Here is a 45,671-nt window from a genome sequence, read left to right on the forward strand (position 1 = left end):
CTCCGGGCTTTCGTTCTGCTGTCTTGCGTTTCCGACTCTATCAGACTCTTTCGTGTCCGATTTCCTCGGCCGCTTTCCAGGTTTTCGCTTTCGCGTTTCTCTTTCCGGCGGTTCCGACTCTATCAGCGGTTTTCCTTCTCCCTGACCACTCGCCGCTTTCCCGAATGGGCATGCGAATGAGGGGTAGAGATCGAGATCGAAGCTGAAGAGGAGGATGCCCGTCCATCTGCCGTTCGCGAGATGTTCACGCGGGGCGTCCTGGCGGGAGTCACGACAGTACAGGCCCGGGGGTGCCCAAGCAAATCGATTCAGGCGTATGGTCTAGTCCACCGGTCTAGTCCACTAGTCTCCGTGCCGAAGGACCCAGTCCGGATCGGGACCTACATCGGACGAACCCGCACATCTAGTGACTTATCCTTCTGAAGAGTACGCCGTTCGCAACAGGCTGTGACGGCGACACAAGAGCCCCACCCCTGGGAGGCCCCCCATGACCAGCGTGACGTCCCCACTTGCCGGGCGCGCCATCGGACTCGCGGCAGTGCCGGACCCGGTGTTCTCCGGCGCGATGGTGGGACCGGGCACCGCCATCGATCCCGTGCGCGAGCCCTCGGAGGCGGTGTCCCCCGTCGACGGTGTGGTCGTCTCCCTGCACCCGCACGCGTACGTCGTCGTCGACGGCGAGGGTCACGGTGTACTCACGCACCTCGGCATCGACACGGTCCAGCTCAACGGCGAGGGCTTCGAGCTGCTCGTCAACAAGGGCGACACCGTGACCCGCGGCCAGGCAGTCATCCGTTGGAACCCCGCTGCCGTCGAGGCCCTCGGCAAGTCCCCGATCTGCCCCGTCGTGGCGCTCGAGGCGACCGCCGAGTCCCTGTCCGACGTCGTCGAGTCCGGCGACGTGAAGGCTGACGAAGTCCTCTTCAGCTGGCAGTGAGCCTTCCGCCCCGCACGGGCGTGACGGACATCCATCGCGGCGGCCAGGCCCGCCGCCCAATCGGAGAAGGGTGAAATGGAGACAACGCTGCGAGGCGTCGGCGTGAGCCACGGGGTGGCGATCGGCGAGGTGCGGCACATGGGTACGGCGGTCCTCGAACCGCCGGCCAGGCAGATCACCGCCGATGAGGCGGCGCGCGAACAGGGGCGCGCCCGCCAGGCCGTGAGCGCCGTGGCGGCCGACCTGATCGCGCGTGGCCAGCTGGCCGGTGGCGAGGCCCAGCACGTGCTCGAGGCCCAGGCGATGATCGCCGAGGACCCCGAGCTGATGGCGGACGTGGACCGGCGGATCGCCGTCGGCAGCACGGCCGAGCGCGGTGTGTACGACGCCTTCGCCGCCTACCGCGACCTGCTCGCGGGCGCCGGCGAGTACATGGCCGGCCGGGTGGCCGACCTGGACGACGTGCGGAACCGGATCGTGGCGCGGCTGCTCGGCGTGCCGATGCCGGGCGTGCCCGACAGCGACGAGCCGTACGTGCTGATCGCGCGGGACCTGGCCCCCGCCGACACCGCACTGCTCGACCCGGCTCTCGTCCTCGGCTTCGTGACGGAGGAGGGCGGGCCGACCAGCCACAGCGCGATCCTCGCCCGGGCGCTGGGCGTGCCGGCGATCGTGGCTCTGCCGGGTGCCGGCGAGATCGCCGAGGGGACCATGATCGCGGTGGACGGCAGCACGGGCGATCTGTTCGTCGACCCGTCCGCGGAGAAGCGGGCCGAGCTGGAGGCCGCGGCCGCCGAGCGCAAGGCGGCGCTGGCCGCCTCGTCCGGTCCCGGTGCGACCTCCGACGGTCACAGGGTGCCGCTGCTGGCCAACGTCGGCGGTCCCGCGGACGTGCCGGCGGCCGTCGAGGCCGGGGCCGAGGGTGTGGGCCTGTTCCGCACCGAGTTCCTGTTCCTGGACGACAGCAAGAAGGCTCCGTCCGAGGACAAGCAGATCGAGTCCTACCGCAAGGTGCTCGAAGCCTTCCCCGAGGGGCGTGTCGTCGTACGGGTGCTCGACGCGGGCGCCGACAAGCCGCTGGACTTCCTGACTCCGGCGGACGAGCCGAACCCGGCGCTGGGCGTGCGGGGGCTGCGCTCGCTCCTGGACCACCCGGAGGTGCTGCGTACGCAGCTCACCGCGCTGGCGAAGGCGGCCGAGGGCCTGCCGGTCCACCTTGAGGTCATGGCCCCGATGGTGGCCGACCGCGCCGACGCGAAGGCCTTCGCCGACGCCTGCCGCGAGGCCGGTCTCCAGGCGAAGTTCGGTGCGATGGTGGAGATCCCCTCCGCCGCGCTCCGTGCGCGCTCGATCCTGCAGGAGGTCGAGTTCCTGTCGCTGGGCACCAACGACCTGGCGCAGTACGCCTTCGCCGCCGACCGTCAGGTGGGCGCCGTCTCCCGGCTCCAGGACCCGTGGCAGCCCGCGCTGCTCGACCTGATCGCCATGGCGGCCGGGGCGGCCAAGGCCGAGGGCAAGAGCTGCGGTGTCTGTGGCGAGGCCGCCTCCGACCCGCTGCTGGCCTGTGTGCTGACCGGTCTGGGTGTCACTTCCCTGTCGATGGGTGCAGCGTCGATCCCCTACGTCCGGGCGACGCTCGCCAAGCACACGCTGGCGCAGTGCGAGCGTGCCGCCGCGGCGGCGCGTGCGGCGGACAGCGCCGAGGAGGCCCGCGTGGCCGCCCAGGCGGTGCTCTCCGGCGAGTAGCCGGAAGGCGTGTCGTGTGGTTCGTGGGGCCCCCGCCGGTGGCGGGGGCCCCACGGCTTTTCAGTGGTGCGGGCCTGGGGCGTCGACCTCGTAACCGGGGCAGTACTCGACGCCCGGTTCGGGGGCGACGAGGTCTCCGGTGTCGGCGTCGGTGCAGTACGCGTTGAAGACGGCGGCCGCCGAGAGGGCCGTGAGGCGGCCGCGGTCCAGGCGCCAGCCGTGGACCCGGTCGCGATGGCCCTCGGTGGTGCTGCGTACGACCAGTCCCCCGGGGCCGCCGAGGGCGAGGCCCGCGGCGAGGACCGTCACGAAGTCGAGGCTCTCGCGGCCCTCGATGCGCGGCGGGGTGTCCGGGTCGCCGGTGGTGTCGGCGTGGAGGACCGCGACGAGCTGCTCGTCCTCGGTGGGGACGCTGCAGACGAAGTGGTGGTGGCCTGGGCCGGCGCCGGCCACGAGGCGTTTGAGCGCGTCGGCGGCGCGATCGAAGGAGGCGTGGCCGATGTCCTCGCCGCAGTCCGCGCAGCGGCCCACCCCGGCGAGGACGGCGGTGGCGTACTCCCAGGTGGCGTGGCGGACGGCTTCGTCGACGAGGAGCGGCACGAGTTCGTCGATGGGCTGGCCGGTGTAGGGCAGGACGGTCCCGCTGCCGGCGAGCTCGGCGGTGAAGCGGGTGCGGGTCTCGGAGGTGTCCGGGTCCAGCCCGTGTTCCCCGCAGTACTCGGCGTACTCGTCGGGGTCGAAGAGCGCCACGGTGGTGTGGATGCCCCGGGCCGCGAAGGACCGGAGCAGGCCGTCGACGTGGTGGAGGTAGTCGGCGTAGTCGGATGGGCGGTCGAAGCCGAAGGTGCGGTAGCCGCACATGGCCGCGAAGTCCCCGGCGTCGGCCAGGAGGCCGACGGTTCCGGGGACCTCGCGGCGCAGCGCGCGGCGCCGGTGGGCGCTGCGGGTGCCGCGGGTAGTGCGGGTACTGCGGTGACCGGGATTGCTGCGGGTCCGGTGGGTACCGGTGTCGTTGTCGTGTGGCATGGCTGGCTCCCCCTGAGTGCGAACACTTGCTCACTCAGCGTAACCATGACCACTGACAGTGACCTCAGTCTCGGGTGCGGGTGCGGGCCAGCTCCTCGTAGAAGCCGAGGAGGTCGATGTTGTCGACGGAACCCGGGTTGACCGCCTTGGCCAGCGGTGTGCCCTGGAGGAGCCGCTTGACGGGGACCTCGATGCGCTTGCCGGTGAGGGTGTGCGGGATGCCCGGTACCTCGATGACCTCGTCGGGGACGTGGCGCGGGGAGAGTTCCTCGCGGATCGTCGCCTTGATCCGGGCGCGCAGGTCGTCGTCCAGGGCGGCGCCGGGGGCGAGGTGGACGAAGAGCGGCATCCAGTAGCCGCCGTTGGGCTCCTCCAGGCCGATGACCAGGGACTCCTTGATCTCGGGGAGTCGTTCGACGGCCTCGTAGATGTCGGCGGAGCCCATCCGGACGCCCTGGCGGTTGAGCGTGGAGTCGGAGCGTCCGTGGATGATCACCGATCCGTGGTCGGTGATCGTGATCCAGTCCCCGTGGCGCCAGACGCCGGGGAACATCTCGAAGTAGCTGTCGCGGTAGCGGCTGCCGTCGGGGTCGTTCCAGAAGTGGATCGGCATGGACGGCATGGGGTTGGTGACGACGAGTTCGCCCACCTCGCCGGTGACCGGCTTGCCCGAGGGGTCCCAGGACTGGAGGTCCGTGCCGAGGCAGGCCGCCTGCAGCTCGCCGATGTGCACGGGGAGGGTGGGGACGGCGCCCGCGAAGCAGCTGCAGACGTCGGTGCCGCCGCTGACGGAAGCGATCCAGAGGTCTTCGGCGACCTCGTCGTGGAGCCAGCGGAAGCCGTCGGGCGGCAGCGGGGAACCGGTGGTGGCCACGCACTTCACGGCGGAGAGGTCGAAGTCGCGGGACGGGTGGACCTCGGCCTTGCGGCAGGCCATGACGTAGGCGGCGGAGGTGCCGTAGAGGGTGGCGCGGGTGCGTTCGGCGATGCGCCACTGGGCGCCCGTGTCCGGGTGGCCGGGGCTGCCGTCGTAGAGGACGACGGTGGTGCCGGTGAGGAGTCCGGAGACGAGGAAGTTCCACATCATCCAGCCGGTGGAGGTGTACCAGAAGAACCGGTCCTCCGGGCCGAGGTCGCAGTGCAGGCCGAGCTGCTTGAGGTGTTCGAGGAGGATGCCGCCCTGGGACTGGACGATGGCCTTGGGCAGGCCGGTCGTACCGGAGGAGTAGAGCACCCAGAGGGGGTGGTCGAACGGCACCGGCTCGAAGACGGGCTCGGTGTCGGCGGCGGTGAGCGCGGACCACTCGAGGGCGCCCTCGGGCGCGGGCGTGCCGAGGAGCGGGATGTGGACGACGGCGCGCAGGGTGGGCAGCTCCGCGCGGAGTTCGGCGACGGCCTCGCGGCGATCGTGTTCCTTGCCGCCGTAGCGGTAGCCGTCCACGGTGAACAGGACGACGGGCTCGACCTGCTGGAAGCGGTCGAGGACGCTGCGGGCGCCGAAGTCGGGGGCGCAGGAGGTCCACACGCCGCCGACCGCGGCGGTGGCGAGGAGGGCCATGGCAGCCTCGGGGATGTTGGGGAGGTAGCCGCTGACGCGGTCGCCGGGGCGTACGCCGAGGGCGCGCAGCTCGGCGGCGAGGGAGCCGACCCGGCGGCGGAGTTCGGCCCAGGTGACGGGGACGGGTTCGTGGGTCTCGTCGACGTACAGCAGGGCGGGGTCGTCGGCGCGGGCCGGATCCTCGGCGGCGCGCAGCGCGTGCTCGGCGTAGTTGAGGGTGGCTCCGGTGAACCACTGCGCGCCGGGCATGGACCGGTCGGCGAGGACGGACTCGTACGGGGTGGTGAAGCGGACGTCGAACCATTCGGCGACGGCCTGCCAGAAGGTGTCGAGCTCGTCGACGGACCAGCGGTGCAGGGCGGGGTAGCCGCCTTCCGCCGGGGCTCCGAAGCGCGTTGCGGCCCAGGCCTGGAAGGCGGTGATCCGGGCCGCGGAGATCCGGTCGGGGCCCGGCGCCCAGAGGGGTTCCGGCTGGGTGGCTGAGGTCATGGGTCGGCTCCCGGTCAAGTCTGCGGCTCGCGCTTCGTGTGCGTACGGTGCCATCGCGCGGGGGGTGCGCGCGCGGCGGCTCACAGGGACGATGCCATGTGATCGACGGCTGCACCAGGGCGGACCTGGCCTGTCGGGTGGCCGGCCGGGGGATGCCGCCGGTGGCCGCCGGGTCGCGCCGGCGGGTGAACGGCAGTTGAACGCCGTCCCCTCGGCCGGGGGCCGGTGGCAGGGTGATCGGCATGGACGGTCGTGATCTGGTGCGTGCGGTGATGGACATCGGTACGGAGCGCGGTCGGCGCGCCTGGCTCTCGGCGTGGCGCCGGCGGCGCGCGGACGCGGTGGGGCTCCCGCGCCGGGGCGCGGAGCGGGCGCGGGTGCCGGGGCTGCTGACCGGTACGGAGCCCCGGCCGGGCGGTGGGGTGCTGCGGTTCGCCCGCTCGGAACTGGTGGTGCGGGTGATGGCGGGCGGGGTGGTGTTCTGGGCCTGGGACGGGGCCGGGGCGACGCCGTCGTACGCGGTGGTGGGGAGCGGGCCCGAACCGGACCTGCGGGCCGTGCTGGAGCCGGACACCGGGGGCGGCTGGCGGGTGGTGTCGGAGCGGGTGACGGTGGCGGTGTCCCGGCACGGGGCGGTGGAGGTGCGCACCCCGGGCGGGACGGTGCTGCGGCGTGAGTCGCCGCCGCGGTGGTGGGAGCCGGTCGCCCTCGCCGGGGAGGCCGCGGAGGGGGCCGGTCGCGCCGGGACGCGTCGCGCGGGGGAAGCGGCGCACCCCGGCGGACCATGGACCGCTCCCGGCGAGGACGGTGCCGGTAGCGGCGCAGCGGGGAGCGCTTCCCGTGGGCCGGGGGCGGCCGTCGCAGAGGGAGGGGCGGGGGCGGTCTCCGGTGCGGTCGGGGCTCGTGACGGCGGGCCCGGGGTGGCCTCGGGTGGGGGCGCCGGCGGGGCTCGGTGGGTGGTGCGCAGTGAGGTGCCGGCGGACGCGCGGTTCTTCGGGCTCGGTGGGCGGGCCGCGGGGCCGAGGCTGCGCGACGGGGTGTACCGGTTGTGGAACACGGATCCGAAGGGGGGCTTCGGGCCCGGCGTCGATCCGCTGTACCTCACCATGCCGGTGCAGATGGTGGTGGCGGACGCGGGGACGCACCTGGTGTTCCACGACAACTGCTGGGACGGCCGGGTGGTGCTGCGCGAGGGCGAGGAGGGCGTGGGGTCGGGGCCGGACCGTCCGGGGACGAGCGAACTGCGCATGGAGGGCGGGCCGCTGCGGTGCTGGTTGCTGGTGGGGACGCCGGCCCGGGTGCTCCAGGGCTGGTCGGGGCTGACGGGCTCGGCCGCGGTGCCGCCGCAGTGGGCGCTGGGGTACCAGCACGCGCGGTGGGGGTTCGGGAGCGCGGCCGAGGTGCGTCGGGTGGTCGCCGGGTACGCGTCGCGCGGGCTCGCGCTGTCGGCCGTACACCTGGACATCGACCACTACGACGGGCACCGGGTGTTCACGGTGGACGAGGAGCGGTTCCCGGATCTGCCGGGTCTGGCGCGGGAGCTGCGGGAGAAGGGGGTGCGGCTCGTCTCGATCGTGGATCCGGCGGTCAAGGCGGGTGACGCGCTGCACGCGGCCGGGCTGACGGTGGGGTCGGGGGGCGCGTTCGTACGGGACGCGCGCGGCCAGGAGGTGCGGGGGGAGGTCTGGCCGGGCGAGTGCGCCTATCCGGACTTCACGGATCCGGTGGTGCGGGAGTGGTGGGGCGGGCTGTACGAGGAGCGGCTCGCGCAGGGTTTCTCCGGCTTCTGGCACGACATGAACGAGCCGGTGTCCTTCGCGGCGTTCGGGGACTCCACGCTGCCGCGGTCGGCGCGGCACGCGATGGACGGGGCGGGCGGTGACCATCGCGAGGGGCACAACGTGTACGCGCTGGGGATGGCGCGGGCGGGGTGGGAGGGCCTCGTGCGGCTGCGGCCCGCGGAGCGGCCGTTCCTGTTCTCCAGGTCGGGCTGGGCGGGGATGCAGCGGTACGGGGGCACCTGGTCGGGTGATGTGGAGACCAGCTGGGAGGGGTTGCGGGCCTCGCTGGCGCTGGTGCTGGGGCTGGGCCTGTGCGGGGTGCCGTACTCGGGGCCGGACGTGGGCGGGTTCGGCGGCTCGCCGACACCGGAGTTGTACGTGCGGTGGCTGCAACTCGGTTCCTATCTGCCGCTGTTCCGCACGCACTCGGCGATCTGGGCCGGGCGGCGGGAGCCGTGGGAGTTCGGGCCGGAGGTCGAGGAGCAGGCCCGGGCGGCGATGGCGGAACGGGAGCGGCTGCGGCCGTACTTCGTGACGCTGGCGCACATGGCGCGGCGGACGGGCGCTCCGTACGTGCGGCCGGTGTGGTGGGGGGCGCCGGAGGACCGGCGGCTGCGCGACTGCGAGGACTCGTTCCTGCTGGGTGACGCGCTGCTGGTCGCGCCGGTGCTGGAGTGCGGGGCGGACCGGCGGGCGGTACGGCTGCCTCGCGGCCGGTGGTACGACACCGCGACCGGGGCGGCGCACGAGGGGCCGGGCCAGATCCTGCTGGACGCCCCGCAGGGCCGGATCCCGGTGCTGGCGCGGGCGGGTGCGGTCCTGCCGGTGCGGTCCGGGTCGGCGTCGGAGGGCGGGGTGGAGCTGGAGGTCTGGGCGCCGGCGCGGGGCCGTACGGGCGGCGGGGTGGTGGTCCGGGACCCGGGGCCGGGCTTCGGGGCGGGCGTCGTCGAGCGGTACACCTCGCGGTGGGCCGGGGAGACGGTGGTGGTGGAGGACGAGTCGGGGACACCGGTGGAGGGGGTGGTGGTGCGGGGGCTGTAGCCGGACGGTGCGGACGGGCGCGGCTTCAGGAACCGGCTCGGCCCGGGACCCCGCGCCTCGAAGGCCGGCGGGGCCGGAGGGTCAGGTGTAGCGGCCCGCGAACCAGGAGGAGGCCGCCTGGGTGTGGAGGGGGAAGGCCAGTGTCGTGGGGGCGCGCAGGACGTGCCATCCCGTGGTTTCGTCCGTCGGCTTCGAGGCGGGGAGGGTGTGCGCGGGGCGGGGCGGGAGGAGGCCGAAGAGGAGGAGGTGGCCGGCCGGGGAGCTGAGGGCGTCGGCCAGGGTGACGTCCGCCGCGGTGGCCGTGATGCCGGTCTCCTCGCGCAGCTCGCGGACGACGGCGTCGCGCCAGTCCTCGCCGAAGTCGATGAAGCCGCCGGGGAGGGCGATGCCGCCGAGGGCCGGTTCGATCGTCCGGGTGATGACCACGAGGCCGGTGCCGTCCGCGTCCTCGACGGGGAGGAGGGTGACGGCCACGGGGAGGGGGTTGCGGTAGGCGGTGGCTCCGCAGGCCGGGCAGGTGCGGGGCCAGGCGGTCGTACCGTACGGCGCTCCGCAGGTGGAGCAGTGCGAGTCCCTCAGGTGTTCCGGCATGCGGTGATGGTATGCCAAGGGGTATGCGGATGACGGCTGTTGTGGGGCTGGTCGGGTTGCTTGCGGGCGGGGCGGCCGCGCCGCCCGGGTTCACGGTGCTCCGGGAGGTGGATCCGAGCATCCGGCATGACGTCCGGTACGCCGGAGAGCGGAATTTCACCGGCGGGGTGGTCGACGGGTACGAGGAGCCGGAGTGCCTGCTGGCCCGGCCGGCGGCCGAGGCGTTGCGGCGGGCGCAGCGGGTGCTGTTGCGCAGGGGCTATTCGCTGCTGGTGTACGACTGTTACCGGCCGCAGCGGGCGGTCGACCGGTTCGTGCGGTGGGCCGGGGAGGAGGACGGTCCGGACGACTTGGCGCGCAAGGCGGAGTTCTATCCGCGGGTGGAGCGCGGCCGGCTGATTCCCGACGGGTACATCGCGGAGAAGTCGGGGCACAGCCGTGGCAGCACGGTCGACGTGACGCTGGTGGAACTCTCCGGCCGGGAGGTCGACATGGGGACCGCGTTCGACTTCTTCGATCCGTTGTCGCACACGGACGATCCGCGGGTGACCGGTGCGGCCCGCGCCAACCGGCAGTTGCTGAAACGGGTACTGGGCGGGCAGGGGTTCGTGAACCTAGGGAGGAGTGGTGGCACTTCACCTACAAGCCGGAGGCCTACCCGGACACGTACTTCGACTTCCCCGTCGCTGTCGCCGAGGTCCGGCCGTGAGTACCTTGCCCGCATGACTTTCAGCTCGTACGAGGAATTCTGGCCGTACTACGTCGCGATGCACTCCCGCGCCGCCACGCGCTGGGTGCACCTCACCGGCACGCTCACCGGTCTGGCCCTGACCGCCTACGGGGTGGCGCGCGGCCGCAGGCGCTACCTCGCCGCGCTTCCCCTCATCGGGTACGGGACCGCCTGGCCGGCTCACTTCCTGATCGAGGGGAACAATCCGGCCACCTTCGGACACCCGGCGTGGTCGCTGCGCGGGGACGCGCGGATGATCCGGATGATGCTGGCCGGGCGGGACGCCGAGCTGGACGAGATCGCCCGGAAGTGGCTCGCCGAGAACCGGTGACCCGGGCCGGCCGGCCGTGGCAGACTCCTAACTTCTGACGATACGTCAGCTCTTCGGCATGGGAGGGGTCTTGGCACGCACACGCACACCCGTCGTGAGCGGGTGGTTCACCGAGAACGCGCCGGACGGGGGCGGCTTCCGGCTGCTCGGCACCCGGTGCTCGGCCTGTACCGCGGTGTTCTTCCCCCGCGAGGACGCCTTCTGCCGCAACCCGCGCTGCCCCGGCGGCGGGGAGCTGGCCGAGGTACCGCTGTCCCCGCGGGGCCGGGTCTGGTCCTACACCGACGGGCGCTACCGGCCGCCCGCGCCGTACGTGTCCGACCCGGCCGCGCCCTGGGAGCCGTACACCCTGGTCGCGGTGGAGCTGGAGGCGGAGGGGATGGTCGTGCTGGGACAGGCCGCGCCCGGGGTCGGGGTCGCCGATCTGGCGGTGGGCATGGAGGTCGAGGTCGTGGGCGGCGTGCTGCACGAGGACGCCGGGACCACCTGGACCACCTGGCTGTTCAAGCCGGTGGGAGGGGCCGCGTGAGCACCGAGGTGGCCGTCCTGGGGGCCGGCATGCACCCGTGGGGCAAATGGGGCCGCAGCTTCGTCGAGTACGGGCGCAGCGCGGCGCGGGCGGCGCTCGCGGACGCGGGCCTGGACTGGACGGACGTGGGGTCGGTCGTCGGCGCGGACACCGTGCGTTCCGGATACCCGGGCTACGTGGCCGGCGCCACCTTCGCCCGGGCCCTCGGCTGGCAGGGCGCCCGGGTGACCAGCGTGTACGCGGCCTGCGCGTCCGGGGCCCAGGCGATCGGGGCGGCCCGTGCGCAGATCCTGGCGGGCCAGGCCGAGGTGGTGCTCGTGGTCGGCGCGGACGCCGCACCCAAGGGGTTCTTCGCACCGGCCGGCGGCGACCGGCCGGACGATCCGGACTGGTTGCGGTTCCGGGTGCTGGGCGCGACCAACCCGGCGTACTTCGCGCTCTACGCCCGCCGCCGGATGGCCGTCCACGGGGACACCCTGGAAGACTTCGCCCGGGTCAAGGTGAAGAACGCGGCGGCCGGGCGGCTCAATCCGCTCGCCCGCTACCGCAGGGCCGTCACCGCGGACGAGGTCGCCGCCTCGGCGGTGGTCGCCGATCCGCTCCGGCTGCTGGACATCTGCGCGACCTCCGACGGGGGCGCGGCGCTGGTGCTCACCAGCATGGACTTCGCGCGCTCGCGCGGGGTGGCCGATCCGGTGCGGATCCGGGCGGTGTCGACGGTGACGCCCACCTATCCGCGGACGGTGCTGGACCTGCCGGACATCGCCACCGACTCGACGACGGCCGTGGAGCCGGCGGCCGGATCCTTCCGGTCCTCGATCGCGCGCGCCGCGTACGAGGAGGCGGGGCTCGGGCCGGAGGACCTCTCGCTCGCCGAGGTGTACGACCTGTCCACGGCCCTGGAACTGGAGTGGTACGAGGACATCGGGCTGTGCGCCGAGGGCGAGGGGGCGAAGCTGCTGCGGGAGGGGGCGACGGCCCTGGGCGGGCGGATCCCCGTCAACACCAGTGGCGGGCTCGCCTCGTTCGGGGAGGCGGTGCCGGCCCAGGCCATCGCCCAGGTGTGCGAGCTGACGTGGCAGTTGCGCGGCACGGCCGGGGAGCGGCAGGTGCCCGGCGCACGGGCGGGGATCACCGCCAACCAGGGGCTGTTCGGGCACGGGTCGGCCGTCGTCGCCGTGCGCTGAACAGCTCGTGCCGTCCTGGTGCTTGACGGCCCCCGGCGGCGGGTTCACACTCGCTCCACGGTCCCGCACCGCCTCCGGGCCCACGAAAACCCCCCGTGAGAGCTGCGGCCCGTACCCCAGTCGGCGGGGGTACGGGCCGCGCCCGTTGTCGTCGCGCGGACCGGTGCGGCTCAGGCTCCGGCGGACAGGCTCCGGCGCCGCTCGCGCGCCAGGGACATCGCGTGTTCCACGACCCCCACCAGCACGTCCTTCACGGACTCACGGTCCCGTGCGTCGCACAGCAGCACCGGAACCCCGGGGTCGAGGTCGAGTGCCGTCCGTACGGTCACCACGGGGTGGCGGTCCGCGCCGTCGAAGCAGTTGACCGCGACGACGAACGGGATCGCGCGCCGCTCGAAGTAGTCGATCGCAGCGAAGCAGTCGGCCAGGCGGCGGGTGTCCGCGAGGACCACGGCGCCCAGGGAGCCCTGGGCCAGCTCGTCCCACAGGAACCAGAAGCGGTCCTGTCCGGGCGTGCCGAACAGGTACAGCACCAGGTCCTCGCGGAGCGTGATGCGTCCGAAGTCCATGGCCACGGTCGTGGTGCTCTTGCCCTCCACTCCCCCGGTGTCGTCGACGCCGACGCCGGGCTCGGAGAGCCGTTCCTCGGTGCGGAGCGGTCTGATTTCGCTGACCGCGCTGACCAGGGTGGTCTTGCCCACCCCGAAGCCTCCCGCGACCAGGATCTTCAAGGTCAGCGGCTCGACCGGCGACACCGCGTGCATGGCACCGGTGCGGCTAAAGCGCCCGAAGGCCATCGATCACCTCACGCAGAATGGATTCATCGGGCAGTTCTGCCGGGGGTACCGGCCTGGTCACGTGGACCAGTTCCTCATCGACCAGGTCGCCGATGAGGACGCGGACGACCCCGACCGCGAGGTCGAGGTCGGCCGCCAGTTCGGCGACCGACTGGGGCCGTTCCCGGCACAGCCCGAGGATGTGGGCGTGTTCCGGGGAGAGGGTCATGTCCCAGACCGGATCGTCGGCCGCCGGTTCGGCGACGACGAGGGCGATCAGGTCGAGGCGGTGCTGGCCCGCGTGGCTGGTCCGGCCGCGGGTCATGGCGTAGGGGCGTACGACGGGACCCGCGTCGTCGTCGAACCAGTGCGCGTGGTCTGGGGCGGACGGGTCTAAGGGCATGCCGGTGGGAGTGTCGGCGAGATGGTCCTGGCCTGGGTCGCTCATGCCTTCCGACTCACCCTCCGGCTGGCAGCCCGGTGCGTGGGGCGGTCGCCAGGTGGTCCCCCACCCGCTTCACCATCAGCGTCATCTCGTACGCGACCTGGCCCACGTCGGAGTCGGCGTCGGCCAGGACGGCCAGGCAGCTGCCGTCGCCCGCGGCCATGACGAAGAGGAACGCCTCGTCCAGCTCGACCACGGTCTGGCGGACCCGGCCGGAGTCGAAGTGCCGGCCGACGCCCTTGGCCAGGCTGTGGAACCCGGACGCGACGGCCGCCAGGTGCTCGCTGTCCTCGCGGGTCAGGTCCTTGGAGCTGCCCGTGGGCAGGCCGTCGCCGGAGAGGACCACCGCCTTGCGGATGGACCCGACCCGGTCGACGAGCTCGTCGAGGAGCCAGTTGAGCGGGCCGGAGCCGCGGCCCCTGGTGTCGTTGCCGGTCTGCGGTGCGGTCATCGACCGTCCCCTTCGTTCTCGTTCGCGGGACCGCCGGCGGGGAGTGTGCCCGCCTCGGTCTCGGACTGCTGCTGTGCGTGCCGGTTGCGGCCCGCCGTCCAGCCACGCTGGAGAGCGGACATGCGCGTGCGTACGTCCTCCGCGTCGCGGTCTGCCACCTGGTCGGGGGCGGCTTCGGCGGGCGCGGACGACGTGGACTTCTTGAGCTGCGGGGCCAGGCTGGCCTGGCGGATGCGGCGGGGCAGCCCGCCGGTGTCCGGGCCGACGGCGGGTTCCGTGTCGTCGGATCCGGCCGCGGGGGCGTGCTGCGGGACCACGGACACCGGGCGGGGATCCACCCGGCGGCCGTGCTCGGCGACCAGGGTCGGGGTGGTACGGCGGCGCGGCAGCGGTACGGCTCCCGGGGAGCGGGGGCCGTCGGGGCGGGGGGCCTCCAGGCGCTGGGTGTCCAGCCGGACCGGTCCGGTGGGCGCGAGCGGCTCGCGCTCCCGGTCGCGGTCGCCGTTGCGGGAGGAGCCGTTGCGCGACGAGCCGTTGCGCTCGGCGTGGCGGTCGGTGTGCGGCCGGTCCGCCGGGCGCAGGCCGAGCAGGGCGCTGCGCGGGGTGCCGTTCGGCGGGGTCTCGTCGTCGAGGGTCGCCATGGCCGGGCGGCCGGCGCCGGGACGGCCCGCGGCGACGGCCGGGCCGTCGTCGAGGGCGGCGGTGTCGTCGAGGGAGTCCAGGCCGTCCAGGCCGCGGCCGCCGAGCGGGGCCTCCAGCTCGACCGGGCCGCGCAGTTCGCCGGTGGGCAGCGGGCGGCCGGAGGAGGCACGCTCCACGGCGGAGGTGACGGGGCGCTCGGAGTGCGTCCTGCCGATCTGGCCGGCCTTCGCGGCCCTGCCGGACTTGGCCGCGCGGGGGCCGTCCAGCCGTACGCCGCTGCCGCTGGTCTCGGGGGCGTCGGTCAGCAGGGCCGACGGGAGGAAGACCACAGCGGTGGTGCCTCCGTACGGGCTGGGCTGGAGGACCACCTTGACGCTGTGGCGCTGCGCGAGGCGGCTGACGACGAACAGGCCGAGCCGGTCGGTGTCGGAGAGTTCGAACTCGGGGGTCTCGGCGAGCCGGAGGTTCGCGTCGAGCAGTGCCTCCGGGGTCATGCCGAGGCCCCGGTCGTGGATCTCGAGGGTGAAGCCGTTGGCGACGCGCTCTCCGTGCACCTGGACCGCGGTGTGCGGCGGGGAGAACACGGTGGCGTTCTCGAGGAGTTCGGCGATGAGGTGGGTGACGTCGGCGACGGCCGGCCCGACGATGCCCAGGCGGGTCAGGCGGCGCACCTCTATTCGCTCGTAGTCCTCGACCTCTGCGACGGCGGCCCGTACGACGTCCATGAGCTGGACGGGCTTGCGCCACTGGCGGGAGGGGGCGGCTCCGGAGAGGATCACCAGGCCCTCCGCGTGGCGGCGCATGCGGGTGGTCATGTGGTCGAGGCGGAAGAGGTCGGCGAGCTCCTCGGTGTCCTCGGTGCGGCGCTCCATGGTGTCGAGGAGGGTCAGCTGGCGGTGCAGCAGCACCTGGTTGCGGCGGGCCAGGTTGACGAAGACCTCGGAGACGCCGCGGCGCAGGTCGGCCTGCTTGACGGCGGCCTCGACGGCGGCGCGCTGGAGGGTGTTGAGGGCCTGGCCGACCTGGCCGACCTCGTCCTTCTCGTATTCGAGGTGGGGCGCCTCGGTCTCGACGTCGACGTGTTCGCCGGCGGCGAGGCGCCGCATGACGCTCGGGAGCCGGACGCCGGAGGCCTCGTGTGCCTCCTTGCGCAGCCGGGAGAGGTCGCGGACCAGGTCGCGGCCGATGCGCACGGAGAGGACGAGGGACACGATGAGGGCGAGGAAGCCGAGGATGCCGGCGCCGGCGGCCTGGATCATGACGTCCATGGCCACGGGCTCGATGCGCCGCTGGTAGCGGTCGCCGGCGTCGGTGTTCATGTCCGCGAGGTCGTCGAGGACCTTGGTGGAGGCCTCGTCCCACTGGGCGGCGGTGAGGTTGCGCGGCTTGTTGACCGCGCCGCCGGAGATGAAGCGTTCCTCGGCCTCGCGCAGCGGCTGGGTCTGGGGGTCCTTCCAGAACTGCTCGAAGCGCTCCCGGTCGTCGGCGGGGAGGGTCACGAGGTTGAACTCGTAGAGCAGCGTGCGGTTGGCGGCGAAGTCGGAGACGCGGCGGACGTCGCCGGCGGAGATGTTGCGCGCGGCGAGGGCGGAGGCGACCACGGCGTCCTCGCGGGAGAGCAGCTCGCGGGCGCGGCTGATGCCGACGAGCGCGCGGCCCTCCTTGTCGACCTCGACGTTGTCGAGGCCGTGGAGGTTCATGAGGAAGTCGTAGCAGGGGTCGACGAGCCGGTTGTAGAGCTCCAGGGCCTGACCGGGGTCGAGGGCGTTCTGGTCGACGGAGCGGCGCATGGAGCCGATGCCGTGGAAGGCGGAGACGATCGAGCGCAGGCGCTGGGCGCTCTGCGGGCTGAGCTCGTCGACGACCTTGGGGTCGCGGGCGCTCACGCTGATCTTCTCGACGGCCGCGTCGGTCTCGGCGCGGCGCTTGGCGAGTTCGGCGGTGGCGGTGGCGGCCCGGGGGTCTCCCAGGACGACGAGGGTCTGGCGCCGCTCCTTCTGGATGACGCGGGCGACGTCCTCGACGGGGTAGCCGACCTTGTCGATGACGTAGGCCACGTCGAAGAGTTGGAGGGCCTGACGGCCCGTGATGACCGTGGCGAAGCCCCAGAGGGCGGTCAGGGAGACGAGCGGCACAAGGAGCAACGCCACGATCTTCCGGCGGATGGACTTCCCGCGAAAGCGCATGGCCTCCCCAGCCTCCCCCAGGTCAACCCCGTTGCCGGGGGTCGGTGTTCCGTCATTTAAACGGCGTGAGCCTACTACTGCTGGGGAGTAGGTTCGAAGGCGTGTCCGGACGTTTTCGGCCTGACCCCCCGAGGAAGATCACCAGTTGTCCGACACTTCCGGTCAAGTGCAGCCCGATATGTGGCAGATGACACTTGGTGAGGCGTCAGTTCGCGCAGCTTGATGGATGGCTGGAATTATTCGTTCCGCGATCTTAGAGGCCTTCGGGAGGCATCCGGCATTCGGGAATCTCCCGGCGCCGTCGGACGTCTGTCTGTACGAGGCACATGTCGGGGTAGACGTGTTGGGGTAGGTATGGCGGACCGCGTGGGGAGTGAGCGGACCATGAGCAGTGACGAGGGCGGCGGCGCCGGTGCGGCGCGGCGCGGCCTGTGGGTGGAGGAGCCGGCGCGCCGGCGTCGGATGCCGGACCCGGTGCGGGCTTCGGCGGTGCGGTCGGTGCTGGTCGTGGCCGTGACGCTGACCCAGGCGACGATCACGTTCTTCCTGAGCCTGACGGGCTCCTGGCTGGCCTTCCCGATGGTGCTGGGCGCGGTCGCGGCGACCGTCGTGGCCACCTGGGCCGTGCTGGACGTGTGGATCACCCGGCAGACGTGGAACCAGCGCTACGGGGTCGTCTCGGAGCCGAGCAGCACGGCGCGGCTGCGCCGCCGCGAGGCCCGCCGGGCGGCCAAGGCCCTGCGGACGGCGCACAAGCTCGCCGGGCCGGCCCGAATAGCCCGCGAGGACGGGCCCCTCGCGGGCTTCGGCCGCCGCTGAGCGTCTCGCGGGCCCCCCGCGCCGGGACGGCGCGCGGGTGCGCCCGCGGCCCGTCAGGCGGTCGGCGCGGCGCTGCGGCGGAACATCCGGGTGGCGGTGATCTCGCCGTGGATGGTCTCCCCCTCCGGGGACTGCTGCGGCAGGCCCGGGCGCAGGTGCTCCTCGACGCTGATGTACTTCAGGCCCGCCCGCAGGTCCGCGTCGTTGCGCAGGCGGATCACCAGCGGGAACTCGGCGAGGGCGGTCGTGTCGAACAGTCCGGTCGTGTACAGCAGCTGGACGCCGAGCGCGTCGGACACGGCCCGCTGGAGCTCCAGCAGGTAGGTGGCGTTCGCGCGGCCGATCGGATTGTCGAGGAAGAGCGTGCCCGCGTGCCGGTGCTTGTCGCGGCCCCGGTCGTTGCTGCGCAGCGCCGCCATCGTGCAGTACAGCGCGATCGCCGCGGTCAGCAGCTGCCCGCCGGAGAACACGTCGCCCATCTGCCCCACCGGCACCCGTTCGGCGCGCAGCACCGCGTCCGGCTTGAGGATCTCCACGGAGATGCCCTTGGGCTCCAGGGCCGCCTGGACGCCCCGCAGCAGCAGGGACATGCCGTCGCGGCGGCCCTCACCGAAGGAGGCGGCGCTGTTCTTCTTCACGGCCGTGCGCGTGGCCTCGTCGATGACCTCGCCGAGGCGCTCCGTGAGGGTGGCCTGGTCGGGCTCCTCGAAGCGGATCCGCAGGAACTCCTGCCCGGACCATTCGCCGAGGCCTTCGGGGAGCTGCGAGAGGCGCTGCGCGGAACGGAGCGTGGCCAGGGCGGACTCGACCAGGCCGCGCAGCCGGTCGACGATGCTGTCGCGGTTGCGCTCCAGCTGCGCCAGCTCGTCGGTGAGGACGCGCAGCCGGGGCGCGAAGGCCGCCGCCCACGCCGCCGCGTGCTCGGGCAGGGCGGAGGCGGGCAGTTCCCGGATCTGCTGGCGCGCGGGGGTGCGTACCTGCTCGTAGCGGGTGGCGTTGGCGTGCCGGACCAGGATGTCGCTCGCCTCGCGCACCGCGGACTCCGCCGCCGACAGGTCGGCGGAGCAGCCGCGCAGGGAGCGGCGGGCCTCGGTGGCCGACTGGCGGGCCTCCTCCAGCGTGCCGGGGTGCGCCACCGGCTCCTGCTCGTCGTCCTGGTGGGTGTGGTCGCGCAGCAGGTCCCGCAGGAGCGCCGCGGTCTCGTCGAAGCCGCCGGCGCCGTCCTCGGCGGTGCGGTGGGCGCGCAGCAGGTCCGCGTGGGCGGCGCGGGCGCCCTCCACGGCCGCGGTGTGGGCGGCGAGCTGGGCGGTGGCCGTACGCAGCAGGGCCTGCGCCTGGTCGACGTCCCCGGGGATCAGCTCTTCGGGCAGGTCGGTGTGCGCCTCGCCCTCGGCGGGGGCGTGCCGTTCGGCCTCGCCGCGCAGCCGGCCGAGCTGCTCGCTGGCGGCCGACGCCCGGGTCTCCAGCATCTGCACGAGGGACTCGGCGCGGGCGGCCGCGGCCTGGCGGGACGGGCCGTCGGCGCCGTCGGTGCCCTCCAGGAGCTGGGCGGCGCGGGTGCGGACCTTGTTGGTGAGGCGGTCGAGTTCGGCGAGGGCGGCGCTCTCGTCGCTTTCGGCGCGTGCCTGTTCGGCGCGCAGGTCGGCGCCGACGCCGACCTTCTCGTAGAGCTGGGAGGCGGCGCGGTAGGCCTCGCGGAGGTCGGGGAGCGGCACGCGCGGGCCGTCGTCGCCGTCGGGCAGCTGGTCGGGGGCTCCGGCGATCTCCGCGCGTTCGGCGCGCAGCGCCCGGGCGGTGCGGCGGGCGTCGTCGGCGGCGCGCTGGGCGGCGCGGCGGTCCTCGTCGGCGGCGCGGGCCCGGTCGAGGCAGACTTCGGCGCGGGCCTCGGACTCGGCGGCCTCGTCGGCGAGTTCACGCACGCGTGCCTGCCAGCCGGCGCGCTCGCGCAGGCGGAAGGCGAGGCCGGCGAGGGCGTCGGCGGCGCGGCGGGCGCGCTGGGCGGTGTCCTGGCGCTCCTCGCGGACTCGGGCCGCGTCGGCGGCGGCCTCGTCGGCCTCGGCGCGTACGGTACGGGCCTCCGCGAGCTCGGCGTCGGTCTCCTCGGCGAACATCCGGGCGGCGGCGGCAGCCTCCGCGAGTTCGGTGAGGCGGCCGGGCGGGCAACCGGTGCGCCAGGAGGCGAGCCGGGCGGAGAGCTCGCGGTCGCCGGCGAGGCGGGCGGCGAGGTCGCGGATCTCGGCGTCGCGGGCGCCGGCGCGGGTGCGCAGCGCCTGGCGCTCCTCGTCGGCGGCGTGCTCGTCGTGCATGGCCGGGTTCGGCGGCACGAGGAAGACGCCGGTGTCCTCGTCGCCCGGGCCCGCCGGGGGGACGGGCGCGAGCAGGGCGGCGGCCGTGCCCACGGCGACGGTGGAGCGGGGCAGCAGGGCGGCGCCGGAGAGGACCTCGCGGGCCCGGCTGTGGGTGTCGGGGTCGGTGATGACGACGCCGTCGACGAGCTCGGGGCGGGCCGCGAGGACGGCGGCGTGGTCGGCGGGGTCCACGGCCTGGGCGAGGTAGCGCCAGCCGGGGAGCGCGGGGATGCCGTGTTCGCCGAGGTACTCGACGGTGGCGAGGACGTCCGGGCCGGGCGGGAGCAGGCCGCCGTCGCCGAGCGCGCCCAGGATGCGGGAGTCGTCGGCGGCGGCGGTGCGCAGCTCGAAGAGCTGGCGCTCGGCCGAGGCGACGCCGTCGGCGAGCAGTTCACGCAGGTCGTCGGCGCTCCGGTCGAGGTCCTCGGCGGTGAGCAGGCCGACGGCGGTGGCCACGGCGGCGCGGGCGGCGCCCTGCGCCTCGCCGTGCGGGCCGCCCGCGGCGGACGCGCCGGTGGCGGACGTGCCGGTGGAGCCGTCGCCGGTGCGGGGCGAGGGGAGGGACACGTCGGCGGGGTCCACGGCCGAGGGCAGCCCGAGGAGTTCGGCCAGGCGCGGGGACGCGGCGAGCGAGGCGGCGGCGCGCTGCTCGGCGTCGTGGGCCGCTTCGGCGGCCTCCGCGGCGTCGGCGGCGCGGGCGGCGGTCAGCTCGGCCCGGGATTCCGCGGCGGCGGCCTCACGGGCGGCTTCGGTGGCGGCACGCGCGGCCTCGCGGGACTCGTCCCAGGCGGCCACGGCGGCCTTCTCGGCGTCGGCGGCGGCGAGGGCGGCGCGGGCCGGGTCCGCGTCGGGGGCGGAGTCGTCGAGCCAGCCGGCTCGGACGGCCTCGGCGGTCTCCTGCTGGACCTCGCTGAGCCTGGCCCTGAGGTGTTCGGCCTCGCTGCGGGCCCGCTGGGCGGCCGTTGCCGCGGCGGTGGCGTCGCGGTGGGAGTCCTCGCCGGTGGCCTGGAGGGCCGCGGAACGCTCCTCCTCCTCGTTGGCGAGCCGCTCACCCTCCTCGGCGGCGGTGTGCAGGGCCCGTACGAGCTCGCCGGCCGCCGTGGCGCGGGCGGCCAGGGCCGGGGCGGCGTCGCGCTCGGCCTCCAGGATCGCGGCGGCGACGCGGGCGGAGCGGTCGGCGGCGGCCCGGTGGCGCAGCACGGTCTCGGCGGCCTGCCAGGCGGAGTGCAGGGTGCGGGCTTCGAGGAGTTCGCGGCGCTGGGCGGCGGCTGCCTTGTCGGCGACGGTCAGGGCCAGGGAGGCGTGCCGGTAGGCGAGTTCGGCGGAGACGGCCGCGCTGCGGGTGCGGGCGGACTCGGCGGCGGTGACGTCGTGGGCGGCGGCGGTGACGCGCTGGGCGAGGTCGGCGGCCCGGCCGCGCTCCTCGGCGGCGCGGGCGGACAGCCTGCGGGCGAGGGTGCGCGTGCGGCGTTCGGCGCCCGCGTGGACGTCGCGCAGCCGGGACCGGGTCGCGGCGGCTTCGACGATCTTGGTGAGGAGCTCCACCGAGCCGGCGGTGAAGTCGCGTTCGGCCATCAGCTCGGCCCGGCGGCCGAGCTTGTTGCCGAAGCCGTGGACGAGGTCGGCGAGGCCGTCCGTGTCGCGGGTGTCGGTGACGGCGCGCAGCAGCAGGTCGGTGAAGTCGGAGTCCTTCTTGACCGCGAAGAGGCCGGCCGCCTCGCCCTCGTCGGCGTTCATCTCGCGCTGGTAGCGGAAGAGTTCGGGGTCGAGGCCCAGCTCGGTGAGGTGCTCGTTCCAGCGGTCGTGGATCTCCTCGAAGTAGACCTCGAGGTGCGGGTACGCCTTGCCCGCCTCGGTGAGGGCGTCGCGGAAGCCCTTCATGGTGCGGCGGCGGCCCTGGGCACCGGAGGCGCCTTCGACGGGCGGGCGCACGGCGGTGGACTCGGCGACGGGCAGGCTGTCGAGGCTCAGACCGGGGCCGGGGCGGAAGGAGTACCAGGCCTCGGCGAACTTGCGGGGGTCGTTGGAGACCTGGCGGCCGCGCCACTCACTGACCTTGCCGACGACCACGCACTCGCCGGTCTGGGTGTGCTGCCACTCCAGGGCCACGTGGCCGCAGTCGTCGGCGAGCAGGAACTTGCGCAGGACGCCGGAGCTGGCGCCGCCGAGGGTGTTGCGGTGGCCGGGCAGCATCACCGAGAAGATCAGCTTGAGGAGGACGGACTTGCCGCCGCCGTTCTCCAGGAAGAGCACACCGGCGGGAGCGGGGCGGCGCGGCGGTCCGGTCGGCTCCTCCTCGAAGAACTCCGCCTGGGTCGGCGCCGGGTGGGGCACCGGCTCGCCGACTCCGCGCAGGTCGAGCACGGTGTCGGCGTAGCGCGCGCCGGCGGGCCCGATGGAGTAGAGGCGGATCCGGGACAGCTCGTACATGGCGGCGGACTCTCGTGGTGTCTGGGTGCGGCAGGGTCTACGGGGTTCAGGACTCAGGCGTGGAAGGGCAGCCCGGCGTCGGCGGCCAGCTCCAGGTCGTCGCCCTCGGGCGGCGGCAGGAGGGTGGCGGAGCCGTCGCTGACGGGGACCACGCCGAGTTCCAGGAGTTCGGCCATGGCCGAACTGCCCGCCATGTCGCGGACCTGGAGCTGGTAGCGGGGGGTGGTGCGGTAGGTGCCGCCGGCCTCGTCGCCGGTGCGCTGGAGGAAACCGGAGTCGGTGAGGAAGGCGGCGGCCTTGCCGACGATGCCGGTCGTGGAACCGGCGAGGCGGCGGGCGTCCTTGGTGGCGCCGGTCGCGCTGCGGCGGGCGTAGACGCGCCAGGCGGCCTCCAGGCCGGGGGCGTCGGAGGCCGGGTCGGTGTTCTCGCCGAGTTCCTCGGCGCGCTCCTCCAGACGGCGGCAGGTCTGCCGGACGAAGGCGTCGACGCCGTTGACGGTGACACGGCCGATGTAGCCGTCGTCGGCGAGGTCCTCGGGGCGCGGGAAGGCGAGGGCGGCGACGGCGAGGTGGGCGAGGCCGTGCAGGAACCGGTCGGCGGAGTCCGCTGCGGTACGGCGGGCGTAGTCGCCCATCCGGACGGCGAAGACGGAGTCCTCGTCGGCGGCCACGGCCATGCCGGCGCGCGGGGACACCTCCAGGACGACGAGGCCGAGGCCGGTGGCGACGGCGTCGGCGAGGCGGCCGAAGGCGGGCTCCTCGCGGTAGCGGCGCAGCAGTTCGGCGTACTCCGCATCGCGGGCGGGCGCCAGCTTGGGCTGGAGCCCGAAGGCCACGAGCCGGGCCGCGTCGGCGGCGTCGGCGGGGGTCACGGCCCCTGCGGTGGCGGGCGCGACGGGAGCCGACGACATGTCGGGCTCGCTCCACGCGGGGTGCTCGGCGTGGTGGTCGCTCACGGGTGCGTCTCCTCGGCGGTGCGGGGCGTACGGGGCGTACGGGGGATGCGGTCGGGCTGCGCGGGCGTGCGGTGCGGCTCCGCGGGCGTGCGGGCAGGGTGCACGGCTCGGTGGCGGCCTGCGCGGGAGCCGGGCAGGGCCGGATGCCCGGCGGAGCCGGGCTCCCCGGGGTTCCGCCCCGGACCCAGCGCCTCAAACGCCGGCGCGGCTGGAGCTGGGGCCGGCGGAGCCGGGTTCGGCACGGATGAGGCGGCAGCCGACACCCGTACGGCCGGAGCAAGGGCACGCCGGGTCACGACGCCTCCGCGCGGTCGGCGGCCATGCCGGCGGCGTCGAGGAGGGCGGTGCCGACGATGAGGTCGGCGCCGCCGAACTCGGGGTCGTCGAGCTGCGTGCCGTCGTCCACGGCGAAGAGCAGCCGCTCCTCGCCCTGGCGGTAGGCGGTGCCCACGGCCGGGCTCGCGGCGTGCACGGCCAGCAGTGCCACCAGGTACGGCAGGTCGGCATCGCTGCGGCGGGCCTCCGCGAGCAGCCCGGACAGCCGGCGCGGGGCGTCGTGCGGAAGGTCCAGGAGTCCCATCGCGGCGGCGAGCTGCTCCTCGGTGAAGCGGCTGTCGTCCGGGGTCGCGATCAGGTCCGGCTCCGGCATCTCGGCACCCAGGTGCTCGCGCTCCACCGGCGGGGTGAGCAGGATCTCGACGAGGTCGGCCACCCGCACGGAGACGGGCGTGCGCAGCCCCGCTCCGGCGGCGAAGAAGGCGTCGGTCACCCGGCGCGCCTGCTCCACGGGGAGCGGCAGCAGCGGGGCGACGAGCTGGCCGTACAGGTCGATGCCGGTGCGCGGCGCGGGGGCGGCGAAGGCCTGGCGGTCCTGCTCGGCACGGAAGAGCGGGCCCGCGTCCAGCAGCCGGGACTGCAGCTGGGTGTGGCGGCGGATGCAGTCCTTGACGATGTCGACGAGCTCGGCGGCGCGGCGCTTGTTCTCCGGCTCCTCGGCCTCGTCGCGCGCCTTGCGGATGTTGGTCAGGATCGCGTTCTCGTGGCGGTAGCGGTCGGCGACGTGTTCGAGGGCCTCGGCGATCATGTCCGGGACGGCCTGGAGCCAGTCCACCGCCCGGACGTTGCGCCGGGTCGCGTCCAGGGTCCGGCGCAGGGTCTCGGCGTACTGCACGGTCCGGTAGCGGGCCTGCTCGGCGGCCAGCTGGGCGTCCGCCAGCCGGCCGCGGCTGATCAGCACCTCCAGCTTGACCTCGGCGGCGATCTGGGCGCTGGTGACATCGGTGTCGAGGGCGCCGACCAGGACGTTGACGGCCTCGTCGGTGGTGCGCAGGTAGACCGCGCCGCCGTAGGGGACCTCTTCGACCAGCTTGAAGTCGTAGTCGCGGCGCACGTAGACGCCGTCCGGGCCGAAGGTGCCGTAGATCGCGCGGAAGCCGCGGTCCACGCTGCCGACGTTGATCAGGTTCTCCAGCACCCAGCGGGCCACCCGCTCGTGTTCGGCCGCCGGGCGGGTGGGGGCCTGGGCCGCGACGCGCGGCAGCAGCCTGGCCACTATCTGCTCGTGGTCGGCACCCGTGTCGAAGTCCATGTTGAGCGTGACCAGGTCGATCGCGGCGAGCGCGACCTCCGCCATCGCGTAGATGCCGTACTCGCCCGCCAGATTGGCCTTGCGCACGTCGAGGTCGTGCAGCGGGGCGGTGCAGGCGAGGGCGCGCAGCCGCCGGGCCAGGCCCTCGTCGGCGGCCGGGCCCGGCGCCGGGGAGGGAAGGGTCTTCGCCGGGGCTGGGAGAGTCACGGACAAAGACTAGGCGCTGACAGTGACAACATCCCAAACGGCATGGTTCGGCCGGATCGTCCCGGCATCCGCACGAGGCGTCGCCCCCGCCCGAGGGATCCCCGCAAGGCGGCCGCATCGGCCTCCGCTTCGGCGGCGGGTCCGCCCGCCTGCTCTACGCTCAGCGCATGGATTCCATGATCGCATCCACTCCGGTGATCGACCTCAACGCCGATCTCGGCGAGGGATTCGGGCGCTGGACGCTCACCGACGACGAGGCCCTGCTCTCCGTCGTCACGAGCGCCAACGTCGCCTGCGGCTTCCACGCCGGAGACCCGTCCATCATGCGCCGGGTCTGCGAACTGGCCGCCGAGCGGGGCGTACGGATCGGGGCGCAGGTCTCCTACCGCGACCTGGCCGGCTTCGGCCGGCGCTCCATGGACGTGCCGCCCGGCGAACTCGCCGACGAGGTGGCCTACCAGATCGGCGCGCTGGAGGTCTTCGCGCGGGCGGCCGGCTCCCGGGTGTCCTACGTGAAACCGCACGGCGCGCTCTACAACCGGACCGTGCACGACGCCGGCCAGGCCGCCGCAGTCGTCGCGGGCGTACGGCTGGCGGCCGGCTCCGGCGCGACCGGCGGCCTGCCCGTCCTGGGGCTGCCCGGCTCGCTCCTGCTCGCCGCCGCCGAGGAGGCGGGGCTCGCTCCCGTACCGGAGGCCTTCGCCGACCGCGCCTACACGCCGGCCGGGACGCTGGTGCCGCGCGGCGAGCCGGGATCGGTCGTGCACGACCCCGACGCGGTGGTGGCGCGGGCCGTCGGGATGGCGGCCGGGGGCACGGTGACGGCCGCCGACGGCTCCCCCGTGCCCGTGGCCGCGCGCTCGCTCTGCCTGCACGGGGACACCCCCGGGGCGGCGGGGCTCGCGCTGCGCGTCAGGGAGGCGCTGGGCGCCGCAGGGGTGCGGGTGGAGGCCTTCACGTGAGGACGCTGGTGGTGGGCTCGCAGGCACTGCTGATCGAGCTGGACTCGGCGGACGAGGTCGCCGCGCTCCACGCCGAGCTGCTGCGCCGCCGGGACGCGGGCGCGCTGGGCCCCGTACGGGACCTGGTGCCCGCCGCGCGGACGGTACTGCTGGACGGGGTACGGGATCCGGCCGCGCTCGGCGCCCGGATCGCCCGCTGGGAGGTACCGCCGCTCACGTCCGGGGAGGGGCCGCTGGTCACCGTCCCGGTGCGGTACGACGGGCCGGACCTGGCGGAGGTGGCCCGGCTGTGGGGGGTGGGCCCCGGGGAGGTGCCGGGCATCGTCGGCGCCACCCTGTTCCGGGTGGCCTTCTGCGGGTTCGCGCCCGGCTTCGGCTATCTGACGGGCCTGCCGGAGCGCCTCCACGTGCCCCGCCGGGACACGCCGCGCACGGCCGTCCCCGCGGGCTCACTGGCGCTGGCGGGCGAGTACGCGGGGGTCTACCCGCGCTCCTCCCCCGGCGGCTGGCAGCTGATCGGCTCCACCGACGCGGTGCTCTGGGACCCGGCACGGGAGCCGGCGGCGCTGTTCGCCCCGGGCGTCCGGGTGCGGTTCACGGAGGCCGGCCGTGACTGAGCTGCTGGTGGTGCGGCCGGGGGCGCTGACCACGGTCCAGGACCGGGGCCGCCCCGGACACGCGCACCTGGGAGTGCCCCGCTCGGGGGCGCTGGACACGGCGGCGTACGCGCTGGCGAACCGCCTGCTCGGCAACCCGCCGGACGCCGCCGTCCTGGAGACGACCCTGGACGGGGTGTCGCTGCGCGCGGCGGCCCTGACGGTCGTGGTGGTCACGGGCGCGCCCTGTCCGGTACGGATCTCCGGGCGCCCGGTGGCCTGGGGAGCGCCGGTCGGGCTGCCGGCCGGGGCGGAGCTGGAGGTGGGCCGGGCGGAGTCGGGCCTGCGCAGCTACGTAGCGGTGCGGGGAGGCATCGCCGTCGCGCCGGTCCTGGGCAGTCGCTCCACGGACCTGCTGTCGGGCCTCGGGCCGCCGGTCCTGTCGGCCGGGATGACGCTGCCGGTGGGTCCGGCCGGCCCGGACCCGGTGCCCGGGGCGGACGCGTACGGGCTGCCCGCCGCGCCGCCGGAACTGCTGCTCCCGCTGCGGCCGGGGCCGCGGGCGGACTGGTTCACCGGGGCGTCACTGGCCGGGCTGTGGCGCTCGGTGTTCCGGGTGTCGCCGAGTTCCAACCGGATCGGGCTGCGCACGGAGGGCGGTCCGGCGCTGGTCCGCGCCCGGGCCGGGGAACTGCCCAGCGAGGGCATGGTGCTGGGCGCGGTCCAGGTGCCCCCGGACGGCCTGCCGGTGGTGTTCCTGGCCGACCATCCGGTGACCGGCGGCTACCCGGTGGTCGGCGTGGTCGGGCCGGGCCCGGCCCTGGACGCGGCGGCGCAGGCCCGCCCCGGGACTCCGGTCAGGTTCGTGCGGGCCCGATGAAACGTTTTCGGGGGCTGCGGCCAAGTACCGGGTGAGGGGACCGACCGGGTCCCCTGTGCAGGGGAGGAACCGGGTGCGCAGCCCACGACACGAGACCGGACCACCGGATCTCACGACGGCCGAGGGATTCGGGACGTTCTACGAGGACCACATCGACGCCGTACTCGGCTTCGTCACCCGCCGGGTCGCCGATCCGCACTTGGCGGCCGACCTGACGGCGGACATCTTCCTCGCGGCGATGGGGTCGGCAGGGACGTACCGGGGTCACAGGGGAGCCCCGGTCGCCTGGCTGTTCGGCATCGCCCGGAACGTCCTGGCCGGTCACGCCCGCGGGAAGGCGCGGGAGAGCGGTGCGCTGGCGCGCCTGAGCGGCCGGCGGCTGCTGGACGACGAGGACGTGGCCGCGCTGGAGGAGCGCATCGACGCCCAGCGGGCCTTCAGGGAGCTGGCCGAGCGCCACGCCGCCCTGTCCGAGCCGCTGCGGGCCGTCCTCGACCTCGTGGTGGTGGACGAGCTCACCCCGGCCGAGGCCGCACAGGCCCTCGGCATCACCCAGGCGACGGTCCGCGTCCGCCTGCACCGCGCCCGGCGCGCCCTGCGCGCCTCGGGCCCCGTGAGCGATTCCCGGCTGGAGGTAGCCCGATGAGCAGCAGGCCCCGCGGCTTCGAGGACCGCCTGAAGGCGGCGCTCCTGGCCCGCCTCCCGGAGACCCCGCTGCCGACCCCGGCGCGCTCCTTCGCCCGCCGCTACGGCGTCCCCCTCGCGGTGGGCGCGGCGACGGTGGCGGTCGTCGCGGTGATGACCGTGCCCGGCAGCACCCGCGACGGGTCCCGGCCGGCCGACGGCCCCACGGGAACGCCGAGCCCGTCGGCCACCGGTGCACCCGAGATCAGGAAGGACCCGGACGGCGCGTTGCGGTTCGGAATGCCGGAGCCCGGTCAGGTCCCGGCCCTCGTGGACGCGCTGAAGAAGCTGGGCGTGCCGGCGGTGCTGGTCCCGATGCGGCCTCGATCACAGTGCTCGGAGCCCGGCGGGGGCTACCGCGAGCCGCAGGCGGACCCCGCCGCGGAGGTCGATCAGCGCTCCGCCGACGGCTTCTCCTTCAAGGTGGACGCCAAGACGGTGCCGCCGGGGTATTCGCTCACCTTCACTTGGGCGGACTATTACCCGTTCGGTCAGAGCCGCGGCGTCGGCTACGGAGTGATCGAGACCTCCAAGGTCCCGTCCTGCAGCGTCGACTACTCCGAAGGCCTGGACGAGGTACTGAAGGCGGGGTCCGACTATCCCGTGGGAGAGCCCGCCGGCACGATCCGCATCCCCCGGCCCACGGCCGGCGAACTGCCCGAAGTGGTGCGCGGTCTGCAGGCGCAGGGGGTCAGCGTCGCGGTGACCGAGTCGAAGCCCGCCGCGGAGTGCACGCATCCGGGCGGCGGCTACCGCGGTCCGCAGGCCGACCCCGAGGCGGAGTTGCGGGCCAGGGGTGACATGGACACCTTGAAGATCAACGCCAAGACGGTCCCGCCCGGGTACACCCTCGTCTTCTCGAAGCCGGCGGACCCTTCGCGTCCGGTCGGGGCCGGGGTGAAGGAGAACTCGAAGGTCACGCCCTGCCAGATCGACTACGAGCTGGACGCTCCCCCGCCGCCGCGCTGACCGCCGCGCGCCGGACCACGCAGAACCGCCTCCGCCCCGGCCCCCACCACGGGGGCCGGGGCGGAGGCGGTGTCCGCGGGCGCGTACGCACCGCGCCCGGGCTCCGTCGTCACGGGGCCCGGGCGCGGGACGTCGGCTTTCCGGGGGGGCGCTACACCGCCGACTCCGGGGCGATGCGGCTGCGGACGGCGGACTGGACGTCCTCCTCCTCCGCAGGGTCCGCCGCCAGGCGGCGCAGGCGCGGGGCCACGCGGGCGTCGGCCGTCTCGGCGTGGCGGGCGGCGACCTCGCGGGTGGTCTCCTCGCAGTCCCAGAGGCACTCGACCGCGAAGCCGGCCGCGAAGGAGGGGTCCGTGCTGGCGAGGGCCCGCGCGGCGCGGCCGCGCAGGTGAGAGGAGGACGTCTCCCGGTAGATGTGTCGCAGGACGGGGGCCGCGCAGCCGATGGCGAGCCGGCCGGCTCCGTCGACCAGCGCGAACAGGCGTGCCGTGTCGGGGCCCGAGCCGCGGACGGTGGAGCGCAGCGCGCTCAGGACCAGGGGTGCGTCCTCGGCTCCGCCCCGGGCGGCCAGGGTGGCCGCTGCGGCCTCGCCGAGGGCGTCGGGCCGGTGCACCCAGCGCCTGGCCCGTTCGACGGCCTCGGGGCCGCACATGCGCTCGTACGCGGCGACGGCGGGCTCGTCGGCGGCGGCTTCGATGAGGTCCAGTACGGCCGGGTTGCCCGGCTCGGCGAGGACCAGGTGGTGCAGGGCGGTGGCCCGGGCGGCCTCGCCGTCGGCGCCGGCGGCGGCCGCGAGGATGGCGGAGCGGTCCTCGGGCTGGGCCACGGCGGCGAGGCAGCGGGCTGCGGGCACGTGCAGGGGGGTGCCGCGGCGCAGGCCGTCGGCGGCCCAGTCGAAGACGGCCTGGACGCCCCAGCCGGGCCGGGGGCCGCTCGGCGTCAGCTGGCGCTGCCAGCGGTCGAAGGAGCCCTGCCGGCGGGCGGCGCTCAAGCGCTCCCCGTACAGCGGCGACTCCTCCCACAGGCACCACGGCCGGGGCTCGTAGGCGTCGCGGACGGCGGCGGCCAGCCGCGCCTCGCCCTCCGCGGTGGCGGGGAAGCGGGCGAGGACGGGTGCGGCCAGTGACCGCAGCCCCTCGTCGTCGTCGCGCAGGGCGAGCTCGTCGAGGGCCCAGGCCCAGTTCGCCCCGGAGGCGGCGTAGCGGCGCAGCAGCATGAGCGCGTCGTCGCGGCCGTACGAGGCCAGGTGGCCCAGGACGGACAGGGCGAGGCCCGTGCGGTGGTCCGTGTCGTCGACGAGGTCGTCGGCGCTGAAGAGGTGGCTCTCGATCTCGCCGAGGGGGCCGTCGAGGTCGAGGTAGAGCCTGGCGTAGTACAGCGAGCGGTTCTCGACCTGCCAGTCCTGGCGCGGATCACGGAGCACGCACTGGTTGAGGGCCGCGAGGGCCTCCGCCCTGGGCGCCGCGAGTGCGTGCAGCGTGCCGTCGCCACGGCCCCGCTGGAGGAGGCCGAGCAGGGTACCGCTCGGCGCTATGACTGGTTCGAACATGGGAATGGCCTCAAATCAAGCTGGGGACGCAACCGGGAATCGGGATTCACAGGGCCGCGTAACAGCATGTGAGGACGTCCGCCGTCTTGTTCCGCTCGATGTAGACCATTGCCTTCTCACTCTCGTCGGTGGTTCGTGACCAGGGTTGGCCGGACCGGGCCGGGACACCCTTCGTGTCCTGGCCGTCTGCCCGTCCCCCGTGCTCGCGAATCGAATCCGACGCCATGATGGCCCAGCCGGTTTGTGCGCCGCGACCACATTTACGGCCGCCGTGACCAACCTGTGAGGTCTGTACCGGTCCTGGCCCGGCAAAAAGCGGACTACTTGGCTCCGAAGAGTTCCAGCAGGTCGGCCTTGGCGAACATGCGCGCCGTGTCCACGGCGGAGGGGGTTCCGGCGTTCGGGTCGGCCCCTCCGGCGAGCAGCGCGCGGATCACCGCCTCCTCCCCCTTGAAGACCGCTCCGGCGAGCGGGGTCTGGCCGCGGTCGTTGGCGCGGTCGGCCTCGGCGCCGCGGGCCAGCAGGGCCGCGACGGTGTCGGCGTGGCCGTGGTAGGCCGCGAGCATGACGAGCGTGTCGCCGCGGTCGTTGGTGAGGTTCGCCGGGACCCCGGCGTCGAGGTACGCGGCGAGCCGGTCGCTCTCACCCTGTCGGGCGAGGTCGAAGATCTTGGTCGCCAGTTCGATGACGTCCTCGTCGGGGCCTTCCGGGGAGGTGCCTTCGGGGTGCTCGCTCATCGTGCGTACCGCCTTTCACTCGCTGCTGGCATCAAGCTTCCCCAGGCCGTGCGGGGCAGGGGTGCGCACGGCACTGCGTCCGTACGGGTGAATCGCCAGAGTAGCGCCCTGGCCTGGGCATGTCCGGGTCGGGCCGAGGCAGGGATCACCCGGGACCGGTGTGCGGCGGCCGCGCCAGCCGGACTGCGCCGGTCAAGTGAAAAACCACCAGATTCACCCGTATGCACCTTTTTTCGCATTGATACTTCCTGTGAGCCTGGAACAACTGATGGTGACTGTCCCCACCAACCAGGAGAACCTCTCATGGTCCTGTCCATCTCAGGCGTGGTCCTGCTCGGCATCATCTGCTTCCTGTTCTTCAAGAAGGACGGGATGAAGCTGACGCACGCGTTCGTCTGCTCGCTCTTCGGCTTCTTCCTCGCCGGCTCCGCCATCGCCCCGAGCATCACGGCGAGCACCGCGAGCCTTGCGAGCCTGCTCGGCGGGATCAAGCTCTAGCCGCCGCCGAGCAGGTACACCAGCCCCACCCGGAACACGCTCACCACAACTCCAGGAGACGCCCGTGGCCCGGCGCCCACTCCCCCGCATTCTCAGCAGCGGCACCGCGTCGCTGGCCCGGGGCCGCGACTTCGCTCGCACGGCCGCCGACAGTGCCACGGACGTCCTCCATCCGCTCCTCGTCATCGGACGCGGCCTGCGCATCCTGGCCGCGGCCGGGCGGCGCAGATGGTCCGAGACGCCCAAGGACAAGCGCGGCCCCGCCCTGTTCCTGGGCGCGGCCTGCGTCCTCGTGGTCGCGCTCGTCCCCTACGGCCCGCTCCTCGCCCTGATCACCCTCATGGCGGCGGCGGCCTGGCGGGGACGCGACCGCACCCCGGTGAAGGCCGGACCCAGCGATGCCGAGGCCGAACGGCTCGGCTCCCTCTACGAAGCCCTCGTGCCGTACTTCTCCATCCCGGAGGATCCGAGTCCGCTCTTCGCCCACGGCGGGGAGTGGGACAAGGCCTTCAGCGGCTACGAGTTCGACGAGGCGGGCCGGCTCACCCGGCTCCACATCCGCTACCCGGCCTACTTCACCGACGGCGAGGCCTCCTCACGGGCCCGGATCGAGGCACTGCTGCACGCCAAGTCCGGGCGCGGAAGGGAGTACCGATTCGACTGGGACGAGGAGGGCAACCAGCTCGACCTGAGCGTGCTGGCGGCGCTGCCGACGGGCATCGCCGCCCAGCCGTTCGTCACCTCCCCCGGCGAGAGCGTGCTCGGCTTCACCGACTCCGCGAGCGTGCAGCGCACCCTGCCGGTGCTGGAGGGCGAGCAGCCGCGCGACGTCCCGCCGGTCATCTGGCGGACCGGGCCCCGCTCCACCGAACCCCACCTGCTCGCCGTCGGCCAGCCCGGCAGCGGCACCTCCACCCTGCTCCGCTCGCTCGCGCTCCAGGCCCTGCGGCACGGCGCCGACGTATTGATCGTCGACGGCGGCGGCAGCGGCGAGTACGCATGCCTGACCGGCCGAGCGGGCGTCCTCGCCGTGGAGTGCGGGCCGGTCGGCGCCGTGGCCACCCTGGAATGGGCCGCGCAGGAGACCGAACGGCGGCTCATCGCCACCCACCGGGCCCGCGAGGCCGGCCGGCCCGCGCCGGAGGACACCCGGCGCCCGCTGTGGATCCTGCTGGACCAGCCGAGCGTGCTCGCGCACCTGGCCGTCGCCGAGGGCGGACCCGACCCGATGACCCACCTGCAGGTACCACTGCGGCACGGGCGGCCGGCGCACGTCACGGTGGTCGTCGCCGAGCAGTTCGACCACCTGGAGCTGCTGCACGACGCGGTGTGGCAGCACACGCGGGCCCGGATCGTGCTCGGGCCCGCCGCGATCCAGCAGATCACCGACGTCCTGGGGCTGCCGCCGCACACCACGCCCACGAGCCAGGTGCCGCCGGGGCGGGGGTACGCGCGGCTCGGGACCGGTGCCGTGCACCGGCTGCAGGTGCCGGCCACGCCGGACCCCTATGACGAGGGCACGCATGCGGGGTACCGGCAGGCGGTGCTCGAACTCCTCCCGGAGCGGCAGCCCGCTCCGGGGCCGGCCCTGGCCAAGGCCGGGGGCGCGGCGGTGCTCGACGCTCCGGAGCGGGCGTAGCCGGCGCCCCGGCCGGGCGGTGCCGTGGCCCTGGCGCCGGCTCTGGCTCTGGCTCTGGCTCTGGCGGTGTGCCGGGGCCCTGGCCGGGCGGGGCCGGTGGGGTGGGGCCGGTGCCAGGGCGGGGTGTCGTCCGGGACTCATGATTTATGGCGCCCTGTCGGGGCTTCGCCGGCGCGGGCGATACCGCGCCGACACATCACGTTCCACGTCCCGGACGACACCCCGCCCTGTCCCCGAACCTGGGGCGATCTTCCCGAACAGTCCCCGCTGCCGCCGGCCGTACCGGCTTCCGAGCGCCTACGCGACGAACGTGCGGGGGGGTTCTGCGCCGCTGTCGCCCGCGCCCTTGCCGACCAGGCTCGCGGCCGCCGCCAGGCGGGTGGCGGCTTCCTCGGCCACCGGGCCGCCCACGGTGAACGGCAGGCGGACGTAGCCCTCGAAGGCTCCGTCCACGCCGAACCTCGGGCCCGAGGGGACCCGTACGCCGACCCGCTCGCCCACCTCGGCCAGGCGGGAGCCGGAGAGTCCCCCCGCGCGGGCCCACAGCGTCAGGCCGCCGGCGGGGACCTCGAACTCCCAGTCCGGGAGCTCCCGGCGGACGGCCGCGACCAGCGCGTCGCGGTTCTCGCGGGCCTGCTGCCTGCGGATCTCCACCGCCTCCTGCCAGCCGCCGGTCCGCATCAGCCAGTTCACGGCCAGCTGTTCCAGCACCGGGGTGCCCAGGTCGGCGTAGGCGCGGGCCGCGACCAGGCTGCGGATCACGTCGGGGGCCGCGCGGACCCAGCCGATCCGCATGCCCGCCCAGAAGGCCTTGCTGGCGGAGCCCACGGTGATCACCGTGCTGCCGGCCGGGTCGAAGGAGCAGACCGGGCGGGGCATCTCCAGGTCCGGCTCCAGCTGGAGTTCGAGCATGGTCTCGTCGGCGACGAGGACGGTTCCCGCGGAGCGGGCCGCCTCGACCATCGCGCGGCGCTGGTCCTCGGAGGCGAGGGCTCCGGTGGGGTTGTGGAAGTCGGCGACGACGTAGGCCAGGCGCGGGGCGGAGTCCCGCAGGACCTGGCGCCACACGTCCATGTCCCAGCCGGCCAGCCCGTCGGCCATGGCCACCGGTACGAGGCGGACTCCGGCGGCGCGCATCAGCTGGAGGATGTTGGCGTAGGAGGGGGACTCGACGGCGATCCGCTCGCCGCGCCCGGCGAAGAGGCTGCAGATGGCGTCGATGGCGCCCATCGCCCCGGTGGTCACCATGATCTGCTCGGGCATGGTGGGGATGCCCTGCTCGGTGTAGCGGTCGGCGAGCATCCGGCGCAGCGCCGGCAGGCCCGCCGGGTAGTCCCCGTGCGTGTGCGCGTACGGCGGCAGTTCCTCCAGGGCGCCCTGGACGGCCCTGGTCAGCCATGGTTCGGGGGCGGGCAGGGCGGCGCAGCCGAGGTCGATCATCGACCCGAGGGACTCGGGCGGCAGCGGCTCCAGGCCGCGGGCGGGCAGCGGGTTCCCGGCGGGGACGGAGGTCCAGCTGCCGGCGCCCCGGCGGGATTCGAGGAAGCCCTCCCCGCGCAGTGCCTCGTAGGCGGCGGCGACGGTGGTGCGGCTGAGCGACAGGGCGACGGCGAGTTCCCGCTCGGCGGGGAGCCGGGCCGCGACCGGGATGCGGCCTTCGAGGACGAGGAGCCGGATCCCGTCGGCGAGGGTGCGGTAGGCGGGCGGCTTGCGGGCGCCGGGTACGGCCGTCCGCTCCTGCTGCGAGGTGATGAGACGGGCGAGCTGTGCGGCACCGACCGCTGAGGTCCATTCGGCCATGGCGTGCGGTCCACTTTCGTCCGATTGGCCTCGACGCGGGCGGTCTGAAGCCTGGATTGGATTGCTGTCCGGGGCACAGCGTGCCACGAGTCAGTCCACTTACACCAGGGCCGTACGCGGCCCGCCCGTATCCCGTTCACCTCGCGTACCACCGGTCCCTGCCGTCACGGGGGATACTGCCGCCGTGACGCACGTACGCCTTCGCCATCCGTATCTGGACCACCCGGCCCCGATCCCCTTCGCGCACCGGGGAGGTGCCGCGGACGGGCTGGAGAACACCGTCGCGGCGTTCCGCCGGGCCGCCGAGGCGGGCTACCGGTACTTCGAGACCGATGTGCACGCCACGGCCGACGGCAAGCTCGTCGCCTTCCACGACTCCACGCTGGACCGGGTCACCGACGGCCGGGGCCGGATCGCCGAGCTGCCCTGGAAGCGGGTCCGCGAGGCCCGGGTGGGCGGCACCGAGCCCCTGCCGCTCTTCGAGGAGCTGCTGGAGGAGTTCCCGGACGCCCGCTGGAACATCGACGTCAAGGCCGAATCGGCGCTGCACCCGCTGGTCAACCTGATCGCGCGGGCCGGGATCTGGGACCGGGTCTGCGTGGGTTCCTTCTCGGAGAGCCGGGTGGCCCGCGCGCAGAAGATCGCCGGCCCGCGGCTGGCGACCTCCTACGGCGTGCGCGGGGTGGTCGGGCTGCGGCTGCGCTCCTACGCGATCCCGGCGGCGCTGCGCGTCGGCGCGGTGGCGGCCCAGGTACCGGAGACCCAGGCGGGCATCCGCGTGGTCGACCGGCGCTTCGTGCGCACCGCGCACGCGCGGGGCCTGCAGGTCCACGTGTGGACCGTGAACGAACCGGAACGCATGGAGGCTCTCCTCGACCTGGGTGTCGATGGCATCATGACCGACCACATCGACTTGTTGCGCACGGTGCTGGACCGGCGCGGCGCCTGGGCCTGACCCGCTCCCGGCCGTCGCGGCGGACGCGGCGGCCGTTGCGGTACGGGACCACCTAGGGGGACGACGAGTGAGCGCGGACAACAGCAGCCGGACCGAGGAAGCGGAACCCGGGGCGGAGGACGGCAGATCCGCCGCGGCCGAGGAGGCCTCGGCGGCGGCCTCGCGCAAGCGCGAGCAGCGCGGCTGGTACTTCTACGACTTCGCCGTGTCGGTGTATTCGGCGAGCGTACTGACGGTGTTCCTCGGGCCGTACCTCACCTCGGTGGCCAAGGCCGCCGCGGACGCCGAGGGCTTCGTCCACCCGCTGGGGATACCCGTTCGGGCCGGTTCCTTCTTCGCCTATTCGGTCTCGGCCTCGGTGATCCTCGCCGTCCTGCTGATGCCGATCGCGGGCGCGATCGCGGACCGGACCGGCCGCAAGAAGCCGCTGCTGGCGGTGGCCGCGTACACCGGGGCCGCGGCGACGACCGCGATGTTCTTCCTGGGCGGCGAGCGGTACCTGCTGGGCGGGTTCCTGCTGGTCGTGGCGAACGCCTCGCTGTCCGTCTCGATGGTGCTCTACAACGCCTACCTGCCGCAGATCTCCACCCCGGACGAGCGGGACACCGTCTCCTCGCGCGGCTGGGCCTTCGGGTACACCGCCGGCTCCTTGATGCTGATCGCGAACCTGGCGCTCTACCTGGGGCACGACTCCTTCGGCGTGTCCGAGGGGACCGCGGTGCGGATCTGCCTCGCGGCGTCGGGCCTGTGGTGGGGCGCCTTCGCGCTGATCCCGCTGCGCCGGCTGCGGGACCGGGCCGTGGTCCGAGAGCCCGGGGCGGCGCCCGCGGTCAGCGGCTGGAGGCAGCTGGTCGCCACCTTCAAGGACATGCGGCGCTACCCGCTGACCCTGTCGTTCCTGCTGGCGTACCTGATCTACAACGACGGCGTTCAGACGGTGATCTCCCAGGCCTCCATCTACGGGTCGGAGGAGCTGGAGCTGGAGCAGTCCACGCTCATCGGGGCGGTGCTGCTGGTGCAGGTCCTGGCGGTCGGCGGGGCGCTGGGCATGGGCCGGCTGGCCCGGGTCTACGGTGCCAAGAGGACGATCCTGGGCTCGCTGGCCGCGTGGGCGGTGACGCTGGCGGTGGGCTACTTCCTGCCGGCACGGACGCCGGTGTGGTTCTTCGTCCTCGCCGCCATGATCGGCCTGGTGCTGGGCGGCAGCCAGGCGCTGTCGCGCTCGCTCTTCTCGCACCTGGTGCCCGCGGGCAAGGAGGCCGAGTACTTCTCGGCGTACGAGATGAGCGACCGCGGTCTGAGCTGGGTGGGACCGCTCGTCTTCGGCCTGACCTACCAGGTGACGGGGAGCTACCGGGACGCGATCATCTCGCTGGTGGCCTTCTTCGCACTGGGGTTCCTGCTGCTCGCGCGAGTGCCGGTGCGGCGCGCGGTGGAGGCGGCGGGCAATCCTGTACCGGAGCGGATCTGAGACCGCGCGCACACCCGCTTCCGGTCCGGACGCACGAACGAATTCCGAACGGATTTAGACGTTGCGGCGAAGGGCCGGTAGTGTACGCCTTTGGCCTGCCAGGCGGACCGTTACTGCGCGCTAAAGAAGTCTAGACGTTGGGTGACATCTGCTGCCAGATGTGACAAAACGGGCACTGGTGGGTACAACAAGGGGCGGTACGACGGGCGACGCACGACCCGGAGCGGGAATCTATACCGCCGACCGGACGTTGACCGGATGACGACGACAGCGACACCTGTCCTGTGGGCGACAAGCCCGGGAGGCACGATTCATGAGTGAGCGAGCTCTCCGCGGTACGCGCCTCGTGGTTACCAGCTACGAGACGGACCGCGGCATCGATCTGGCCCCGCGCCAGGCGGTGGAGTACGCATGCCAGAACGGACATCGATTTGAGATGCCGTTCTCGGTTGAGGCAGAGATTCCGCCGGAGTGGGAGTGCAAGGCGTGCGGCGCCATGGCACTCCTGGTTGACGGGGACGGGCCCGAAGAGAAGAAGGGCAAGCCTGCGCGAACGCACTGGGACATGCTCATGGAGCGACGCACTCGCGAGGAGCTGGAGGAAGTGCTGGCCGAACGGCTGGCGGTCCTCCGTTCCGGCGCCATGAACATTGCCGTGCATCCGCGGGACAGCCGCAAGTCCGCCTGACAGCCGGACGAACGCACAAGCCGAGGGGCCCCGCCACACATCGTGTGGCGGGGCCCCTCGGCGTGCTCCCCGCGGCCTACGGCGCCAGCGGCGGGCGGTAGGTGGTGTCCGGGCCGGCCTGCGGGCCGGGCCGGTCGTCGCGGATGACCTCGCCCTGGACGACCTTGCCGTCGGGGTGGTGGATACGGGCCTGCTGGAAGGCGTCGCCGAAGCTGCCGGCGGGAGCCGAGGCCATCTTGCGCTCCAGGGAGCGCGAGGCCCTGCGGCCGACCCAGGCCCGGACGGGCGGGAGCAGCAGGACCAGGCCCGCCACGTCGGAGAGCAGGCCCGGCAGCATGAGCAGCAGGCCGGCCAGCATCGTCAGGCCGTTGCCCTGGCCGGGCTGCTGCGGGGTGGGCCGCGCGCCCTGCTGCGCCTGCTGGAAGGTGTCCGTCAGGTTCTTGAAGGCCCGGCGCCCGGCGCGCTTGATGACCACCGCACCGAGCACCAGCCCGCCCGCGATCAGCGCGGCCACGGCCAGCCCGCCGGCCGCGTCGGCGACCAGGCCGAGCAGCCAGATCTCCAGGATCAGCCAGGCGGCGATGGCCAGGGGGAGGAAGGTTCGGGCGGGCGAGCGCCGACGGGGGGCCGTCGGGGTGCCCGTTCGCAGGGATCCAGTGCCGGTCGTCATAGCACCCAGTGTGCCTGGGGCGGGATAAAAGTGTCCTCAGCCGGAGGTACGGGGCACCCCCTAGGGGGCGCCCCGCCGATCAGGCCGGATCAGGGAGCGGGGTCTGGGGCCGTGGATCGCAAGGCGGACGAGGGAGGCGACGCGGAGCGTCGTCGAGTGAGGACAACGCGGCGAGGCGCGGTGCCGGGCGCCGCGAGCCCGGCATGACCGGCGGGACGCCCCCTGAGGGGCGCCCCGCCGACCAGGCCGGATCAGGCCGTGCCGCTGCGCTTGCCGGTGTCCTTGCCGAGCAGCTTGGCCGCCTGGGTCTTGAGGCCCCACTGGGTGACCCGCCACAGGGCCTCCACGACGATGTCCTTGCTCATCTTGCTGTCGCCGAACTCACGCTCGACGAACGTGATGGGGACCTCCACCACGCGGAAACCCTTCTGCACGGCCCTGCGGGCCAGGTCCACCTGGAAGCAGTAGCCCGCGGAGGCCACCTCCTCCAGGCCCAGGCCCTCCAGGGTCTCGCGCCGGAAGGCTCGGTAGCCGCCGGTCACGTCCCGGATCGGGACGTCCAGCATCAGCCGGGAGTACGTCGAACCGCCGCGCGAGAGGAACTCCCGCGTCTTGGGCCAGTTCACGACCCGGCCGCCCGGCACCCAGCGGGAGCCCAGGACCAGGTCGGCGCCGGCCAGCGCCGTCAGCAGGCGGGGCAGCTCCTCGGGCTGGTGGGAGCCGTCGGCGTCCATCTCGACGATGACGCCGTAGCCCTCCTCCAGGCCCCAGACGAAGCCCGCGAGGTAGGCGGCGCCCAGCCCCTCCTTGCCCTTGCGGTGCAGGACGTGCACGTGGTCGTCACCGACCGCGAGCTCGTCGGCGAGCTTGCCCGTGCCGTCGGGGCTGTTGTCGTCGGCGACCAGGATGTGGGCCTCGGGCACCGCCGCCCGGACGCGGCCGACGATCAGCCCGATGTTCTCCGCCTCGTTGTAGGTCGGAATGATCACCAAGGCTGTACCGAGCGGCCCGTAGGTCCGCTGTCCGCCGTCGCTCACTGAGTCCCCTTTTGTGCTCTTGGCACGTCCTGTACGTCTGGTCGCAGAGGATGACTTTAGAACATCGGCCGCGGCCCGCCCCGGCGGTGCGGTGCCGGTGGGCCTCCCCCGCGGCGCCCGGTGGGGTGATCGGGGCCCGCGGTCCTTCGGGCCGATCAGACTCCCGCTGGCTGCGGGCCGCCGTGACCGTTGTCTACTGGACCGCCGGGCCCCGACCTGGGGCCACCCGCCGCCCGGCGAAACCTTCCCTCGCCCCCGAGGCGCGGGCGCGCTGAGCAGACGGATCCGTCCGGGCACGACGTCCTGTGGTGGACCCGGCCGAACCTATCCGGGTCCGAGCGCCCGTACCGAACCGAGGCCGACCGGATCACCCCTGTGGGCGTACGAATACCTCCCGCCCGCCGACGACGGTGGCGAGGCACACCGGCAGTTCGGAGCCGGGGGTCAGATCGGGCAGTCCGGGGGTGCCCGAGCGGGGGTCGGTGGACCATCGGGCAACCCGGTCGTCCGGTGCCTGGACGACCAGTTCCCCGGTCTGCCAGACCGCGTAGTCGGCCGGGGCGCCCGGGACGAGGATCCCCGCGTCGTCGCGGCCCAGCGCCCGCCAGCCGCCCCGGGTGTGGGCGGTGAAGGCGGCCCGCACCGACACCCGGTGCTCCGGAGTGCGGTGGAAGGCGGCCGCGCGCACCGTGCCCCACGGGTCGAGCGCGGTCACCGGCGCGTCCGAACCGAAGGCCAGCGGCACCCCCGCCCTCAGCATGGCCGCGTACGGGTTGAGGGAGCGGGCGCGGTCGGCCCCGAGCCGGTCGGCGTACATCCCGTCCTCGCCGCCCCAGGCTGCGTCGAACGCCGGCTGCACCGATGCGGTGAGCCCCAGCTCCGCGAAGGCGGCGATGGTCGCCGGGGTCATCATCTCGGCGTGCTCGACGCGGTGCCGGGCCGCGCGGACCCGGGCCAGGCCGACCTTCTCGGCCGCCGCCCGGACCCCCTCCACCACCGCGGTGATCGCCGCGTCGCCGATGGCGTGGAAGCCCGCCTGGAGCCCCTCCTCGGTGCAGGCCGCAACGTGCTCGGCGACGGCGACCGCGTCCAGGTACTCCGTACCGGTGTGCGAGGCGTCGGCGTACGGGGCGTGCAGGCAGGCGGTGTGCGAACCGAGCGCGCCGTCCACGAACAGGTCGCCCGCGGCCCCGACGGCCCCCAGCTCCCTGGCCAGGTCCAGGTCCCGGTCGGCCCAGTACCCGAACACGCGCGGCCCGGGCCGCTCCGCCGCCAGGGCGAGCAGGCTCGTGAAGTCCTCGGCGGAGGAGATGTCGGGGCCGCCGCACTCGTGCAGGGAACCGATGCCGAGGGAGGCCGCCCGGTCCAGCGCGGCCCGCTGTGCCTCGGCGCGCTGGGCGGGGGTGACCGCGGCGAGCGCGGCCCGCCGTACGGCGTGGTGGTCGTCGGCGGTCAGCGGCCGGTCCCCGTCGGGGCGCACCCCGGGGACGAGGTCGAGCAGGGCCGTGGTGACCACGGCCGAGTGGACGTCGATGCGGCTGAGGTAGAGGGGACGGCCGCCGGCGGCCTCGTCGAGCTCGGCGCGGCGCGGCGCGCGGCGCTCGGGCCAGCGGGCGGCGTCCCAGCCGTGCCCGAGCAGCACCCGGTCGCCGGGCCGGCTCGCGGCGTACGCCCGTACCAGGTCCAGCGCGGCGGCCAGCGAGCCCGCTCCGGTGAGGTCCAGCCCGGTCAGGGCCAGACCTGCGGAGGTGGTGTGGACGTGGGCGTCGGTGAAGGCCGGCGTGACGAGCGCGCCGCCGAGATCGACGACCTCGTCGACGCCCTGCGCGAAGGCGTCGGCCGCGCCTTCGGAACCGACCCAGGCGATGTGGCCGCGTTCGACGACCATCGCCGTGGCGAAGGGGTCGGCGGGGCTGTGTACCTCGCCCCCGCGGAGGAGGACGGTCCGGGTCGGTGCTCCGGCGGCTTCGGCGGAGTGGGCGGTGCGGTCAGTCATGCCGACCAGTGTCCCGCGTCGCCCCGCCCCTCCCGACCGCCGGGTACCCCTTCGGGGTTACACGCGGGGCGGGCGCGCCTCGTAGGGGGTGGAGAGGACCACGGTCGTCCGGGTCGCGACGTGGGCGAGGGCCCGCAGCCGGCCCAGGAGGTCCTCCAGCTCCAGGGGGGTGGCGACGCGCACCTTGAGGATGTAGTTCTCGTCGCCCGCGACGCTGTGACAGGCCTCGATCTCGGGTACGCCGGACAGCCGGTCGGCGATGTCGTCCGGGGCGCTCGGGTCGAAGGGCTTGACCGAGATGAATGCGGTCAGCGGCAGGCCGACGGCCTCCGGGTCGACCACGGCCGCGTAGCCGCGGATCACCCCGCGCTGCTCCAGACGGCGTACCCGCTGATGGACTGCCGACGTGGACAGTCCCGTGGCCTTGCCCAGATCCGTGTAGCTCATCCGCCCGTCCCGCACGAGCAGATCAACGATCTGGCGGTCCAGCTCCTCCATTGCGCTCATAGCCGCTCAACTTACGGCCAAAGGCACTCCAGGCCCAGTGCTGTCCGCCCACTGGAGGCATCTGCGCCGGGCATGTGACCAAGGCCACAGGGGTATGCAGGCGGAGGCCGGTCTGTTGTGGTTACTCGTGACGCTCGACGGGAATTGGTTGCTGTGGCCGAGGCCGAAGAACCTGCCCGCCCGGCCCACCCAAGGGGGAGTACATCCATGCTGAACACCAAGCGCGCCGGTCGCACCGAACCGGAGCCTCTCGAACCGCTCGACTCCGGGGACGACGCCTACCCCGAGGACGGCGAATACCTCGACGACGCCGAGGGGTTCGGGATCCACCACGCGATCTGCCCCGACTGCGGCCAGTCGATCGCCCTCGTCGCGGACGAGGAGTACCTGCCGCAGCACGCGCTCTGCCTGACCCCGTGGAACCCCTTCGGGCTCACCGTGTGCGCCGGTACCGGCCGGCCCGCCACGGACGCCCTCCCCTCCGTCGGCGCGCTCCCGTCGGCCGAGGCGCAGGAGCTGGAGCTGGACCCCTTCACCCTTCCGGCCCTGCCCCAGGGTCTGGACTGGCGGACGCAGCCGTTCTCGCACGTCGGCGGGCCGGGCTCGCGCCCGATCCGCGTCGTGCGCCCCGTTCTGCCGCAGCCGCAGGCGCAGACGCGTCAGCAGCACGCCCAGGCGGCCTGAGGACCGAGGACCCGCGACCGCCCGGACGCCCGGTCGCGCGGCCGGCCGGGGGCCGTCGGTCCCGCGCCGCCGGTACCGCGCAGCCCGTCCGCTTCCGGCGGCCCCTGCTCCCCTACCAGTACGTTCCCTGCACCATGGCCGCCAGACTGGCGTGGTGCAGGATCAGGCCGTCAGGATCCCCCGGGACCTCGACCTCGCCGAAGTGGGCCTGCCGGTAGGCGATGCGCAGCATCACGATCGCGTGCCGCAGGGCGGCGTAGAGGGTGTGGAACTCCATGTCCCGCGGGGTGTGGCCGGTCAGTTCGGCGTAGCGGCGCTCCAGGTCGTCGCGGCGCAGGAAGTCCGGCAGACCGGGCTGGCCGAAGCTCACGGTGAGGTCCTGGAAGAACCGGTGGAGGTAGACGGTCCAGCCGAGGTCCACCTCGCGCGGGGCGTACGCCGCCATCTCCCAGTCCAGGACCGCCACCGGCGTGAACCCGTCGTAGACCACGTTGCCGATGCGGGCGTCGCCCCAGTTCAGGACGGCGGGGCCCTCGTCGGCCGGCCACAGCTCCTCCAGGCGGGCGAAGGCCCGCTCGATCAGCGGGGAGGGCGCGAGTCCGCCCACCACCCAGGCGTAGTAGGCGCGTTGGCCGTCCACGTGCCGGCGCAGCGGACTGCCCTCGCCCTCGGGCAGCAGGAACTCGGCCTCCTTGGCGGGGAACTGGTCGTGCAGCCGGGCCAGCAGGGAGATGCTCGCCTCCTGCAGCGCACCGCGTTCGGCGTCGGTCGCCGCGTGCAGCCAGTTGCCCTCGTAGGTGTAGGGCATGACGTCGGGCGGGACCCGGCCCTCCGCGCGGGCCATCACGAAGAACGGCGCCCCCAGCGGCCCGGGGTCCTCCTCCAGCCACTGCACGCGCGGGACGGGCAGGTCGGTGTGGTCGGCGACCAGGCTCATCACGCGGTGCTGGCGCGGCATGTCGTACGTCGGGAAGACGGTGTAGGCCGCCGGGTCGGCGGCGAGCCGCAGCGCGCAGGCGTGCAGCGGGGTGTCCGGGTGCTCTATGTCGAAGAGCAGGGTCTCGCTGGACATACCGTTCGAGCCGGGTACGGAGACGTTGGTGACCTTCGCGCCGGGGAGCCGGGTGTCGAGCCAGGCGGCCAGGCGGCGGCCGAGTTCCTCGGGCTCTCGGGTGGAGGTGCGCGGACGTGGTGCGGTTGCCATGGGGACCCCTTCTCCTTCTCCTTCTCGGGCCTGGACCTGGACCTGGGCCTGGGCCTGGACTTGGCAACTGGACCTGCGGGGACTCACGGGGCGACGGAGGAGTAGTCGGCGAAGCCGCTCGGGTCGTGGCGGCCGAAGCTGCCGTGCTCGAAGATGCCGTGCCCGGTCTGACCGTCGAGCGTGAAGCGGGCGGAGTGGTCGGTGACCCCGAAGGCCGCCATGGGGTGGGCGGCGGGGTGGGAGAGGTCGTAGACGCGCCGGTCGCTCCAGCCGCGGCCCTGCCAGGTGCCGTGCTGCCAGTCGCCGGCGGGCGGGTAGCCGGCGCCGACGGCGAGCGGGGAGGAGTTCAGTATCTCCACGCCCAGTTCGAGGGGCTTGCGGGACGGGTCGGTGAGGTGGACGACGGCGCTTACGGGATGCCGGCTGCCGGGGCGATAGCGGATCTCGGTGTGCGGCCAGCCGAGCTGGACGTCCGCGCGACCGCTGTCCTCGGGGAAGACCTGCACGGCCTCGTTCAGGGTGCGGTGGCCGTCGGCGTCCTCCTGGGCGATGACCATGACGAAGCGGTCCGCGAACCGGACCGGGATCCAGAGCCAGTGGAAGCCGTCGGGGCGGTACTCCTCGGCCGCCCGGCCCCCTTCCTCCCCGGGAATCGGCCGTACGCCCCAACTGCGGTCCCGCGTACCGCTCCACTCCCCCGCCGTCAGGGTGAACTCCTCGCCCTTGGCACGGATGGTGCCGGTGACGTTGCCCGCCTGGACGAAGCGGCGCCCTTCCAGCATGAGGCGGTCTCCGCGCCGCTGGATGTGGTGGGGCTCCCACACGGCGGGGAACTCCGCGGTCCAGGTGATGTCGTACGAGAGCCCGTGCGGGTCGTCGGAGTCGGGGGCGCAGCGCAGCGTGAGCTGCTTGAGCGGCACGTCGACGACGATCGACAGGGGTCCCACCGAGAGGTTCATCCGGTCGTCGGTGAGGGCGTCGGAGGCCCGGACCGCGAGGAGTTCGTCGCCGATGCGGAGGGTGGCGTAGGCGTCGATGACGCCGGCGTTGGGGTAGACGCCGAGGCCCAGGATCAGGACGGCGCGGCCGGCGTGGTCGAAGACGTGGAAGATGCACCGGTCGTAGGCGTTCCGGTCGCCGCTCACGAGGTGCTTCATCGACAAGGGGGCCTGGTGGATGGGGTACTCGTCGAGTGCGACGGGCCGGTCTACGGGCATGACGGACCTCCGGGACGGCTGACATCGGGGGGCGGCGCGGGCGGATATGACGGTACGTCAGAAACGCCCACCGAGGCCACCCTTCTGGCACGGTCTGACAGACGGGCACGTAGTGGCGGGGGGCGGGGCGGGGG

37 protein-coding genes and 1 pseudogene are annotated in these 45,671 nt (G+C 74.0%); 19 read left to right on the top strand and 19 right to left on the bottom strand.

Annotated elements, in window-relative coordinates; all coding sequences use genetic code 11:
* The first annotated feature begins 487 nt into the window (after positions 1–487).
* Positions 488–937, top strand: coding sequence for a PTS sugar transporter subunit IIA (locus tag IG86_RS0135275; protein ID WP_030663814.1), 450 nt, complete (start codon positions 488–490; stop codon positions 935–937).
* Positions 938–1,012: 75 nt separating this feature from the next.
* Positions 1,013–2,683, top strand: a complete 1,671-nt coding sequence (gene ptsP / locus IG86_RS0135280) for a phosphoenolpyruvate--protein phosphotransferase (protein ID WP_030832415.1) — start codon at positions 1,013–1,015, stop codon at positions 2,681–2,683.
* 60 nt (positions 2,684–2,743) lie between these two features.
* Here ptsP and IG86_RS0135285 read toward each other — a convergent pair whose 3' ends face one another.
* Both IG86_RS0135285 and IG86_RS0135290 read right to left on the bottom strand, forming a co-directional pair.
* On the bottom strand, positions 2,744–3,709 hold the full coding sequence (locus tag IG86_RS0135285) for a hypothetical protein (protein WP_045937055.1): 966 nt from the start codon (positions 3,707–3,709) through the stop codon (positions 2,744–2,746).
* Between the two features lie 64 nt (positions 3,710–3,773).
* Positions 3,774–5,756 carry an acetoacetate--CoA ligase gene (locus IG86_RS0135290; RefSeq protein WP_030832422.1) on the bottom strand — a complete coding sequence of 661 codons (1,983 nt, stop codon included), beginning with the start codon at positions 5,754–5,756 and terminating at the stop codon, positions 3,774–3,776.
* A gap of 242 nt (positions 5,757–5,998) precedes the next feature.
* Here IG86_RS0135290 and IG86_RS0135295 point away from each other — a divergent pair, with 242 nt between their 5' ends.
* The gene (locus IG86_RS0135295; protein WP_030832424.1) at positions 5,999–8,578 is read left to right on the top strand and encodes a glycoside hydrolase family 31 protein; all 2,580 of its coding nucleotides are present in this window, start codon (positions 5,999–6,001) and stop codon (positions 8,576–8,578) included.
* A gap of 81 nt (positions 8,579–8,659) precedes the next feature.
* Here IG86_RS0135295 and IG86_RS0135300 read toward each other — a convergent pair whose 3' ends face one another.
* Positions 8,660–9,169, bottom strand: a complete 510-nt coding sequence (locus IG86_RS0135300) for an NUDIX domain-containing protein (RefSeq protein WP_030902339.1) — start codon at positions 9,167–9,169, stop codon at positions 8,660–8,662.
* A 23-nt stretch (positions 9,170–9,192) separates the two neighbouring features.
* On the opposite strand from IG86_RS0135300, the pseudogene IG86_RS39430 reads away from it, so the two are divergent.
* From IG86_RS39430 to IG86_RS0135320, 4 genes and pseudogenes are all read left to right on the top strand, one after another.
* Positions 9,193–9,878 (top strand): annotated as a pseudogene (locus IG86_RS39430) (M15 family metallopeptidase).
* Positions 9,879–9,891: 13 nt separating this feature from the next.
* The gene (locus IG86_RS0135310; RefSeq protein WP_030832432.1) at positions 9,892–10,230 is read left to right on the top strand and encodes an Mpo1-like protein; all 339 of its coding nucleotides are present in this window, start codon (positions 9,892–9,894) and stop codon (positions 10,228–10,230) included.
* A 70-nt stretch (positions 10,231–10,300) separates the two neighbouring features.
* Positions 10,301–10,759: a Zn-ribbon domain-containing OB-fold protein gene (locus IG86_RS0135315; protein ID WP_234349062.1), complete on the top strand. Its 459-nt coding sequence runs from the start codon at positions 10,301–10,303 to the stop codon at positions 10,757–10,759.
* Positions 10,756–11,946: a lipid-transfer protein gene (locus tag IG86_RS0135320; protein WP_030832438.1), complete on the top strand. Its 1,191-nt coding sequence runs from the start codon at positions 10,756–10,758 to the stop codon at positions 11,944–11,946. The genes IG86_RS0135315 and IG86_RS0135320 overlap by 4 nt, the downstream gene beginning before the upstream one ends.
* Positions 11,947–12,116: 170 nt before the next feature.
* On the opposite strand, the gene IG86_RS0135325 is transcribed toward IG86_RS0135320, so the two are convergent.
* Genes IG86_RS0135325 through IG86_RS0135340 form a run of 4 tightly spaced genes read right to left on the bottom strand, consistent with a single transcriptional unit; the run spans position 12,117 to position 16,446 of the window.
* Positions 12,117–12,743 (bottom strand): GTP-binding protein, encoded by a 627-nt coding sequence (locus IG86_RS0135325; protein WP_030016310.1) that lies wholly within the window; start codon positions 12,741–12,743, stop codon positions 12,117–12,119.
* Complete coding sequence (locus IG86_RS0135330) at positions 12,724–13,125, bottom strand: DUF742 domain-containing protein (protein ID WP_030902344.1); 402 nt, start codon at positions 13,123–13,125, stop codon at positions 12,724–12,726. The genes IG86_RS0135325 and IG86_RS0135330 overlap by 20 nt, the downstream gene beginning before the upstream one ends.
* 55 nt (positions 13,126–13,180) lie before the next feature.
* A complete protein-coding gene (locus IG86_RS0135335; protein WP_030016314.1) occupies positions 13,181–13,618 on the bottom strand; it encodes a roadblock/LC7 domain-containing protein in 438 nt (145 codons plus the stop codon).
* The gene (locus IG86_RS0135340) at positions 13,615–16,446 is read right to left on the bottom strand and encodes a sensor histidine kinase (RefSeq protein WP_078906145.1); all 2,832 of its coding nucleotides are present in this window, start codon (positions 16,444–16,446) and stop codon (positions 13,615–13,617) included. Before IG86_RS0135340 ends, IG86_RS0135335 begins: the two co-directional genes overlap by 4 nt.
* 384 nt (positions 16,447–16,830) lie before the next feature.
* On the opposite strand from IG86_RS0135340, the gene IG86_RS0135345 reads away from it, so the two are divergent.
* Entirely contained in the window at positions 16,831–17,265 is a 435-nt protein-coding gene (locus IG86_RS0135345) for a hypothetical protein (protein ID WP_045937054.1), read from the top strand.
* 53 nt (positions 17,266–17,318) lie between these two features.
* Here IG86_RS0135345 and IG86_RS0135350 read toward each other — a convergent pair whose 3' ends face one another.
* The 3 genes from IG86_RS0135350 to IG86_RS0135360 all read right to left on the bottom strand — a co-directional run bounded on the left by IG86_RS0135350 (position 17,319) and on the right by IG86_RS0135360 (position 24,794).
* Complete coding sequence (locus IG86_RS0135350; RefSeq protein WP_030902349.1) at positions 17,319–22,043, bottom strand: hypothetical protein; 4,725 nt, start codon at positions 22,041–22,043, stop codon at positions 17,319–17,321.
* 53 nt (positions 22,044–22,096) lie between these two features.
* Entirely contained in the window at positions 22,097–22,999 is a 903-nt protein-coding gene (locus IG86_RS0135355) for a hypothetical protein (protein ID WP_030832451.1), read from the bottom strand.
* A 292-nt stretch (positions 23,000–23,291) separates the two neighbouring features.
* Positions 23,292–24,794, bottom strand: a complete 1,503-nt coding sequence (locus IG86_RS0135360; protein WP_030832454.1) for a hypothetical protein — start codon at positions 24,792–24,794, stop codon at positions 23,292–23,294.
* A gap of 167 nt (positions 24,795–24,961) precedes the next feature.
* Here IG86_RS0135360 and IG86_RS0135365 point away from each other — a divergent pair, with 167 nt between their 5' ends.
* The 5 genes from IG86_RS0135365 (at position 24,962) to IG86_RS0135385 (ending at position 28,885) form a co-directional block, all read left to right on the top strand.
* Positions 24,962–25,756 (top strand): LamB/YcsF family protein, encoded by a 795-nt coding sequence (locus IG86_RS0135365; RefSeq protein WP_030832456.1) that lies wholly within the window; start codon positions 24,962–24,964, stop codon positions 25,754–25,756.
* Entirely contained in the window at positions 25,753–26,373 is a 621-nt protein-coding gene (locus IG86_RS0135370) for a 5-oxoprolinase subunit B family protein (RefSeq protein ID WP_030832459.1), read from the top strand. The genes IG86_RS0135365 and IG86_RS0135370 overlap by 4 nt, the downstream gene beginning before the upstream one ends.
* Complete coding sequence (locus tag IG86_RS0135375; RefSeq protein WP_030832463.1) at positions 26,366–27,232, top strand: 5-oxoprolinase subunit C family protein; 867 nt, start codon at positions 26,366–26,368, stop codon at positions 27,230–27,232. The genes IG86_RS0135370 and IG86_RS0135375 overlap by 8 nt, the downstream gene beginning before the upstream one ends.
* A gap of 73 nt (positions 27,233–27,305) precedes the next feature.
* Positions 27,306–27,878, top strand: coding sequence for an RNA polymerase sigma factor (locus tag IG86_RS0135380; RefSeq protein WP_045937051.1), 573 nt, complete (start codon positions 27,306–27,308; stop codon positions 27,876–27,878).
* Positions 27,875–28,885 carry a hypothetical protein gene (locus tag IG86_RS0135385; RefSeq protein WP_030832469.1) on the top strand — a complete coding sequence of 337 codons (1,011 nt, stop codon included), beginning with the start codon at positions 27,875–27,877 and terminating at the stop codon, positions 28,883–28,885. Before IG86_RS0135380 ends, IG86_RS0135385 begins: the two co-directional genes overlap by 4 nt.
* Positions 28,886–29,036: 151 nt before the next feature.
* Here the strand turns inward: IG86_RS0135385 and IG86_RS0135390 are convergent, their stop codons facing one another.
* On the bottom strand, positions 29,037–30,434 hold the full coding sequence (locus IG86_RS0135390; RefSeq protein WP_030902353.1) for a hypothetical protein: 1,398 nt from the start codon (positions 30,432–30,434) through the stop codon (positions 29,037–29,039).
* A gap of 320 nt (positions 30,435–30,754) precedes the next feature.
* Positions 30,755–31,171, bottom strand: coding sequence for an ankyrin repeat domain-containing protein (locus tag IG86_RS0135395; protein ID WP_030832489.1), 417 nt, complete (start codon positions 31,169–31,171; stop codon positions 30,755–30,757).
* Between the two features lie 303 nt (positions 31,172–31,474).
* Between IG86_RS0135395 and IG86_RS0135400 the strand changes: the two genes are divergently transcribed.
* Positions 31,475–31,669 carry a hypothetical protein gene (locus tag IG86_RS0135400; protein WP_030031218.1) on the top strand — a complete coding sequence of 65 codons (195 nt, stop codon included), beginning with the start codon at positions 31,475–31,477 and terminating at the stop codon, positions 31,667–31,669.
* A 64-nt stretch (positions 31,670–31,733) separates the two neighbouring features.
* Positions 31,734–33,308: a membrane protein gene (locus tag IG86_RS0135405; protein WP_030902355.1), complete on the top strand. Its 1,575-nt coding sequence runs from the start codon at positions 31,734–31,736 to the stop codon at positions 33,306–33,308.
* A 297-nt stretch (positions 33,309–33,605) separates the two neighbouring features.
* On the opposite strand, the gene IG86_RS0135410 is transcribed toward IG86_RS0135405, so the two are convergent.
* A complete protein-coding gene (locus IG86_RS0135410; protein WP_030832495.1) occupies positions 33,606–35,108 on the bottom strand; it encodes an SCO1417 family PLP biosynthesis transcription factor in 1,503 nt (500 codons plus the stop codon).
* Between the two features lie 184 nt (positions 35,109–35,292).
* Between IG86_RS0135410 and IG86_RS0135415 the strand changes: the two genes are divergently transcribed.
* The 3 genes from IG86_RS0135415 (at position 35,293) to IG86_RS0135425 (ending at position 38,222) form a co-directional block, all read left to right on the top strand.
* Entirely contained in the window at positions 35,293–36,063 is a 771-nt protein-coding gene (locus tag IG86_RS0135415) for a glycerophosphodiester phosphodiesterase family protein (RefSeq protein ID WP_030902358.1), read from the top strand.
* Positions 36,064–36,130: 67 nt separating this feature from the next.
* Positions 36,131–37,534, top strand: coding sequence for an MFS transporter (locus IG86_RS0135420; RefSeq protein ID WP_030832501.1), 1,404 nt, complete (start codon positions 36,131–36,133; stop codon positions 37,532–37,534).
* 313 nt (positions 37,535–37,847) lie between these two features.
* Positions 37,848–38,222, top strand: coding sequence for an RNA polymerase-binding protein RbpA (locus IG86_RS0135425; RefSeq protein WP_007262928.1), 375 nt, complete (start codon positions 37,848–37,850; stop codon positions 38,220–38,222).
* A 76-nt stretch (positions 38,223–38,298) separates the two neighbouring features.
* Here the strand turns inward: IG86_RS0135425 and fxsA are convergent, their stop codons facing one another.
* From fxsA to IG86_RS0135445, 4 genes are all read right to left on the bottom strand, one after another.
* Positions 38,299–38,892 (bottom strand): FxsA family membrane protein, encoded by a 594-nt coding sequence (gene fxsA, locus IG86_RS0135430; RefSeq protein ID WP_030902361.1) that lies wholly within the window; start codon positions 38,890–38,892, stop codon positions 38,299–38,301.
* Positions 38,893–39,143: 251 nt separating this feature from the next.
* Entirely contained in the window at positions 39,144–39,929 is a 786-nt protein-coding gene (locus tag IG86_RS0135435) for a polyprenol monophosphomannose synthase (RefSeq protein ID WP_030832511.1), read from the bottom strand.
* A gap of 367 nt (positions 39,930–40,296) precedes the next feature.
* On the bottom strand, positions 40,297–41,925 hold the full coding sequence (locus tag IG86_RS0135440; protein WP_030832513.1) for an amidohydrolase: 1,629 nt from the start codon (positions 41,923–41,925) through the stop codon (positions 40,297–40,299).
* A gap of 57 nt (positions 41,926–41,982) precedes the next feature.
* Positions 41,983–42,423 (bottom strand): Lrp/AsnC family transcriptional regulator, encoded by a 441-nt coding sequence (locus tag IG86_RS0135445; RefSeq protein WP_030663734.1) that lies wholly within the window; start codon positions 42,421–42,423, stop codon positions 41,983–41,985.
* 216 nt (positions 42,424–42,639) lie between these two features.
* On the opposite strand from IG86_RS0135445, the gene IG86_RS0135450 reads away from it, so the two are divergent.
* Complete coding sequence (locus IG86_RS0135450; RefSeq protein WP_030902363.1) at positions 42,640–43,116, top strand: hypothetical protein; 477 nt, start codon at positions 42,640–42,642, stop codon at positions 43,114–43,116.
* 112 nt (positions 43,117–43,228) lie between these two features.
* Here IG86_RS0135450 and IG86_RS0135455 read toward each other — a convergent pair whose 3' ends face one another.
* Both IG86_RS0135455 and IG86_RS0135460 read right to left on the bottom strand, forming a co-directional pair.
* Positions 43,229–44,320, bottom strand: coding sequence for a phosphotransferase family protein (locus IG86_RS0135455; protein WP_030902366.1), 1,092 nt, complete (start codon positions 44,318–44,320; stop codon positions 43,229–43,231).
* An 83-nt stretch (positions 44,321–44,403) separates the two neighbouring features.
* Complete coding sequence (locus IG86_RS0135460; protein ID WP_030902368.1) at positions 44,404–45,537, bottom strand: Rv3169 family protein; 1,134 nt, start codon at positions 45,535–45,537, stop codon at positions 44,404–44,406.
* Between the last annotated feature and the right edge of the window lie 134 nt (positions 45,538–45,671).

Source organism: Streptomyces virginiae (assembly GCF_000720455.1).
GTDB lineage: Bacteria > Actinomycetota > Actinomycetes > Streptomycetales > Streptomycetaceae > Streptomyces > Streptomyces virginiae.

Excerpts from the sequence above, each read along its gene's own strand:
- IG86_RS0135275 (WP_030663814.1), top strand. The coding sequence starts at position 488 with ATGACCAGCGTGACGTCCCCACTTGCCGGGCGCGCCATCGGACTCGCG.
- ptsP (WP_030832415.1), top strand. The coding sequence starts at position 1,013 with ATGGAGACAACGCTGCGAGGCGTCGGCGTGAGCCACGGGGTGGCGATC.
- IG86_RS0135285 (WP_045937055.1), bottom strand. The coding sequence starts at position 3,709 with ATGCCACACGACAACGACACCGGTACCCACCGGACCCGCAGCAATCCC.
- IG86_RS0135290 (WP_030832422.1), bottom strand. The coding sequence starts at position 5,756 with ATGACCTCAGCCACCCAGCCGGAACCCCTCTGGGCGCCGGGCCCCGAC.
- IG86_RS0135295 (WP_030832424.1), top strand. The coding sequence starts at position 5,999 with ATGGACGGTCGTGATCTGGTGCGTGCGGTGATGGACATCGGTACGGAG.
- IG86_RS0135300 (WP_030902339.1), bottom strand. The coding sequence starts at position 9,169 with ATGCCGGAACACCTGAGGGACTCGCACTGCTCCACCTGCGGAGCGCCG.
- IG86_RS0135310 (WP_030832432.1), top strand. The coding sequence starts at position 9,892 with ATGACTTTCAGCTCGTACGAGGAATTCTGGCCGTACTACGTCGCGATG.
- IG86_RS0135325 (WP_030016310.1), bottom strand. The coding sequence starts at position 12,743 with ATGGCCTTCGGGCGCTTTAGCCGCACCGGTGCCATGCACGCGGTGTCG.
- IG86_RS0135330 (WP_030902344.1), bottom strand. The coding sequence starts at position 13,125 with ATGCCCTTAGACCCGTCCGCCCCAGACCACGCGCACTGGTTCGACGAC.
- IG86_RS0135335 (WP_030016314.1), bottom strand. The coding sequence starts at position 13,618 with ATGACCGCACCGCAGACCGGCAACGACACCAGGGGCCGCGGCTCCGGC.
- IG86_RS0135340 (WP_078906145.1), bottom strand. The coding sequence starts at position 16,446 with ATGCGCTTTCGCGGGAAGTCCATCCGCCGGAAGATCGTGGCGTTGCTC.
- IG86_RS0135345 (WP_045937054.1), top strand. The coding sequence starts at position 16,831 with ATGAGCAGTGACGAGGGCGGCGGCGCCGGTGCGGCGCGGCGCGGCCTG.
- IG86_RS0135350 (WP_030902349.1), bottom strand. The coding sequence starts at position 22,043 with ATGTACGAGCTGTCCCGGATCCGCCTCTACTCCATCGGGCCCGCCGGC.
- IG86_RS0135365 (WP_030832456.1), top strand. The coding sequence starts at position 24,962 with ATGGATTCCATGATCGCATCCACTCCGGTGATCGACCTCAACGCCGAT.
- IG86_RS0135385 (WP_030832469.1), top strand. The coding sequence starts at position 27,875 with ATGAGCAGCAGGCCCCGCGGCTTCGAGGACCGCCTGAAGGCGGCGCTC.
- IG86_RS0135390 (WP_030902353.1), bottom strand. The coding sequence starts at position 30,434 with ATGTTCGAACCAGTCATAGCGCCGAGCGGTACCCTGCTCGGCCTCCTC.
- IG86_RS0135395 (WP_030832489.1), bottom strand. The coding sequence starts at position 31,171 with ATGAGCGAGCACCCCGAAGGCACCTCCCCGGAAGGCCCCGACGAGGAC.
- IG86_RS0135400 (WP_030031218.1), top strand. The coding sequence starts at position 31,475 with ATGGTCCTGTCCATCTCAGGCGTGGTCCTGCTCGGCATCATCTGCTTC.
- IG86_RS0135410 (WP_030832495.1), bottom strand. The coding sequence starts at position 35,108 with ATGGCCGAATGGACCTCAGCGGTCGGTGCCGCACAGCTCGCCCGTCTC.
- IG86_RS0135425 (WP_007262928.1), top strand. The coding sequence starts at position 37,848 with ATGAGTGAGCGAGCTCTCCGCGGTACGCGCCTCGTGGTTACCAGCTAC.
- fxsA (WP_030902361.1), bottom strand. The coding sequence starts at position 38,892 with ATGACGACCGGCACTGGATCCCTGCGAACGGGCACCCCGACGGCCCCC.
- IG86_RS0135440 (WP_030832513.1), bottom strand. The coding sequence starts at position 41,925 with ATGACTGACCGCACCGCCCACTCCGCCGAAGCCGCCGGAGCACCGACC.
- IG86_RS0135445 (WP_030663734.1), bottom strand. The coding sequence starts at position 42,423 with ATGGAGGAGCTGGACCGCCAGATCGTTGATCTGCTCGTGCGGGACGGG.
- IG86_RS0135450 (WP_030902363.1), top strand. The coding sequence starts at position 42,640 with ATGCTGAACACCAAGCGCGCCGGTCGCACCGAACCGGAGCCTCTCGAA.
- IG86_RS0135455 (WP_030902366.1), bottom strand. The coding sequence starts at position 44,320 with ATGGCAACCGCACCACGTCCGCGCACCTCCACCCGAGAGCCCGAGGAA.
- IG86_RS0135460 (WP_030902368.1), bottom strand. The coding sequence starts at position 45,537 with ATGCCCGTAGACCGGCCCGTCGCACTCGACGAGTACCCCATCCACCAG.